The sequence below is a fragment of the Azotobacter armeniacus genome (genome assembly GCF_054779355.1).
The window spans coordinates 54,842-110,556 of sequence record NZ_BAAGYK010000154.1 but is presented as its reverse complement, the minus strand read 5'-3'; the positions used below and the strand labels follow the sequence as shown (position 1 = coordinate 110,556).

The 55,715-nt window shown below is 63.8% G+C and carries 48 protein-coding genes, 6 tRNA genes and 3 pseudogenes (2 of these 57 running past the window's edge); 50 read left to right on the top strand and 7 right to left on the bottom strand.

Going from position 1 to position 55,715, the window contains the following annotated elements:
* The 15 genes and pseudogenes from ACYVD0_RS20330 to ACYVD0_RS20260 all read left to right on the top strand — a co-directional run.
* Positions 1–370 carry the 3' portion of an HpcH/HpaI aldolase/citrate lyase family protein gene (locus ACYVD0_RS20330; protein WP_460428477.1) on the top strand. The gene continues 458 nt to the left of window position 1, outside the view, so only the last 370 of its 828 coding nucleotides appear in the window; the start codon falls outside the window, past its left edge; the stop codon is at positions 368–370.
* A gap of 251 nt (positions 371–621) precedes the next feature.
* Positions 622–2,583 (top strand): acetate--CoA ligase, encoded by a 1,962-nt coding sequence (gene acs, locus ACYVD0_RS20325; RefSeq protein ID WP_460428476.1) that lies wholly within the window; start codon positions 622–624, stop codon positions 2,581–2,583.
* Between the two features lie 197 nt (positions 2,584–2,780).
* The gene (locus ACYVD0_RS20320) at positions 2,781–3,755 is read left to right on the top strand and encodes a GlxA family transcriptional regulator (protein WP_460428475.1); all 975 of its coding nucleotides are present in this window, start codon (positions 2,781–2,783) and stop codon (positions 3,753–3,755) included.
* A 226-nt stretch (positions 3,756–3,981) separates the two neighbouring features.
* A complete protein-coding gene (locus tag ACYVD0_RS20315; RefSeq protein WP_460428474.1) occupies positions 3,982–5,202 on the top strand; it encodes an aspartate aminotransferase family protein in 1,221 nt (406 codons plus the stop codon).
* Positions 5,203–5,257: 55 nt separating this feature from the next.
* On the top strand, positions 5,258–6,274 hold the full coding sequence (gene aruF, locus ACYVD0_RS20310) for an arginine N-succinyltransferase (protein ID WP_460428473.1): 1,017 nt from the start codon (positions 5,258–5,260) through the stop codon (positions 6,272–6,274).
* Positions 6,275–6,308: 34 nt separating this feature from the next.
* Positions 6,309–7,346 carry an arginine N-succinyltransferase gene (astA, locus tag ACYVD0_RS20305; protein ID WP_460428472.1) on the top strand — a complete coding sequence of 346 codons (1,038 nt, stop codon included), beginning with the start codon at positions 6,309–6,311 and terminating at the stop codon, positions 7,344–7,346.
* Between the two features lie 51 nt (positions 7,347–7,397).
* Positions 7,398–7,538: pseudogene (locus tag ACYVD0_RS20300) on the top strand (N-succinylarginine dihydrolase); the annotation flags it as partial.
* Positions 7,539–7,577: 39 nt separating this feature from the next.
* Positions 7,578–7,856 carry a topoisomerase II gene (locus tag ACYVD0_RS20295; protein ID WP_089168681.1) on the top strand — a complete coding sequence of 93 codons (279 nt, stop codon included), beginning with the start codon at positions 7,578–7,580 and terminating at the stop codon, positions 7,854–7,856.
* Positions 7,853–8,769: pseudogene (locus tag ACYVD0_RS20290) on the top strand (succinylglutamate desuccinylase). The gene ACYVD0_RS20295 and the pseudogene ACYVD0_RS20290 overlap by 4 nt, the downstream one beginning before the upstream one ends.
* Before the next feature lie 119 nt (positions 8,770–8,888).
* A complete protein-coding gene (gene alaS, locus ACYVD0_RS20285) occupies positions 8,889–11,516 on the top strand; it encodes an alanine--tRNA ligase (RefSeq protein ID WP_460428471.1) in 2,628 nt (875 codons plus the stop codon).
* A 99-nt stretch (positions 11,517–11,615) separates the two neighbouring features.
* Positions 11,616–12,851, top strand: a complete 1,236-nt coding sequence (locus ACYVD0_RS20280; RefSeq protein ID WP_460428470.1) for an aspartate kinase — start codon at positions 11,616–11,618, stop codon at positions 12,849–12,851.
* 184 nt (positions 12,852–13,035) lie between these two features.
* Positions 13,036–13,221 carry a carbon storage regulator CsrA gene (gene csrA / locus ACYVD0_RS20275; protein WP_003283978.1) on the top strand — a complete coding sequence of 62 codons (186 nt, stop codon included), beginning with the start codon at positions 13,036–13,038 and terminating at the stop codon, positions 13,219–13,221.
* A gap of 61 nt (positions 13,222–13,282) precedes the next feature.
* Positions 13,283–13,373: transfer RNA gene (locus tag ACYVD0_RS20270), tRNA-Ser, on the top strand.
* Between the two features lie 109 nt (positions 13,374–13,482).
* A tRNA-Arg gene (locus ACYVD0_RS20265) sits at positions 13,483–13,559 on the top strand.
* 65 nt (positions 13,560–13,624) lie between these two features.
* A tRNA-Arg gene (locus ACYVD0_RS20260) sits at positions 13,625–13,701 on the top strand.
* 33 nt (positions 13,702–13,734) lie between these two features.
* On the opposite strand, the gene ACYVD0_RS20255 is transcribed toward ACYVD0_RS20260, so the two are convergent.
* Positions 13,735–14,241, bottom strand: coding sequence for a DUF4124 domain-containing protein (locus ACYVD0_RS20255; RefSeq protein ID WP_460428469.1), 507 nt, complete (start codon positions 14,239–14,241; stop codon positions 13,735–13,737).
* Between the two features lie 312 nt (positions 14,242–14,553).
* Here ACYVD0_RS20255 and mgtE point away from each other — a divergent pair, with 312 nt between their 5' ends.
* Positions 14,554–15,996: a magnesium transporter gene (gene mgtE / locus ACYVD0_RS20250; RefSeq protein WP_460428468.1), complete on the top strand. Its 1,443-nt coding sequence runs from the start codon at positions 14,554–14,556 to the stop codon at positions 15,994–15,996.
* A 405-nt stretch (positions 15,997–16,401) separates the two neighbouring features.
* On the opposite strand, the gene ACYVD0_RS20245 is transcribed toward mgtE, so the two are convergent.
* On the bottom strand, positions 16,402–16,740 hold the full coding sequence (locus ACYVD0_RS20245) for an Arc family DNA-binding protein (RefSeq protein WP_460428467.1): 339 nt from the start codon (positions 16,738–16,740) through the stop codon (positions 16,402–16,404).
* A 370-nt stretch (positions 16,741–17,110) separates the two neighbouring features.
* Here ACYVD0_RS20245 and ACYVD0_RS20240 point away from each other — a divergent pair.
* The 10 genes from ACYVD0_RS20240 (at position 17,111) to ACYVD0_RS20195 (ending at position 26,361) form a co-directional block, all read left to right on the top strand.
* A tRNA-Arg gene (locus tag ACYVD0_RS20240) sits at positions 17,111–17,185 on the top strand.
* Between the two features lie 595 nt (positions 17,186–17,780).
* Positions 17,781–19,121: a glutamine synthetase family protein gene (locus ACYVD0_RS20235; RefSeq protein ID WP_460428466.1), complete on the top strand. Its 1,341-nt coding sequence runs from the start codon at positions 17,781–17,783 to the stop codon at positions 19,119–19,121.
* A 220-nt stretch (positions 19,122–19,341) separates the two neighbouring features.
* Positions 19,342–19,956: a TIGR04282 family arsenosugar biosynthesis glycosyltransferase gene (locus ACYVD0_RS20230; RefSeq protein ID WP_460428465.1), complete on the top strand. Its 615-nt coding sequence runs from the start codon at positions 19,342–19,344 to the stop codon at positions 19,954–19,956.
* 309 nt (positions 19,957–20,265) lie between these two features.
* The gene (locus ACYVD0_RS20225) at positions 20,266–21,738 is read left to right on the top strand and encodes a sigma-54-dependent transcriptional regulator (RefSeq protein WP_460428464.1); all 1,473 of its coding nucleotides are present in this window, start codon (positions 20,266–20,268) and stop codon (positions 21,736–21,738) included.
* A 72-nt stretch (positions 21,739–21,810) separates the two neighbouring features.
* Positions 21,811–22,116 carry an STAS domain-containing protein gene (locus ACYVD0_RS20220; protein WP_460428463.1) on the top strand — a complete coding sequence of 102 codons (306 nt, stop codon included), beginning with the start codon at positions 21,811–21,813 and terminating at the stop codon, positions 22,114–22,116.
* A 10-nt stretch (positions 22,117–22,126) separates the two neighbouring features.
* Positions 22,127–23,854 carry a SpoIIE family protein phosphatase gene (locus ACYVD0_RS20215; protein ID WP_460428462.1) on the top strand — a complete coding sequence of 576 codons (1,728 nt, stop codon included), beginning with the start codon at positions 22,127–22,129 and terminating at the stop codon, positions 23,852–23,854.
* Positions 23,855–23,908: 54 nt separating this feature from the next.
* Entirely contained in the window at positions 23,909–24,196 is a 288-nt protein-coding gene (locus tag ACYVD0_RS20210; RefSeq protein WP_460428546.1) for an Hpt domain-containing protein, read from the top strand.
* A gap of 33 nt (positions 24,197–24,229) precedes the next feature.
* On the top strand, positions 24,230–24,880 hold the full coding sequence (locus tag ACYVD0_RS20205; RefSeq protein WP_460428461.1) for a bifunctional 4-hydroxy-2-oxoglutarate aldolase/2-dehydro-3-deoxy-phosphogluconate aldolase: 651 nt from the start codon (positions 24,230–24,232) through the stop codon (positions 24,878–24,880).
* Positions 24,877–25,311, top strand: coding sequence for an acyl-CoA thioesterase (locus ACYVD0_RS20200; protein WP_460428460.1), 435 nt, complete (start codon positions 24,877–24,879; stop codon positions 25,309–25,311). The genes ACYVD0_RS20205 and ACYVD0_RS20200 overlap by 4 nt, the downstream gene beginning before the upstream one ends.
* A 60-nt stretch (positions 25,312–25,371) precedes the next feature.
* Positions 25,372–26,361 carry a tRNA dihydrouridine synthase gene (locus tag ACYVD0_RS20195; RefSeq protein ID WP_460428459.1) on the top strand — a complete coding sequence of 330 codons (990 nt, stop codon included), beginning with the start codon at positions 25,372–25,374 and terminating at the stop codon, positions 26,359–26,361.
* Here the strand turns inward: ACYVD0_RS20195 and ACYVD0_RS20190 are convergent.
* Positions 26,358–26,504 carry a DUF2474 domain-containing protein gene (locus tag ACYVD0_RS20190; protein ID WP_460428458.1) on the bottom strand — a complete coding sequence of 49 codons (147 nt, stop codon included), beginning with the start codon at positions 26,502–26,504 and terminating at the stop codon, positions 26,358–26,360. The two genes, ACYVD0_RS20195 and ACYVD0_RS20190, sit on opposite strands and share 4 nt — an antisense overlap.
* A 310-nt stretch (positions 26,505–26,814) precedes the next feature.
* Here ACYVD0_RS20190 and ACYVD0_RS20185 point away from each other — a divergent pair, with 310 nt between their 5' ends.
* Positions 26,815–27,258 (top strand): Hsp20 family protein, encoded by a 444-nt coding sequence (locus ACYVD0_RS20185; RefSeq protein ID WP_460428457.1) that lies wholly within the window; start codon positions 26,815–26,817, stop codon positions 27,256–27,258.
* Between the two features lie 48 nt (positions 27,259–27,306).
* Here ACYVD0_RS20185 and ACYVD0_RS20180 read toward each other — a convergent pair whose 3' ends face one another.
* The gene (locus ACYVD0_RS20180; RefSeq protein ID WP_460428456.1) at positions 27,307–28,191 is read right to left on the bottom strand and encodes a LysR family transcriptional regulator; all 885 of its coding nucleotides are present in this window, start codon (positions 28,189–28,191) and stop codon (positions 27,307–27,309) included.
* Between the two features lie 197 nt (positions 28,192–28,388).
* On the opposite strand from ACYVD0_RS20180, the gene leuC reads away from it, so the two are divergent.
* From leuC to ACYVD0_RS20095, 17 genes are all read left to right on the top strand, one after another.
* Positions 28,389–29,813, top strand: a complete 1,425-nt coding sequence (leuC, locus tag ACYVD0_RS20175) for a 3-isopropylmalate dehydratase large subunit (protein WP_460428455.1) — start codon at positions 28,389–28,391, stop codon at positions 29,811–29,813.
* An 11-nt stretch (positions 29,814–29,824) separates the two neighbouring features.
* Positions 29,825–30,472, top strand: coding sequence for a 3-isopropylmalate dehydratase small subunit (gene leuD, locus ACYVD0_RS20170; RefSeq protein WP_460428454.1), 648 nt, complete (start codon positions 29,825–29,827; stop codon positions 30,470–30,472).
* A gap of 70 nt (positions 30,473–30,542) precedes the next feature.
* Positions 30,543–31,625, top strand: coding sequence for a 3-isopropylmalate dehydrogenase (gene leuB / locus ACYVD0_RS20165; RefSeq protein WP_460428453.1), 1,083 nt, complete (start codon positions 30,543–30,545; stop codon positions 31,623–31,625).
* 50 nt (positions 31,626–31,675) lie between these two features.
* Positions 31,676–32,788, top strand: coding sequence for an aspartate-semialdehyde dehydrogenase (asd, locus tag ACYVD0_RS20160; protein WP_460428452.1), 1,113 nt, complete (start codon positions 31,676–31,678; stop codon positions 32,786–32,788).
* Between the two features lie 158 nt (positions 32,789–32,946).
* Positions 32,947–33,957 carry an aspartate-semialdehyde dehydrogenase gene (locus ACYVD0_RS20155; RefSeq protein ID WP_460428451.1) on the top strand — a complete coding sequence of 337 codons (1,011 nt, stop codon included), beginning with the start codon at positions 32,947–32,949 and terminating at the stop codon, positions 33,955–33,957.
* A 141-nt stretch (positions 33,958–34,098) separates the two neighbouring features.
* Positions 34,099–36,903: a FimV/HubP family polar landmark protein gene (locus ACYVD0_RS20150; protein ID WP_460428450.1), complete on the top strand. Its 2,805-nt coding sequence runs from the start codon at positions 34,099–34,101 to the stop codon at positions 36,901–36,903.
* A gap of 3 nt (positions 36,904–36,906) precedes the next feature.
* Positions 36,907–37,770, top strand: a complete 864-nt coding sequence (truA, locus tag ACYVD0_RS20145; protein WP_460428449.1) for a tRNA pseudouridine(38-40) synthase TruA — start codon at positions 36,907–36,909, stop codon at positions 37,768–37,770.
* An 81-nt stretch (positions 37,771–37,851) separates the two neighbouring features.
* Complete coding sequence (locus ACYVD0_RS20140; protein ID WP_460428545.1) at positions 37,852–38,472, top strand: phosphoribosylanthranilate isomerase; 621 nt, start codon at positions 37,852–37,854, stop codon at positions 38,470–38,472.
* A 336-nt stretch (positions 38,473–38,808) separates the two neighbouring features.
* A complete protein-coding gene (gene accD / locus ACYVD0_RS20135; RefSeq protein ID WP_460428448.1) occupies positions 38,809–39,738 on the top strand; it encodes an acetyl-CoA carboxylase carboxyltransferase subunit beta in 930 nt (309 codons plus the stop codon).
* Positions 39,735–41,036 carry a bifunctional folylpolyglutamate synthase/dihydrofolate synthase gene (gene folC / locus ACYVD0_RS20130; protein ID WP_460428447.1) on the top strand — a complete coding sequence of 434 codons (1,302 nt, stop codon included), beginning with the start codon at positions 39,735–39,737 and terminating at the stop codon, positions 41,034–41,036. Before accD ends, folC begins: the two co-directional genes overlap by 4 nt.
* Positions 41,020–41,640, top strand: coding sequence for an SPOR domain-containing protein (locus tag ACYVD0_RS20125; protein ID WP_460428446.1), 621 nt, complete (start codon positions 41,020–41,022; stop codon positions 41,638–41,640). The genes folC and ACYVD0_RS20125 overlap by 17 nt, the downstream gene beginning before the upstream one ends.
* Positions 41,641–41,781: 141 nt before the next feature.
* Positions 41,782–42,294: a CvpA family protein gene (locus ACYVD0_RS20120; protein ID WP_460428445.1), complete on the top strand. Its 513-nt coding sequence runs from the start codon at positions 41,782–41,784 to the stop codon at positions 42,292–42,294.
* Between the two features lie 77 nt (positions 42,295–42,371).
* Complete coding sequence (purF, locus tag ACYVD0_RS20115) at positions 42,372–43,877, top strand: amidophosphoribosyltransferase (protein WP_460428444.1); 1,506 nt, start codon at positions 42,372–42,374, stop codon at positions 43,875–43,877.
* A 64-nt stretch (positions 43,878–43,941) separates the two neighbouring features.
* A complete protein-coding gene (locus tag ACYVD0_RS20110; RefSeq protein WP_460428443.1) occupies positions 43,942–45,153 on the top strand; it encodes an O-succinylhomoserine sulfhydrylase in 1,212 nt (403 codons plus the stop codon).
* Complete coding sequence (locus ACYVD0_RS20105) at positions 45,150–45,932, top strand: SDR family oxidoreductase (protein ID WP_460428442.1); 783 nt, start codon at positions 45,150–45,152, stop codon at positions 45,930–45,932. Before ACYVD0_RS20110 ends, ACYVD0_RS20105 begins: the two co-directional genes overlap by 4 nt.
* Before the next feature lie 234 nt (positions 45,933–46,166).
* A tRNA-Val gene (locus tag ACYVD0_RS20100) sits at positions 46,167–46,242 on the top strand.
* A gap of 36 nt (positions 46,243–46,278) precedes the next feature.
* Positions 46,279–46,355 (top strand) — tRNA-Asp (locus tag ACYVD0_RS20095).
* Between the two features lie 266 nt (positions 46,356–46,621).
* Here ACYVD0_RS20095 and ACYVD0_RS20090 read toward each other — a convergent pair.
* A complete protein-coding gene (locus ACYVD0_RS20090) occupies positions 46,622–47,578 on the bottom strand; it encodes a hypothetical protein (RefSeq protein ID WP_460428441.1) in 957 nt (318 codons plus the stop codon).
* A gap of 310 nt (positions 47,579–47,888) precedes the next feature.
* Between ACYVD0_RS20090 and ACYVD0_RS20085 the strand changes: the two are divergent.
* Positions 47,889–49,125, top strand: a pseudogene (locus ACYVD0_RS20085) (chromosome partitioning protein ParA).
* A 6-nt stretch (positions 49,126–49,131) separates the two neighbouring features.
* Entirely contained in the window at positions 49,132–50,073 is a 942-nt protein-coding gene (locus ACYVD0_RS20080) for a 1-aminocyclopropane-1-carboxylate deaminase/D-cysteine desulfhydrase (protein WP_460428440.1), read from the top strand.
* A 7-nt stretch (positions 50,074–50,080) separates the two neighbouring features.
* Here ACYVD0_RS20080 and ACYVD0_RS20075 read toward each other — a convergent pair whose 3' ends face one another.
* On the bottom strand, positions 50,081–51,070 hold the full coding sequence (locus ACYVD0_RS20075; protein WP_460428439.1) for a DUF1853 family protein: 990 nt from the start codon (positions 51,068–51,070) through the stop codon (positions 50,081–50,083).
* A gap of 42 nt (positions 51,071–51,112) precedes the next feature.
* On the opposite strand from ACYVD0_RS20075, the gene ACYVD0_RS20070 reads away from it, so the two are divergent.
* Genes ACYVD0_RS20070 through ACYVD0_RS20060 form a run of 3 tightly spaced genes read left to right on the top strand, consistent with a single transcriptional unit; the run spans position 51,113 to position 53,827 of the window.
* The gene (locus tag ACYVD0_RS20070) at positions 51,113–52,000 is read left to right on the top strand and encodes an NAD kinase (RefSeq protein WP_460428438.1); all 888 of its coding nucleotides are present in this window, start codon (positions 51,113–51,115) and stop codon (positions 51,998–52,000) included.
* On the top strand, positions 52,000–52,986 hold the full coding sequence (locus ACYVD0_RS20065) for a metallophosphoesterase family protein (RefSeq protein ID WP_460428437.1): 987 nt from the start codon (positions 52,000–52,002) through the stop codon (positions 52,984–52,986). Before ACYVD0_RS20070 ends, ACYVD0_RS20065 begins: the two co-directional genes overlap by 1 nt.
* Positions 52,970–53,827 carry a rhomboid family intramembrane serine protease gene (locus ACYVD0_RS20060; RefSeq protein WP_460428436.1) on the top strand — a complete coding sequence of 286 codons (858 nt, stop codon included), beginning with the start codon at positions 52,970–52,972 and terminating at the stop codon, positions 53,825–53,827. The genes ACYVD0_RS20065 and ACYVD0_RS20060 overlap by 17 nt, the downstream gene beginning before the upstream one ends.
* 10 nt (positions 53,828–53,837) lie before the next feature.
* Here the strand turns inward: ACYVD0_RS20060 and ACYVD0_RS20055 are convergent, their stop codons facing one another.
* A complete protein-coding gene (locus tag ACYVD0_RS20055) occupies positions 53,838–55,124 on the bottom strand; it encodes an OprD family outer membrane porin (RefSeq protein ID WP_460428435.1) in 1,287 nt (428 codons plus the stop codon).
* Between the two features lie 234 nt (positions 55,125–55,358).
* Here ACYVD0_RS20055 and ACYVD0_RS20050 point away from each other — a divergent pair, with 234 nt between their 5' ends.
* Positions 55,359–55,715, top strand: partial view of a thermostable hemolysin gene (locus ACYVD0_RS20050; protein WP_460428434.1) — the 5' portion only. 330 nt of this gene lie beyond the right edge of the window; the window shows 357 of its 687 coding nt (coding positions 1–357); the start codon lies at positions 55,359–55,361; its stop codon lies beyond the right edge, outside the window.

Sequence of the window (55,715 nt, the reverse complement as noted above, 5' to 3'; positions counted from 1 at the left end):
CAGCGAGGGTGGCGAGCGGATCATGGACCAGGTTCGCTATGCGCTGCTGCTGCAGTCGCGCACCGCCCGTCTGGCCGCGCCGCTGGAGACCATCTTTCCGGCCATCCAGAACCTGGCCGGACTGGCCTGGCGCGCGCGGCAGGCCCGCGACATGGGGTTCGGCGGCCTGCTGTGCATCCATCCGGACCAGATCGCCGTGGTCCACGAGGCTTTCATGCCTGGCGCCGAGGAGCTGGCCTGGGCCCGGCGGGTCATGGCGGCCGCGGCTTCCGGCGAGGGGGTGTTCGTGGTCGACGGGCAGATGATCGACGCACCGGTCGTGGGGCGGGCCCGGCGTCTGTTGGAGCGGGCTGGGCAGACGCCGGCCTGAGTCGCTTGGAAAGCGCGACGGCGCATGGATTGGCTTCACGCCGAAGCATCTGCGGCACTGCACCGCATTGCTTGCGCAGAGGAGCCCGAGGCCCCGTTTCCCGGGCGCATGAAGTATGACGCTATCCTGCCCCCCGTAGCTTCTTTTGGCCAAATTTCGTTAAGACCATTGTCGAATTTTGAAGCAACTGTCAAGAGGCTAAAAATTGCAGCCAATAAAAATAATTTTGTTTTGGCAAGGAAAACTTATTTATGTGCGCCGCTTCCCTGTACCCCGTACGTCCTGAAGTTACTGCTCAATCCTTTACCGACGAGGTCTCCTACAAGGCCATGTACCAGCAGTCGGTAATCAACCCCGATGGCTTCTGGCGTGAGCAGGCCAAGCGCCTGGACTGGATCAAGCCTTTTACCAAGGTCAAGCAGACCTCCTTCGACGATCACCACGTCGATATCAAGTGGTTCGCCGATGGCATCCTGAACGCCTCCTACAACTGCCTGGACCGTCACCTCGAAGAGCGCGGCGACCAGCTGGCGATCATCTGGGAAGGCGACGATCCGTCCGAGCAACGCCTGATCACCTACCGTGAGCTGCATGAGGATGTCTGCAAGTTCGCCAATGCCCTGCGCGGTCAGGATGTCCATCGCGGCGACGTGGTGACCATCTACATGCCGATGATCCCCGAGGCCGTGGTGGCCATGCTGGCCTGTGCCCGTATCGGCGCGATCCATTCGGTGGTATTCGGCGGCTTCTCTCCGGATGCATTGGCCGGGCGCATCGCCGACTGCAAGTCGAAGGTAGTGATCACCTCCGATGAAGGTCTGCGCGGCGGCAAGAAGGTTCTGTTGAAGGCCAACGTCGACGAGGCGCTGACCAATCCGGATACCTACAGCGTCAACAAGGTTATCGTCTGCAAGCGCACCGGCGGCGACGTCAGGTGGCACTCGCACCGCGACATCTGGTACGAGGACCTGATGAAGGTGGCCGGCAGCATCTGCGCCCCGAAGGAAATGGGCGCCGAGGAGCCGCTGTTCCTCCTCTATACCTCGGGTTCCACCGGCAAGCCGAAGGGTGTGGTGCACACCACGGGCGGCTACCTGCTGTATGCCTCGCTGACCCATGAGCGGGTGTTCGACTACCGTCCGGGCGAAGTCTACTGGTGCACCGCCGATGTGGGATGGGTCACCGGCCACAGCTATATTGTCTACGGGCCGCTGGCCAACGGTGCCACCACGCTGCTGTTCGAGGGCATCCCCAGTTATCCCGACGTGACCCGCATTTCCCAAGTCATCGACAAGCACCAGGTGAACGTCCTCTACACCGCGCCGACCGCCATTCGCGCCATGATGGCCAAGGGAAAGGCGGCAGTGGCGGGCGCCGATGGCTCCAGTCTGCGTCTGCTCGGCTCGGTGGGCGAGCCGATCAACCCGGAAGCCTGGCAGTGGTACTACGAGAACATCGGCCGGGAGCAGTGCCCGATCGTCGATACCTGGTGGCAGACCGAAACAGGCGGCATCCTGATCAGCCCCCTGCCGGGCGCCACTGCCCTCAAGCCGGGATCGGCGACCCGTCCGTTCTTCGGCGTGCAGCCGGCGCTGGTGGACAACCTGGGCAACCTGATCGAGGGTGCGGCCGAAGGCAATCTGGTGATCATCGACTCCTGGCCGGGCCAGGCACGCAGCCTGTATGGCGATCATGACCGCTTCGTCGACACCTACTTCAAGACCTTCAAGGGCATGTACTTCACCGGCGACGGCGCCCGTCGCGACGAGGACGGCTACTACTGGATCACCGGTCGCGTCGACGATGTGTTGAACGTCTCCGGTCACCGCATGGGGACCGCCGAGATCGAGAGCGCCATGGTGGCCCATCCGAAGGTCGCCGAAGCAGCGGTGGTCGGCATCCCGCACGACATCAAGGGGCAGGGCATCTATGTCTACGTCACCCTGAACGACGGGGTAGCCGCCTCCGAGGCGCTGCGTCAGGAGCTGAAGAGCTGGATCCGCCGAGAAATCGGCCCGATTGCCACGCCGGACGTAATTCAGTGGGCGTCGGGGCTGCCGAAGACCCGTTCGGGCAAGATCATGCGGCGCATCCTGCGTAAGATCTCCGTCAGTGAATACGACGGCCTGGGCGACATCTCCACCCTGGCCGATCCGTCGGTAGTGCAGCAGCTCATCGACATCCATCGCCAGATGCAGACCGCCTGCGCCTAGCGCGCCTGACCGGCTGCGCCCGACGACACCCCGCCCCGGCTCCCGCCGCGGCGGGGCGTTCGGTTTTCGGGGGAGGGGGCTGGCATGGCTGAGCGGTCGTTCGCCCCGTCCTGCTAGAATGCTGCTCGCCTTTGCCGGAGCCCGTTCTGCCGGCGAGGATTTTTCAACGTCCGGCACCGGAAGCTTCGTCGCTTGCCATGACTGCCCATCGAATCGGCTTTCTCCTCTGGCCCGGAACCAGGGCCCTGACCCCGGCCCTGGCCGAGGAAGCCCTGCAGCTCGCCACTCACCTGCAGCCGCAGGCGCGCTACGATTTGTGCTTCCTGCAGGCCGAGGTACCGCAGGAGGGCGGTTGGCGCCTGCCCGGCGTGCCCTGGGAGGGCCGGTTGGGCGGCTTCGACAAGCTACTGCTACTAGCCGACGCGCCGACCGTCTGCGTGGCGCCGTCGCTGGCCGCAGCGCTCAGGCAGGCGGCGCGCGAGGGCTGCCAGCTCGGCGGGCTATCCGCCGGGGTCTATCCGCTGGCCCAGCTCGGGCTGCTCGACGGCTACCGGGCGGCGGTGCACTGGCGCTGGCAGGAGGATTTCGCCGAGCGCTTTCCCCGGGTGATCGCCACCAGTCATCTGTTCGACTGGGACCGTGACCGCCTCACCGCCTGCGGCGGCCTGGCGGTGCTCGACCTGCTGCTCGCGGTGCTGGCCCAGGACCATGGTGCCGAGCTGGCCTGCGCGGTCAGTGAGGAACTGGTGGTCGAGCGCATTCGCGAGGGCGGCGAGCGTCAGCGCGTGCCGCTGCAGAATCGCCTCGGCTCCAGCCATCCGAAGCTGACCCAGGCGGTGCTGCTGATGGAGGCCAACATCGAGGAGCCTTTGACCACCGACGAGATCGCCCAGCACGTCTGTGTCTCGCGGCGCCAGCTGGAGCGAATCTTCAAGCAGTACCTGAACCGGGTGCCGAGCCAGTACTACTTGGAGCTGCGCCTGAACAAGGCTCGCCAGCTGCTGCTGCAGACCAGCAAATCAATCATTCAGATCGGCCTGTCCTGCGGCTTTTCCTCCGGGCCGCATTTCTCCAGCACCTACCGCAGCTTCTTCGGCACCACCCCCCGGGAAGACCGCAACCAGCGCCGCGCCGGCGGCCAGTTCGAGTCGACTGCGCCGGTCGAGCCGTGATTCGGGCCGGGGCCGGCTTTCGCCGGGAGAATTTTTCGTCGAGCCGCTTCCCCCAAGCCGTACAGTGTTTAAACTGCGCCTTCCTGATGCTTTCCGCGCCGTCGCCGGAAAGTGGGGAACCCTGCGGATGGGCACTGCAACAACAAGTTGTCGCTTGGCGGAAATGCCCGTCGCGGGGCCATTCCTAGAATTCTTCTTCGCTAACCTATCGTGGCAGGAGTTCCCGATGTCCGTTGAGCATGCTCAGGTGCAACGCACCGATTTCGACCAGCTGATGGTCCCCAACTATGCCCCTGCCGCCTTCATTCCGGTGCGCGGCCAGGGTTCGCGAGTCTGGGATCAGAGCGGTCGAGAGCTGATCGACTTCAGCGGCGGGATCGCGGTGAACTCCCTCGGCCACTGCCATCCGCGGCTGGTGGCGGCGTTGACCGAACAGGCCGGGAAGATCTGGCACGTATCGAACATTTTCACCAACGAGCCGACTCTGCGCCTGGCGAAGAAGCTGGAGGATGCTACCTTCGCCGACCGGGCGTTCTTCTGCAACTCCGGCGCCGAGGCCAACGAGGCGGCCTTCAAGCTGGCTCGGCGTGTCGCCCACGACCGCTTCGGGGCGGAGAAATGCGAGATCATCTCTGCGTTGGACAGCTTCCACGGGCGTACTTTCTTCACCGTCAGCGTCACCGGCCAGCCCAAGTACTCCGACGGCTTCGGGCCGAAGCCCGAAGGCATCACCCATGTCCCCTACAACGACCTGGCTGCCCTGGAGGCGGTGATCTCCGAACGGACCTGTGCGGTGGTGCTGGAGCCGATCCAGGGCGAGAGCGGCATCCTGCCGGCCCAGCAGGCCTACCTGGAAGGTGCGCGCCGGCTGTGCGATCAGTACAACGCGCTGCTGATCTTCGACGAGGTGCAGACCGGCGTCGGTCGCACCGGCGAACTCTTCGCCTACATGCACTACGGCGTGGTTCCGGACATCCTCTCCACGGCCAAGGGGCTGGGCGGCGGTTTCCCGATCGGCGCCATGCTTACCCGCACCGACCTGGCCAGGCACTTCTCGGCCGGCGTGCACGGCACCACCTTCGGCGGCAACCCGCTGGCCTGCGCGGTGGCCGAGGCGGTGATCGATGTGGTCAACACCCCGGAGGTGCTTCAGGGGGTGAAGATCAAGCACCAGCGCTTCAAGACCCGGCTCGAGGCGATCGGCCGGCAGTACGGCATCTTCAGCCAGGTGCGCGGCATGGGCATGCTGATCGGCAGCGTGCTGAGCGAGCCTTGGAGGGGCAAGTCCCGCGACGTGCTGGTCGCCGCCGAGCAGGAGGCCCTGATGGTGCTCCAGGCCGGTGCCGACGTGGTGCGTTTTGCGCCGAGCCTGGTGATCGAGGACGCCGACATCGACGAGGGCCTGGAGCGCTTCGAGAGAGCCATCGCCCGGCTGGTCCGCGGCTGATCGGCGCAAGACACGGGACGGTGCGGTCCGGCCCGTCTCCAAGGAGTGACGCCCCATGCTGGTGATGCGCCCCGCGCAAATGGCCGATCTGGCCGAGGTTCAGCGTCTGGCCGCGGATAGCCCGATCGGCGTCACTTCGTTGCCCGACGATCGCGAGCGCCTGCGCGAAAAGATCGCCGTGTCCGAGTCCTCGTTCGCCGCGGAGGTCAGCTTCAACGGTGAGGAGCGCTACTTCTTCGTCCTTGAGGAGGCGGGTAGCGGGCGCCTGCTCGGCTGCTCGGGGATCGTCGCCTCGGCTGGTTATTCCGAGGCCTTCTACAGTTTTCGCAACGAGACCTTCGTGCATGCCTCGCGCGAGCTGAAGATTCACAACAAGATCCATGTGCTGTCGATCTGTCACGATCTGACCGGCAACAGCCTGCTGAGCAGTTTCCACGTCGAGCCGACGCTGCTGCATACGCCCTGGGCCGAGCTGATCTCCCGCGGCCGCCTGCTGTTCATGGCCAGCCATCCGGAGCGCTTCGCAGACGCCGTGGTGGTGGAAATTCTCGGGCCGAGCGACGACCAGGGCGACTCGCCATTCTGGGACGCGGTCGGTCGGCACTTCTTCGACATGAGCTACGCGGCGGCCGAGCGCCTGTCCAGCCTGCGCAGTCGCACCTTCCTCGCCGAGCTGATGCCGCACTATCCGATCTACGTGCCGCTGCTGCCGGATGCCGCCCAGGAGGCCATGGGTCAGGTCCACCCACGCGCGCAGATCAGCTTCGACATCATGACCCGCGAGGGTTTCGAGACCGAGCATTACATCGACATCTTCGACGGTGGGCCGATCCTGCATGCGCGCACCGCCGGCGTCCGCTCCATCGCCCGCAGCGCCGTGGCGCCGCTGGCCATCAGTGCCGGCGAGTGTACCGGCCGGACCTACCTGCTCAGCAACGGCGGCCTGCAGGATTTTCGCGCCAGCCTGGTCGAACTGGACTGGACGCCCGGCCAGCCGCTGACGCTGAGCGCCGAAACGGCTGCGGCCCTCGGCGTCGGCGAAGGCGACAGCCTGCGCCTGGTGGCCCTGTGAGCGGCCTTGCGCTCGTGATTCTGGCGGAGGAAACATGATCGTTCGTCCCGTGCGCAACGCCGACCTGCCCGCGCTGATCGACCTTGCCCGCAGCACCGGCGCAGGTACCGGCCTGACCTCGCTGCCGTCCAACGAGGAACGCCTGGCGCAGCGCGTCGCGATGGCGGAGCGGAGCTTTCGCGGCGAGGCCGCGAAGGCCGACGCCGACTATCTGTTCGTGCTGGAAACCGACCAGGGGCGGATCGCCGGCATCGCCGGGCTGACCGCCGCCGTGGGGCTGCGCGAGCCCTGGTACAACTACCGGGTCGGGCTGACTGTCAGCGCCTCGCGGGAGCTGGAGCTGTACCGGGAGATTCCCACGCTGTTCCTCGCCAACGACCTGACCGGCAATTCCGAGCTCTGCTCGCTGTTCCTCCAGGCCGAGCACCGCAGCGGGCTGAACGGCCGCCTGCTGGCGAAGTCGCGCCTGCTGTTTCTCGCCGAATTCCGCACGCTGTTCGCCGACAAGGTGATTGCCGAATTGCGCGGCATGTCCGATGCCAACGCCCGCTCGCCGTTCTGGGAAAGCCTCGGCCGGCACTTCTTCCGCATGGAGTTCCGCCAGGCCGACTACCTCACCGGAGTCGGCAATCGTGCCTTCATCGCCCAGCTGATGCCCAGGTTTCCGCTCTACAGCTGCTTCCTTTCCGAGGAGGCGCGCGCGGCGATCGGCCGCGTGCACCCGCACAGCGAGCCGGCGTTGGCGATGCTTCGATCGGAGGGCTTCAGTTACCAGGGCTACGTCGACATCTTCGATGCCGGCCCGGTGGTCGAATGTGAAACGGCAAAGATCCGGGCCGTGTGCGACAGCCAGACCCTGGTGCTGGCGGTCGGCACCCCAGGGGATGAAGCCGAGCCCTACCTGATCCACAACCGCCAGCGCCAGGAGTGCCGCATCACCGCCGCCCCGGCGCGAGTGGCGGCCGGCACCTTGGTGGTCGATCCGCTGACCGCCAGGCGCCTGCAGCTCTGTGCCGGTGCCCAGGTGCGTGCGGCGCCGCTCGCCGCCCAGCCGCGCGGGGGCGGGCGATGAGCGCACTGGAAGTGAGTTCCGACGGGCTGGTCGGCCCGATTCACGACTACGGCTGTCCGTCAGGGCCTGGCGAAGACGCAGGCTCTGCACGACCTGGCCCATCCCCAACTGCTCGCCGAGTGCCGCACGGCACTGGATGGGCTGACGCAGCTGCTGGGATTGGGCTCCGTCTATCCTTTTCAAATCGACTGAACCCGCCGCCTATGGCGGTCCACCCCCTGGAGCTGATCAATGACCGATGCCCTGCAACTCGTTCTCGAAGACACCGATGGTACCCAGCTGGAAACCTCCTGCACCCGTTTTGCGGTGATCTGGCAGGGCCGCGAACTCTGGGTCCAGCAGGCCAACGGCCAGCTGCTGATCGGCGTGGATGTGGATGAGGGCGATGCCGAGTACGCCAACCTGCTGTTGCGCCCGATGGCCACCAATCTGGTCAGCCTGCAACTGGAGATGGAGCCGGCCGAGGCGGGCGATGACGACCATGTGCATGGCCCCGAGTGTGACCACTGACCCTGACGGGTCGCGAGCCGACGGAAAAGGTGCAGGTCACCGCCGAGGGCACCCGTCTCCACTGGCTGGCTGAAGGGGTTTCTGGAAGTCGCCCTGTCCGGCCAGCGGGGCAGCGGGCTGGATCTGCTGCTCTCGGCGGGCATCCACGGCAACGAGACGGCTTCCATCGAACTGCTCGGCCGGCTGGTCCAGGATGTGGCCCGTGGCGTCCTGAAGCCGCGGGTGCGGCTGCTGTTCCTGTTCGGCAATCCCGGGGCGATCCGCGCCGGCGAGCCTGCCTGAGTCGCGACCTCAACTGACAATGTTCGACGGCCGGCATGCCGAGGCCTGCGGCCCCGAGGCGCTGCGCGCCTGTCTGCTGGAGCGTCTGCACGATCTGCACAGCGCCTTGCGCGAGTCGCGGATCGATCAGTTCGTCCTCTATCCGCAGATCGCCGGGCGTTCGCTCAACCGGCGTGAGCTGGCCCGCCTGCGCCAGGCCGGGATCCAGGCAGTGCTGCTGCAGAGCCAGGCCCCAGCACCTTCAGCGCCTATACCTTCGGCTGTCTCGGCGCCGAGGCCTGCACCCTCGAACTGGGCACGGCCGGCCCCTCCGCCAGGCTCGACGCGCTGGAGTTCGGGTTGCGCCAGCTGATCGCCGCCTGCGCTCCGATGCCGGATGAGCGCGAACTGAGCTGCGCTGCAGCTCTTCGTAGTGATGCGGGAGATCGTCAAGCACAGCGACGGGTTCTGCCTGCATCTGGCGGGCGGTATCGCGAACTTCAGCGAACTGCCGGTCGGCTACCTGCTCGCCGAGGGCGCAGGTGGCGTCCGTTGGGTGGTGAGCGGAGCGGGGGCACGCATCGTCTTTCCCGATCCCGGGGTGCCGAACGGCCAGCAGGCCGGCATCCTGGTGGTGCCGACTGCCCTGTAGCAGGCCGGGCAAGCGGTTCGTTGATGGAAGAAAGCTCTACCGTGGTCGTCTGGGGCCGATATAATGTGTCCTTTTGCCAATCTTGCCGTGGCCGCAGTTTTCTCTGGATCCGTTCATTTATGAAAAGCGCAGAAATCCGTGAAGCCTTCCTCCGCTTCTTCGAAGAGAAGGGGCACACCCGTGTGGCCTCCAGTTCGCTGATCCCGGCGAACGACCCGACCCTGCTGTTTACCAACGCCGGCATGAACCAGTTCAAGGACTGCTTCCTCGGCTTGGAAAAGCGTGCCTACACCCGTGCTACCACCAGCCAGAAGTGCGTGCGCGCCGGCGGCAAGCACAACGATCTGGAGAACGTCGGCTACACCGCCCGTCATCACACCTTCTTCGAAATGCTGGGTAACTTCAGCTTCGGCGACTATTTCAAGCGCGATGCCATCACCTATGCCTGGGAGTTCCTGACCTCGCCGAAATGGCTGAGCCTGCCCGCCGAGAAGCTCTGGGTCACCGTCTACGCCAGCGACGACGAGGCCTACGACATCTGGACCCGGGAAGTCGGCGTGTCGGCCGAGCGCATGGTGCGCATCGGCGACAACAAGGGTGCTCCCTACGCCTCGGACAACTTCTGGGCGATGGGCGATACCGGCCCCTGCGGCCCGTGCACCGAGATCTTCTACGACCACGGCGAAGGTATCTGGGGCGGCCCGCCTGGCTCGCCGGAAGAGGACGGCGACCGCTACATCGAGATCTGGAACAACGTGTTCATGCAGTTCAACCGCACCGCGGACGGCGTGATGCACCCGCTGCCGGCGCCCAGCGTGGACACCGGCATGGGCCTCGAGCGGATCAGCGCCGTGCTGCAGCACGTCCACTCGAACTACGAGATCGACCTGTTCCAGAACCTGCTGGCCGCCTCCGCGCAGGCCATCGGCTGCGCCAACGACGGCGCGCCGTCGCTCAAGGTGGTGGCCGACCATATCCGTTCCTGTGGCTTCCTGATCGCCGACGGCGTGACTCCATCCAACGAGGGCCGCGGCTACGTGCTGCGCCGCATCATCCGCCGCGCCTGCCGCCACGGCAACAAGCTGGGGGCCAAGGGCACCTTCTTCCACAAGATCGTCGCCGCCCTGGTGACCGAGATGGGTGATGCCTATCCGGAGCTCAGGCAGCAGCAGGCACATATCGAGCGCGTGCTGAAGACTGAGGAAGAGCAGTTTGCCAAGACCCTCGAGCAAGGCCTGAAGATCCTCGAGCAGGACCTGGGCGAGCTCGAGGGCACGATCATTCCCGGCGATGTGGTATTCAAGCTCTACGACACCTACGGCTTCCCGGTCGACCTGACCGCCGACATCGCCCGCGAGCGCGATCTGTCCGTCGATGAGGAAGGCTTCGAGCGCGAGATGCAGGCTCAGCGCGAGCGCGCCCGCTCCGCCAGCGCCTTCGGCCTGGACTACAACAGCCTGGTCAAGGTCGATGCCGACACCCTTTTCACCGGCTACGAAGGTACTTTCGGTCAGGGCCAGGTGGTTGCCCTGTTCAAGGACGGCGCTGCCGTCGAGCAGCTCGGTGAGGGCGAGGAGGGCGTGGTGGTCCTCGACCGCACCCCGTTCTACGCCGAATCCGGCGGCCAGGTCGGCGACTGCGGCTACCTGAGCGATGCCAGCGGCGTGCGCTTTGACGTGCGTGACACCACCAAGGCCGGCGGTGCCCACCTGCACCACGGCCTGGTCGCCGAGGGCACTTTGCGCGTCGGTCAGGCTCTGGAGGCCCAGGTCGACGGCTCGGTGCGCGGTGCCACTGCGCTCAACCATTCGGCTACCCACTTGCTGCATGCCGCGCTGCGTCAGGTGCTCGGCGAGCACGTGCAGCAGAAGGGCTCGCTGGTCAACAGCCAGCGCCTGCGCTTCGACTTCAGCCACTTCGAGGCGGTGACTCCCGCGCAGATCAAGGCTCTGGAGGCGCTGGTCAATGCCGAGATCCGCAAGAACTCGGCAGTGGATACCGAGGAAACCGATATCGACACCGCCAAGGCCAAGGGCGCCATGGCTCTGTTCGGCGAGAAGTATGGCGACAGCGTGCGCGTGCTGAGCATGGGCGATGGCTTCTCCGTCGAGCTGTGCGGCGGCATCCACGCCAAGCGCACCGGCGATATCGGTCTGCTCAAAATCGTCAGCGAGGGCGGCGTGGCCGCCGGAGTACGGCGCATCGAGGCGGTGACCGGCGCTGCGGCGCTGGACTACCTGAACGGCGCCGAGGAGCAGATCAAGGAAGCCGCCAATCTGCTCAAGGGCAGCCGCGACAACCTGCTGGACAAGCTGGCCGGCCTGCTGGAGCGCAACCGCCAGTTGGAGAAGGAACTGGAGCAGCTCAAGGCCAAGGCCGCCAGCGCCGCCGGTGACGACCTGGCCGGCGCGGCCATCGAGGTGGCCGGGGTCAAGGTGCTGTCCGCCCGTCTCGATGGGCTGGATGGCAAGGCCCTGCTGGCGCTGGTCGACCAGTTGAAGAACAAGCTGGGCAGCGCGGTGATCTTCCTCGGTGGCGAGTTCGACGGCAAGGTGGTGCTGGTCGCCGGAGTTACCCGGGATCTGACCGGCAAGCTCAAGGCCGGCGAGTTGATGAAGCAGGCGGCGGCAGCAGTCGGCGGCAAGGGGGGAGGGCGCCCGGACATGGCCCAGGGGGGCGGTACCGAGGTGGCAGCACTGGGCAAGGCGTTGGCGCTGGTCGTGCCGTTCGTCGAGCAGGGCCTGTAACGGCCCGCTTCCTGACTCCGAGCCGCGCCGGCCGGCCTTGGCAGTCGGCGTGCTTGAAATGTTTAATGGCGCCCTTCACGGGCTTAGGTGGCTTTTCAAATGGCGTTGATCGTACAGAAATTCGGGGGCACCTCCGTCGGCTCCGTCGAGCGTATCGAGCAGGTGGCCGAGAAGATCAAGAAATTCCGCGAGAACGGCGATGACATCGTGGTCGTGGTTTCCGCCATGAGCGGCGAAACCAATCGCCTGATCGGCCTGGCCAAGCAGGTCAGCGAGCAGCCCGTGCCGCGTGAGCTGGATGTGATGGTGTCGACCGGCGAGCAGGTGACCATCGCCCTGCTGGCCATGGCGCTGATCAAGCGCGGCGTGCAGGCGGTGTCCTACACCGGCAACCAGGTGCGTATCCTCACTGACAGCTCCTACACCAAGGCACGAATCCTGCAAATCGATGACCAGAGGTTGCGCGCCGATCTCAAGGCCGGTCGTGTGGTGGTGGTCGCCGGTTTCCAGGGGGTGGACGAGCACAGCAACATCACCACCCTCGGGCGCGGCGGTTCCGATACTACCGGAGTGGCCCTGGCAGCGGCCTTGAAGGCCGATGAATGCCAGATCTATACCGATGTCGACGGCGTCTACACTACCGACCCGCGTGTGGTGCCCAAGGCCCGGCGTCTGGACAAGATCACCTTCGAGGAAATGCTGGAAATGGCCAGCCTGGGCTCGAAGGTACTGCAGATCCGCTCGGTGGAGTTTGCTGGCAAATACAATGTTCCGCTGCGCGTGCTGCACAGCTTCCAGGAGGGTCCGGGCACCCTCATTACCATCGATGAAGAGGAATCCATGGAACAGCCGATCATTTCCGGCATCGCCTTCAATCGCGACGAAGCCAAGCTGACCATTCGTGGCGTGCCGGACAATCCCGGCGTGGCGTTCAAGATCCTCGGGCCGATCAGTGCGGCCAATATCGAGGTGGACATGATTGTGCAGAATATTGCGCATGACAATACCACCGACTTCACCTTCACCGTGCACCGCAACGACCATCTGAATGCCATGCGCGTGCTGGAGAATACCGCGCGCGAAATTGGTGCGCGCGAGGTCATCGGCGATACCGACATCGCCAAGGTTTCCATCGTCGGAGTCGGTATGCGCTCCCATGCTGGGGTCGCCAGTCGCATGTTCGAGGCTCTGGCCAAGGAAGGTATCAACATCCAGATGATCTCGACTTCGGAAATCAAGGTTTCCGTGGTCATTAAGGAGAAGTACTTGGAGCTGGCGGTTCGCGCCCTGCACACTGCATTCGAGTTAGATGCTTCCGCCCGCCAGGGCGAGTGAGCAAGTGATCGCTGAGGGCGCGGGCATTCCGCGCCTTCGTCGTTTTGCCTGGGTGAGGAGGGCTTTTCTTTCGCCAGCCCTGGTCAATACTTGGGTATATATTCCTCGAAGTATGCTGGGAATGTTGCCATTTTTATTTTTTTGCAGACTGTTGTCCTGTTGACTTCCATAAAAGGAGAAAGGAATGCTGATTCTGACTCGTCGGGTCGGAGAGACCCTGATGGTGGGTGATGATGTGACGGTCACCGTGCTAGGCGTGAAAGGTAATCAGGTACGCATTGGCGTCAATGCACCAAAAGAGGTCGCTGTGCACCGCGAAGAAATCTACCAACGCATCCAGAAAGAAAAAGATCAAGAGCCAAGCCACTAATTTTTCTAAATTTTTGGCTTTGCAAGCGGGGCAAAGGCAGGTATGATTCGCCCCGTGTTGTGGAGGGGTGGCCGAGAGGCCGAAGGCGCTCCCCTGCTAAGGGAGTACACCTCAAAAGGGTGTCGGGGGTTCGAATCCCCCCCCCTCCGCCATTTCCAGGCATCGTGGGGCGGGTGTATGCGTTGGTTCGGCAAGCTGTTGAAGTCGGTCGAATTGTCGCTTGAACATTGAATCAAAATCCCTATAATGCGCACGCTCAGCGCACTCATAGCTCAGCTGGATAGAGTACCCGGCTACGAACCGGGCGGTCGGAGGTTCGAATCCTCCTGAGTGCGCCATTATTCGAGCCAGTTGAGAAGACTGGCTCGTAACCAGCGGTGATCTGGTCTGTCAAGCACCACACGCACTCATAGCTCAGCTGGATAGAGTACCCGGCTACGAACCGGGCGGTCGGAGGTTCGAATCCTCCTGAGTGCGCCATAATCGAAGGGCCTGCAGCAATGCAGGCCCTTTTTATTTTCTGTCCTTGGTGCTAACGCAGTTGTGCTGGTCAAAGCCGATTTGCCGCGTATTGCCTTCGTTGTCGCGGTAGTGATAGCTGGTTCGATCGTTGCGGCTGGAGATCCTGTCCGGCTTGCCAAGGGCGCTTTCCACGTCCCTGCGAGTCATGCCTGGGCGCACTTCCTTTTTGATCATCGCCTCGCGGCGTTCCCGGCCGGTGATACGGTTGCCGCAACCATCATCTTGCTGGCCGACAATAGTCGGTTCCTGAGGGTTGTTCTGCTCCGTAGTGCGGGATGTGCGGTCCGTGATTTCGCTTGCCATGGGGATGGGCCTGTCGTTGCCGGGGGTGGCATTGAATGCGTTCTGTAGCTGTTGTTGCTGGTCTGTCGGGCAGCCATGATGGGTGAAGGTGATGCGGCCGCCGGGGTCCATGCAGCGATATACGGATGAAGCGAAAAGCTGGGGTGAAGAGCAGAGCAGAAGCGCTGTTACTGCGGCGCGCGGCAATCCATGCATGAGATGTCCTCCTTGGCTGTGGGGACGCCAGACTAACGCGTGCCTGCGTGTATCGATGTGTCTCAGGTCTCTTCGCAGGCGCCACGCGGTGATATCTAGCAGAGATCTGCATCGCAAGCGCCTGTTCTAGCCAGCATTCTGGCGGGTGCAAAGCCGCCGGGCAATGTTATTATTGCGCCTGTCAGCCCCGCCGGGGCTTGTGGAAATCCACCATGGACTTACCCAGTAGTTACTCCAGAACCCATTTCGTGCAATCGCGCATTGACTGATTGATGCCCTTGGCGTGCTCCGCTGCTGGGGGTGGAGCATGCTATGACTGAAATTGAAGCCAAGAAGCAGCAGGAAAGCCTGCAGGAACGTCTCGCCCAGGTTGTTGAGCTGCTGCACCGGCACAAGCTGGTTGAAAACCTGACGCACCGTCAGGAAGGAGCGCACCATGATCTGGTCGAGGATCTGGTGCATCGGCAGAACCTGGTAGAGCTGCAGCGCAAGCTCGACGAGCTGCATCCGGCAGACATCGCTTATATCCTCGAAGCCCTTCCTCTTGGCGATCGTTTGAGCGTCTGGCAGCTGGTCAAGGCCGAGCGCGACGGCGATATCCTCCTCGAAGTGTCCGATGCAGTTCGTGAAACTCTGATCGCCGACATGGACGATCATGAGCTGATTGCTGCTGCCAGGGAGATGGGGGCTGACGAGCTTGCGGACCTGGCTCACGAGTTGCCGCGCGATGTAGTCCATGAGTTGATGGAGTCTCTCGACGCCCAGCAGCGTGAGAGGGTGCGCTCGGCACTCTCCTACGAAGAGGATCAGGTTGGTGCGCTGATGGATTTCGAGATGGTCACCATTCGCGAAGACGTCAGTCTAGAAGTGGTGCTGCGCTATCTGCGGCGCTTGAAGGAGCTACCGGGGCACACCGACAAGCTGTTCGTGGTGGATTATGATGGGGTGCTGAAGGGCGTGCTGCCGATCAAGCGCCTGCTGGTCAATGATCCCGAGCGGCAGGTTGCCGAGATCATGGCGCTCGATCCGGTGCGCTTTCATCCTGACGAGGATGCCTACGATGCCGCCCAGGCCTTCGAGCGTTATGACCTGGTTTCCGCGCCTGTGGTGGACAAGAATGGCAAGCTGATCGGTCGTCTGACCATCGACGCCATGGTTGATCTGATTCGCGAGGAAGGCGAAAGCGAAGTGCTGAACATGGCCGGCTTGCGTGAGGAAGAAGACATCTTCGCCTCGGTGTGGAAGTCAGTTGGCAATCGCTGGGCATGGCTTGCAGTGAATCTGGTGACCGCCTTCGTCGCCTCGCGGGTGATCGGTCTGTTCGAGGGCTCCATCGAGAGGCTGGTGGCTCTGGCGGCACTGATGCCGATCGTCGCTGGTATTGGCGGCAACTCCGGTAACCAGACTATCACCATGATCGTTCGCGCCATGGCTCTGGGTCAGATCAGTACGGGCAACACGGCACGCTTGCTGATCAAGGAGCTGGGGGTGGCGCTGATCAACGGTCTAGTCTGGGGGGGCGTGATCGGCATGGTGGCGGGCGTCCTCTACGGCAGCTGGTCGCTAGCGGTGGTGATGACGGGGGCGATGACCCTGAATCTGCTGATGGCTGCCCTGATGGGCGTGCTGATTCCCATGACGCTGGCCAAACTTGGACGCGATCCGGCCATGGGGGCCAGCGTGATGATCACTGCGATGACAGACAGTGGCGGTTTCTTCATCTTCCTGGGACTGGCCACGCTGTTCCTGCTTTGAGTCAGAGGTTGTGAAAAATTCAAGCGGCTGCTGCGCCCCCCTTCAAAACAGCCGCTAAAACGTTGCGCCACGTGAAAATAAGACCATTTGGCTCATAAACTCTCCCGCTTTTCACATGGCACGCCTTTTTGAAGGGGATTGGAGAGGCTCTCACGGCACTGTTCGATTTTTTCACAACCTCTCAGCGCTGATGTGAGGTGCGAAGATTGAGTCGGCCGGTATCCGCCAGGGCTGTCGGGGGCTCAGGCTGCCTGAGTCGAAGTTCGCATTGATCGGGTCCGAGGCTGCATGCAGCGAACACGCACTACTCAAAACAGGCCTATGGGTATAGGCCTGTTTCCCGTGTCAGTATCTGACGGTTCAGGCAAAACCTCCGATTGAAGGCAGCGCACGTCGATCATGCGGCTACTGCTCGGTGGTCAGGCCTTCTGTCGCGAGTTCGCTATCCTGCGCGATCAGGGCGACCAAGGCATTCTGCTGGCGTCGGGTCAATTGCCGAAATCGCTGCAGAAGCTCTCGCTCATGCAGGGAGAGCTCGGGGCTGTCCAGGCGCAGGCCCAGATCGTCGCCTAAGGCGTCTTCCTGAAGCAGGCTTTGCTCCAGGCGCGCAATAATCTCCGAATTCATGCTGCGATGGTGGTTGCGCGCCACATCCGCGATGCGCTCACGCATGCCATCTGGTAGACGGACGACGAATTTGTCAGCTGTACGGCTGGAGTAGATTGCCTGTTTCATAGGTTGCATAATTTCGACCGGTGAGTTGTTATAGAGTGCTGGCGATTAGCTTGCAAGGGCGTTTTCGGTATGACCCCGGCTAACTGAAGTCGTTCACTCTTCTTAATGTTTGAATAAATTGATCGATATGAGCCGACTTGCATGTTTCATTGGCATCGGAATTCCTTTTCGTGACAACCCTGCGCCAAGCTCAAGAGTCGACTGCATGAATAGCTTGTTGTTCCGTGGCTATCCCCGTTTTTATGCAGGGCGCATGACAAAAGGCATTTTCATGGCTAGAATGCCGCTCCATCGCCGCTGCCTCTCCGATTAATTGAGGTAGTGGCGAGCGCGCTTGCGGGAAAGCATAGTGACGTGAAGTGCGATGACTTTTCTCTATGTCCCCTTAGTTCAATGGATAGAACAAGCCCCTCCTAAGGGCTAGATGCTGGTTCGACTCCAGCAGGGGGCGCCATCTCCCGATTCCCCGTCATATTCTTCCGCCCTTCAGCGGACGAGCCAGCCTGCTCGTGTCTATCCTCATCCCGTGTGACTGCCATGACGGCCAAATAGCGTCCTGGCTTGGCCAAGGTGAAGATGAAGCGGTTCGCGCATAAGCCAGGCCACCTGGGGCGCTGGATCACCGATGCCAGCAGCGGAGGAGTGGCTGGCAGCCAGTGCCACCCTCGGTAATGTTCAATGGGGCGGTCGAGCAGCCAGTTCACCGGCGAGCCCGGCGGTTGCCCGGGGTGGTCCGGTGAGCAGTCCTTCCGTCGAACGGAAGCCATCCCGCAGAAGCCCGGCCAGTGCGGCCTCCGACTGCGCCGGCAAGTAGCAAGTAGAGTGGCGGCGCCCAGTGTCAGCAGGAAGAGTCCGACGTGGTTCATGAACTCCATCATGGAACGTTCGTCGTCGGTGGGCGTGTACGATACGACTTGTGCCAAGGGTACGGCATCGCTGCGTGACGAGGGGGAGATGGCTTGACTTTCGAGCCGGGCTGGACACCTTGAACTCCTCGGCAGCGCCTGCGTACTGTATTCGGACCGCCGTGGAAGGGGAGGCCCCGTCATATGATCAAGCCTCAGCAGTCTCTCGCCGAGCGTCTGGCCGGTGTCGAGGAGGTCGAATGCGTCACACCCGATCTCAATGGGGTGCCTCGTGGCAAGGTAATGACCACCACGGGCTTTCTCGAAGGGCAGCGTCTGCAGTTGGCGCGCGGGGTACTGCTGCAGTGCATCATGGGCGGCTATCCGCCAGCCCGCTTCTACGGCAGTGACGACGGCGACTTGCTGCTGGTCCACGATCCGCAGCAGATCCATCTTCTGCCCTGGTGCGAACGGCCACGGGTGCTGGTGATCTGTGATGCCGAGGAACTGAAGGGGGGCGGCTCGCCACTGTCTACCCGCGCCCTGCTCAAGCAGGTGCTGGCCGCCTATGCTCGCCAGGGCTGGCAGCCGGTGGTGGCCACCGAGCTGGAGTTCTTCGTCTTCGCCCCGCATGGCGATCCGCGGCTGCCGTTCCAGCCGCCGGTCGGACTCGATGGGCGGCGCGAAGCCGGCTTCTCGGCCTTCAGCATTTCCTCCAGCAACGGCCTGCGGTCGTTCTTCGACGATGTCTACCGCTGCATGGCGGCGCTCGATCTGCCGCGCGACACTTTCATGCATGAGATGGGCGTCAGTCAGTTCGAGATCAACCTGCTGCATGGCGATCCCCTGCGGCTGGCCGACCAGACCTTCCTGTTCAAACACCTGCTCAAGGAGGTGGCGCTCAGGCACGGACTGATGGTGGTGTGCATGGCCAAGCCGCTGGCTGGGGTTCCCGGCAGTTCCATGCATATCCATCAGAGCCTGGTGGAGCAAGGCAGCGGGCGGAGTCTGTTCAGTGATGAGTACGGCGAGCCGACACCCGCGTTCCGCCACTTCATCGGCGGTCAGCAGCGGGCGTTCGCCGACTTCACCCTGCTGTTCGCCCCGCACGTCAACTCCTACCACCGGCTGAGTCATCCCTATGCCTCGCCGAACAATGCCTGCTGGTCCCACGACAACCGCGCGGCGGGCTTGCGCATTCCGGCCAGTCCGCCAGCGGCGCGGCGGGTCGAGAACCGCCTGCCGGGCGCCGACGCCAACCCCTACCTGGCTATCGCCGCCAGCCTGGCTGCCGGGCTGTTCGGGCTGCAGCAGCAGGTGGAGCCGAGTGCGCCGCTGCAGGGCGAGTTTCAGGTGCCTGAGGCCCTAACCCTGCCGAGCTGCATGCCGGTCGCACTGGCCCGTCTCGAACGCAGCCGATTGGCGCGGGAGTTGTTCGGTGATGAATTCATCGAGGGTTACGTCGCCAGCAAGAGCCTGGAGCTGATGAGCTTTCTTGACGAGATCACCCCCTGGGAGCGGCGCATTCTGGCAGGCCAGGCCTGAGTTCCTGGAGGAGTTCCGTGGCTGGGATCTTGCCTCTTGCGATCCTGCTCGCTGCCGTCCCGGTGGGGCCGGGGTGCCTTTGATCGGTGACGGCAGGCGCCACGCTGTGAAGGTCATGGAATCAGGCGTACTGTAGGGACGATGCGGCATTTGCGCTTGGCCTTGATGTATGGCACGGCAGCCCGGTGGCTGACTGGCGCGCATGAGGGGGGACCCTGGCATGAGCCTGTCGATTTCCTTGCACTTGTTGTCCCATGCCTTGGCTCCCGGCCAGGTGAAGCCTCGTTTGATCCCGGCTCTGGGCGAGGATGGTGCATGCGACCTGCAGCGCCTGCTGGTGGAGCGTGCGCTGAACCTTCCGGTGAGCGACTTCCAGGATCGCTTCCTCTGGCTTGACGAGGGTCCCGACGAGGCTCTGGGCGTCATGGCGGAAGCCTGCGGCTGGGCCGTCGTTGAGCAGCCGGCGGGCGATCTGGGCGAGCGGATGCGACGCATCGCCACCCTCGGCCTCTGTAGTACCGATGCGGTGATCCTGATCAGCAATGACTGCCCGGCGCTGGACGGCAACTACCTGAATGCCGCCTGCGCGGCCCTGCTCGAGCAGGACGTCGTGCTCGGGCCGGGCGAGCGCGGTGATTATGTCCTGCTGGGCCTGCGGCGGGTCGATCCGCTGCTGTTCGAGGCGATTCCGTGGGGTGGCGAGGAAGTGTTGCCCATCACCTGCGAGCGCCTGCGTCAGCTCGGCTGGAAGCACTGCCTGCTGCCTCGGCTGTGGGAGGTAGAGGGCCCCGAGGATCTGCTGCGGCTGGCCGAGCTGGGCATTCGCCTGGATTAGCGCAGCGGGCGGACGCCTGCGTCCCGCTGTCATGGCTATCGAGCGGGCAGCATCCTTTGTAGAATGCGGACACTCACTCAAGCGTATCTGGGTGGGCAGACTGGAATTTTTTCCAGCCGTTTGCCTCAGAGTATCCAGGATTGCCCGCTGGCCGTTCGCCTGTCCGTTCTGCCGGAGCTCCGCTGTCGGGAGCGCAGGGTGTATCTTCCACTCGATTCGATGCCGTTGAAATCTCGATCGAGCGGATTGGCGCGCAGCGATCCGCGATGGCGCTCCCTGAAGCCTTTTTCAGTTCAGATACCCGACAACATGTGGCGTGATATAAAGATTCTTCTGATCGATGACAACCTCGACCGACGTCGGAACATGTCAGTTATCCTCAACTTCCTCGACGAACAGTATCTGGCCTGCGCCAGTGTGGAGTGGCGGGGGCAGGTCGAGGCGCTGGCCTCCAGCCAGGAGTTGCTGTGCGTACTGCTCGGGACGGTTGAGGCGCAGGGTGGGGGGCTCGAGCTGATCAAGGAGCTCCACGACTGGGACGAGGCGCTGCCCGTGCTGCTGCTTGGTCAGCATTCGCCGGCGGATTGGCCGAAGGAGGTGCGGCAGCAGGTGCTGGCCAGCCTGGAGGCACCGCCCTCCTACAGCAAGCTGCTCGACTCCCTGCACCGCGCTCAGGTCTATCGCGCGAGGCCCGGCCAGGGGCGTGGTCTGTCGCGCGAGCCCAATCTGTTTCGCAGCCTGGTCGGCACCAGCCGGGCGATACAGCAGGTGCGTCAGCTGCTGCAGCAGGTGGCAGATACCGATGCCTGCGTGCTGCTGCAGGGTGAGTCCGGAACCGGCAAGGAGGTGGTGGCGCGCAATCTGCACTATCATTCCCGGCGCTGCGATGCGCCCTTCGTTCCGGTCAATTGCCGCGCCATCGCTGCCGAGCTGCTGGAGAGTGAGCTGTATGGACATGAGCAGGGGGCTTTCAGCGGTGCTCTCTGCAGTCATGCCGGGCGCCTTGAACTGGCCCATGGCGGCGTCCTGTTCCTCGAGGAGATCGATGCCATGCCGCTGCCGGTGCAGGCCCGGCTGCTGCGCGTGCTGAAGGAGGGTGTCTTCGAGCGCCTGGGCAGCACGCAGGTGCAGAGCGTCGATGTGCGCATCATCGCCGCGAGCCACAAGAGTCTTGAGGTGATGGCCCGGGAGGGCAGCTTCCGCGAGGATCTCTACTACCGGCTCAGCGTGTTTCCCATTGAGATGCCGCCCCTGCGCGAGCGTGTGGAGGATCTCCCGCTGCTGCTGAACGAGCTGATCGCGCGCCTGGAGCACGATAAGCTGGGATCTATCCGCTTCAACTCGGCGGCGATCATGTCGCTGTGTCGCCATGAGTGGCCGGGCAATCTGCGCGAACTGGCCAACCTGGTGGAGCGCATGGCGATCATGCATCCCTACGGGGTCATCGGTGTGCAGGAGTTGCCGAAGAAATACCGCCATATCGAGGTCGAGGACGAGCAGGGCGACGAGAGCAGGGCATTCGAGGTCGGCCTGCCGGATCCAGCCACCCTCGTTCTGCTGCCGCCAGAGGGGCTGGACCTGAAGGATTATCTGGCCGCCCTCGAACAGACGCTCATCCAGCAGGCCTTGGAGGACTCCGCCGGCGTGGTGGCGCGGGCCGCGGAGCGCCTGCGCATCCGCCGCACGACGCTGGTGGAAAAGATGCGCAAGTACGGCATGAGCCGGCGCGAAGACAGCGACGACCAGCCGGCCCCGGGGAGTGCCGCAGCCTCCGGCCACTGAGTGGCGGTTGCTCCGCCGGAATCCGAGTGTTAAATCTCGCTGCAAAGACGACACAAACCTGAGGAGCAACGCATGGCTATCACTTCGCAGCCTTCGGCAGATGGACAAGAACTGACCATTTTCATCCAGGGGCGCTTCGATTTCGGCGCCCACCAAGAGTTCCGGGATACCTATGAGCGGGTGAACGTCACCCCAAAGCGTTATATCGTCGACCTGCAGGGGGCGACCTATCTCGACAGCTCGGCGCTCGGCATGCTCCTGCTGCTGCGCGACCATGCCGGCGGTGAGCGGGCGCAGATCCGCCTGATCCATTGCAGTCCGGATGTGCGCAAGATCCTGTCGATCTCCAATTTTGAACAGCTCTTCCACATTGACTAGGAGCTGTCCCATGCAGCCGCCCCTGTGCGTCCTGATCGCCGAGGACAGTCCCACGGACCGGATGCTGCTGGCGACCATCGTCGGCCGTCAGGGCTATCGCGTGCTGACCGCCAGCAACGGTCTCGAGGCGATCATGATGTTCGCCCGCGAGCGCCCTCACATGGTCCTGATGGACGCCCTGATGCCGGTGATGGATGGCTTCGAGGCCGCCCGGCGCATCAAACAGATGGCCGGCGAGGAGCTGGTGCCGATCATCTTCCTTACCTCGCTGACTGAGAGCGAGGCCTTGGTCCGGTGCCTGGATGCCGGAGGCGACGATTTCCTCGCCAAACCCTACAACCGGGTGATCCTGGACGCCAAGATCAAGGCCATGGACCGCCTGCGCCGGCTGCAGGCCACGGTGCTGGAGCAGCGCGACCTGATCGCCCGGCACAATGAGCATCTGCTCAACGAGCAGCGGGTGGCCAAGGAGGTGTTCGACAAGGTGGCCCACTCCGGCTGTCTCGATGCGCCGAACATTCGCTACCTGCAGTCGCCCTATGCGCTGTTCAACGGCGATCTGATGCTGGCGGCCTTCAAGCCCTCCGGCGGCATGCACGTGCTGCTCGGCGACTTCACCGGACACGGCTTGCCGGCGGCGATCGGCGCCATGCCCCTGGCCGAGGTCTTCTACAGCATGACCGCCAAGGGCTATTCACTGGCGGAAATCCTTCGCGAGATGAACGCCAAGCTCAAGCGCATCCTGCCGGTGGGGGTTTTCTGCTGCGCCGTCATGCTCAACCTGAGCTTCCAACGGCGGGTAGTGGAGATCTGGAACGGCGGCCTGCCGGATGGCTATCTCCGGCGCGTCGGCAGTGGCGAGCGAATTCCCCTGCGTTCTCGCCACCTGCCACTGGGTATCCTCGACGCCTCGTGTTTTGACGATCGCTATGAGATCTACCCCATGGAGGCGGGCGACCGGATCTTCCTGCTCTCCGACGGTGTGCTGGAAACCCCCAACCTGGGCGACGAGCGTTTCGGCGAGGAGCGGCTCCTCGATGTGTTCGCCGTCAACCGTCAGCCGGATCTGCTGTTCGGGGAGATCAAGAAGGCGCTCAGCGCCTTCCGCGGCGAGGCGCAGGACGACGTCAGCCTGATCGAGGTCAGCCTGATGGAGGTGGGACAGCTGCCACATTCGCCGCTGATCTTCTCCGACTCCGGACAGAACTCCCCGCTGGACTGGTCGGTCAGCTTCGAATTCCGCGCCGATACCCTCAAGCGCTTCAACCCGCTGCCCTATCTGCTGCAACTGCTGCTCGAGGTGCAGGAGCTGCGCATCCAGGGCAGCGTGCTCTACACGGTGCTCGCCGAGCTTTACTCCAATGCCCTGGAACACGGCGTGATGGGTCTCGACTCGTCGCTCAAGCGCGATGCCCAGGGCTTCGCGGAATATTACCGGGAGCGCCGCGCGCGGCTGGCGAGCCTGTGCGACGGCTATGTGCGCTTTCATCTCGATCTGCGCCCCGAGGGCGCTGGCGGACGCCTGAGCATCCGCGTCGAGGACAGCGGTCCTGGCTTCGATGTGCAGCGGATGCTGGAGCTGCAGGGCTCTACGGAGCGCCTGAGCGGGCGCGGCCTGAAGCTGGTGCGCCAGCTGGCCGATCGCTGCAGCTGGGCGCCGGACGGGCGCAGCGTGTGCGTGGAGTTTTCCTGGCCCGCTCGGCATAATCCGGCGGACTGCCAATTGCTTCAGGAGTGACCTGGAGTGTCCGAGCATCTCGACCACACCGTTCTGGCGCTTCTGCAGGAGGTCATGGAGGACGAATATCCGGTCCTGCTGGATACCTTTCTGAGCGACTCCGAAGCTCGTCTGCGCGCCCTGCGCCAGGCCCAGAACGCCCAGGATGCCGAGGCCCTGCGTCGGGCCGCGCACAGCTTCAAGGGTAGCTGCGGCAACATGGGGGCGCCGCTGCTGGCCGAGCTGTGCCGGCAGCTCGAAGACCTGGCCCGCGCCGGTGACCTGACCCCGGTGCCTGCACTGTTGGAGCGGGCTGAGCAGGAGTTTGCCATTATCCGTATCTTGATCGAGTCCGAACGATAGCGTCATTGCTGACGCCCCAGCTGGAGAAAAAACATGGCCATGACGATGGATACGGTGCTACAGCGTGCACGCCCCGTACTCCCGGTACTGGTGATCGAGGACGTCGCGCTGGCGGTGGACTTGGCGCGGGCGCTGCACGCGGGCGGCATTCAGGTGCTGGAGGTGACGCTGCGTACCCCGCGCGCCCTGGATGCGCTGGCAGCGATCCGCCAAGCGCTGCCGGACCTGCTGGTCGGCGCCGGCACCCTGATCCACAGCGTGCAGTTTCTCGAGGCTCGCGACGCCGGCGCGCAGTTTGTCGTCAGTCCCGGCTGCACCCAGCGCCTGGCAGCGGCCGCGGACGACTGCCGGCTGCCCTACCTGCCGGGCGTGATGACGCCCTCGGAAGTCCTGCAGGCCTTGGAGTTCGGCTATCGCTCGCTGAAGCTGTTCCCGGCCAACGGCACTACCAGCGTGAAAATGCTGAAGAGCTTCAAGGAACCCTTTAGCGGCATCCGCTTCTGCCCCACCGGCGGAGTGACCCCGGACAATCTGCTGAGCTTCCTTGGCCTGCCCAATGTTGCCTGCGTCGGTGGCACTTGGATCGCGCCCTCCAGCCTGATCCGCGCCCGCGCCTGGGACCAGATCACCCAGCTGGCCCATGAGGCCTGTGAACAGGCCGCCAGCCTGGAGCAGCATTCTTGAGTTGGCAGTGGCCCGCGCCCTTCGTCATCGACATCGAGGTGCTGCCGGCGCACATCGACGGCCTCGGCCACGTCAACAACGTGGTCTACGTCGGCTGGCTAGAGGACTGTGCCTGGCGCCACTCGCAGAGCCTGGGCCTGGGGCTGGACGAGTACCGGCGCCTGGACCGGGCGATGGCGGTGCAGCGCCACGAGATCGACTATCTGGCGAGCGCCCGCCTGGGCGAGCGCCTGCAGATGGGGACTTGGATCATCGAGTCGCACCGCGGGCTGAAGATGACCCGCCAGTTCCAGTTGCTGCGCCCGGCCGACGGCGCCACCTTGCTGAGCGCACAGACCACCTTCGCCTGCATCGAGCTCTCCAGCGGGCGGCCCCGGCGGATGCCAGAGGCCTTCGTGGCGCGTTACGGCAGGGTCCTGGTAGACGTCTAGACGCCCGCATTGGCTTCTTCTCCCTTGTCTCTCGCCTGAATCTTGCCGGAATCCTCTCCCATGCAAATCGCCCTGGCCCCCATGGAGGGATTGGTCGATGAACTCCTTCGCGACCTGCTGACCCGCGTCGGCGGCATTGACTGGTGTGTGACCGAATTCGTTCGGGTCTGCGACCGTCTGTTGCCGCTCGCCCAGTTCGAGAAGCTAGCCCCGGAAATGCGGCGCGGCTGGCGGACCCGCGCCGGGACGCCGGTGCGTCTGCAGCTGCTCGGTTCCAATCCTGCGTGCCTGGCAGAGAACGCAGCGCTGGCCGCCGAGCTGGGCGCTCCGGTGATCGACCTCAACTTCGGCTGCCCGGCGAAGACGGTGAACCGCTCGCGGGGTGGTGCAGTGCTGCTCGATGAACCGGAGCTGCTGCACACTATCGTCCGCGAGGTGCGCCTGGCCGTGCCGGCGCATGTTCCGGTGACCGCCAAGATGCGCCTGGGCTACACCCGTCCCGAGGGCGCTCTGGAGTGCGCCCGAGCGCTAGTCGAGGGCGGCGCTGCGCAGCTGGTGGTGCATGCGCGAACCAAGGTCGAGGGCTATCGGCCGCCGGCCCACTGGGAATGGGTGGCGCGGGTGCAGGAAGCAGTATCCGTGCCGGTCTATGCCAATGGCGAGATTTGGACGGTGGAGGACTGGCGGCGCTGTCGGCAGATCAGCGGGGTGGAGGACGTCATGCTCGGCCGCGGGCTGGTCTCGCGTCCCGACCTGGCTCGGCAGATCGCCGCGGTCCGTGCCGGGCGCGCACCCGAGCCGCTGGAGTGGCGCGAGGTGCAGCCGCTGGTGAGCGAATTCTGGCTGCGCGTCCGGCAGCGGATCGCACCGCGCTACGCTCCGGGCCGGCTCAAGCAGTGGCTGGGCATGCTGACCCGCAGCTATCCGCCGGCAGCCACGCTGTTCGCCGAGCTGCGCCAGGAAAACAACTGCACGCGGCTGGACGTCCTGCTGGGGGTGGACCCGCATAGCGCCCTTTCGCCCGCGGCGGAACTGTGCTCGGCACTCTAGGCTGTCATGCCCGCGGCCCGCATGATCAGGCGCAGCCCATAGGTGAGCACGCCCAGGCAGAATACGCTGGCGGCCCAGATCAGTACGAGCCAGAGGATTCGGCGCGGCCATCTCTCCCCCTGGCGGCAACTTCGGATTTTCATCAGTGGTAACTCCACCCGTCCGGGCTTTCCTTCGAAATATGTAGTATGGCCAGGCCATATACCTGCGGATGACCGAAACGTCGCTGGCTTCACGGCTCAAGTGCTTGCATCTGCCGTTCGATGGGAAAAATGGCCATGAAATTCTGTAGGAAAAACCCTTGCGCTCGACTGACTTTTCTCTACAGGACAGAACCTGGAAAAAGCGTTTTCCACCTCTTGAATTCCTTCCGTCGAACTCCATCTGGAGGAGTGTGGGATGCCGAATTCGGGTCCCGCCACCCAATACTCGCTGATTATCAGGAGATGAACGATGACTGCTCTTTCCATGGCCCCCCTGTTTCGCCAATCCATTGGTTTCGACCGCTTCAACGACCTGTTCGAGTCCGCCCTGCGCAACGAGGCAGGCAGCTCTTATCCACCTTACAATATTGAGAAGCACGGCGATGACCAGTACCGCATCGTGATCGCCGCGGCCGGCTTCCAAGAGTCCGATCTGGAGCTGCAAGTCGAGCGCGGCGTGCTGACCGTTAGCGGCGGCAAGCGCGAGAGCGAAGCCAGGAACGTCACCTATCTGCACCAGGGCATCGCCCAGCGCGCTTTCAAACTGTCGTTCCGCCTGGTCGACCATATCGAGGTCAAGGGCGCTGAGCTGCGCAACGGCCTGCTCAGCATCGAGCTGGTCCGCATCGTGCCGGAGGAAGCCAAGCCCAAGCGCATCCCGATCAGCAGTGAGCGGCCGGCGCTGGAAGGCTGACCGCTACTCTGACTGGAAAGGGGCGCCACTGGCGCCCCTTTTCGTTGTTCAGGGGGAGGGCGTCTCGCGCGCGCCATCGAGCAGTGCCATGAAGGCCTGCGCCGCGTTGGACAGGGTCCGCTCGGTGTGCAGGATGTAGCCGAGCTGGCGCGACAGGCGGATGCCGGGCAGCGTCAGGGATTTCACCTGATCGTCCAGCATGGTGCGCGGCAGCACACTCCAGGCAATGCCGATGGACACCATCATCTTGATCGTCTCCAAGTAGTTGGTGCTCATGGCGATGCTGGGCGTCAGCCCCTCGCGCTCGAACAGGCGCCGGACGATATGGTGGGTGAAGGTGTTGCCGCCGGGAAACACCGCCGGATGCCTGGCCACGTCGGCCAGGCTCACCCGTGCGCTGCGCGCCAGCGGGTGTTCTGGGGCGGCAACGAAGTCCAGCGGATCGTCCCAGACCTTCACCGCCTGCACCGGCTCTGCCGTTTCCGGAGCCAGGGTGATTACCGCCAACTCGGCACGGCCGTGAAGAATCTCTTCGTAGGCTACCTCCGAATCGAGAAAGCGGATGTCCAGCGCCACTTGCGGATGGGCGCGGGTGAAGGCGCGCAGCAGCGGCGGCAGGCGGTGTAGGCCGATGTGGTGGCTGGTCGCCAGGGTTAGCCGTCCGCTGACGTCACCATTGAGATTGATCAGCGCCCGCCGGGTGTCCTCCAGCACGCTGAGGATTCGGTAGGCCCGCGGTAGCAGCGCGCGGCCGGCTTCGGTCAGCTTCACCTCGCGACCGAGGCGATCGAACAGGCGCACCTGGAGCTGCTGTTCCAGTGCGGCGATGCGCTTGCTCACCGCTGGCTGGGTCAGGTGCAATCGCTCGCCAGCTTCGGAAAAGCTGCCGCTTTCGGCGACTGCGATGAAGGCGTTGAGGTTAGCGAGGTCCATGGCCGGCTCCGGATTCAGGGTTGCAGGCGGCAAGGTGGGAATGGGGCTGGCAACAACCAGCGGTACTCCTTTTGGGATTCCTCAGGAGAATGGTTTGAATAAAAAATATGAATTTGAGTAATTGTTCGCAAGCCCCTAGCATCCTCTTTTGCGCACGGGCGGGGTCGCCCTTGCAGGAAACTGATGAGGAAAGTCCGATGGCCGGCAAAACGCTCTATGACAAGCTCTGGGACATGCATGAGGTGAAGCGGCGCGACGATGGCTCGTCGCTGATCTACATCGACCGTCATATTCTCCACGAAGTGACCTCGCCGCAGGCCTTCGAAGGGCTGCGCCTGGCCGGGCGCAAGCCATGGCGCGTGGACGCCAACATTGCCACCCCGGACCACAACGTGCCGACTACCCTGGACCGCCAGTCCGGCGTCGCCTCCATCGCCGACGAGACCTCGCGCATCCAGGTGCAGACCCTGGACGAGAATTGTGATGAGTTCGGCATCGTCGAGTTCAAGATGAACGATCCGCGCCAAGGCATCGTCCATGTAATCGGCCCGGAGCAGGGCGCCACCCTGCCGGGCATGACCGTGGTCTGCGGCGACTCGCACACATCCACCCACGGCGCCTTCGGCGCGCTGGCCCACGGCATCGGCACCTCCGAGGTGGAGCACGTGCTAGCTACCCAGTGTCTAGTGGCCAAGAAGATGAAGAACATGCAGGTACGAGTGGAGGGCAAACTGCCCTTTGGCGTCAGCGCCAAGGACATCGTACTGGCGGTGATCGGCCGGATCGGCACCGCCGGCGGCACCGGCCATGCCCTGGAATTCGCCGGCAGCGCTATTCGTGAACTTTCCATGGAGGGTCGCATGACCCTCTGCAACATGGCCATCGAGGCCGGCGCCCGGGTCGGCATGGTAGCGGTGGACGACAAGACGATCGAGTATGTCAAGGGCCGTCCCTATGCGCCGCAGGACGCCGACTGGGACAAGGCGGTCATGCAATGGAAGGCGCTGGTGTCCGATGCCGACGCCCGGTTCGACACCGTGGTCGAACTGAAGGCTGAAGAGATCAAGCCGCAGGTCACCTGGGGCACCTCGCCGGAGATGGTGCTGCCGGTCGACCAGCGCGTGCCGGATCCGGTTCTTGAAGCCGATCCGGTCAAGCGCGACTCCATCATCCGTGCGCTGAAGTATATGGGCCTCTCCGCCAACCAGCCGATCAGCGGCATCTATGTGGATCGTGTGTTCATCGGTTCCTGCACCAACTCGCGGATCGAGGACCTGCGTGCCGCAGCTGAGGTGGCCAGGGGGCGCAAGGTCGCCGTGAGCGTCAAGCAGGCGCTGGTGGTACCGGGCTCCGGGCTGGTCAAGGAGCAGGCGGAGAAGGAAGGTCTGGACAAGATCTTCATCGAGGCCGGTTTCGAATGGCGTGAGCCGGGCTGTTCCATGTGCCTGGCAATGAACCCGGACCGCCTGGAGAGCGGCGAGCACTGCGCCTCTACCTCCAATCGCAACTTCGAGGGCCGTCAGGGCGCCGGCGGGCGTACCCATCTGGTCAGTCCTGCCATGGCCGCCGCCGCCGCGGTCGCCGGTCACTTCGTCGATGTGCGTGAATTGATCCAGGCCTGAGGAGATAACGGATGAAAACCTTTTCCCAACATACCGGCCTGGTCGCTCCCCTTGATCGCGCCAACGTCGATACCGATCAGATCATTCCCAAACAGTTCCTCAAGTCGATCAAGCGCAGTGGCTTCGGTCCCAACCTGTTCGACGAGTGGCGCTACCTGGACGTCGGCCAGCCGGGCCAGGACTGCTCGAACCGTCCGCTGAACCAGGACTTCGTGCTGAACCTCTCACGCTACCAGGGCGCCAGCGTGCTGCTGGCCCGCGAGAACTTCGGCTGCGGATCGAGCCGCGAGCACGCGCCCTGGGCGCTGGAAGAGTACGGCTTCCGCACCATCATCGCGCCGAGCTTCGCCGACATCTTCTTCAACAACAGCTTCAAGAACGGCCTGCTGCCGATCATCCTGCCGGAGGCAGAGGTGGACGAACTGTTCAAGCAGTGCGAGGCGACTGAAGGCTACCAACTGACTGTCGACTTGGCCGCGCAGACCGTGACCCGTCCGGACGGCAAGGTGCTCGGTTTCGATATCGATCCGTTTCGCAAGCACTGCCTGCTCAACGGTCTGGACGACATCGGCCTGACCCTGCAGGATGCCGATGCGATCAAGGCGTTCGAGGAAAACCACAGGCAGGCCAGCCCCTGGCTGTTCGGCGCGATCAAATAACCATGAGCTGCAGGGCGGGTGGCTTTCGCTCGAGGCTTGCAGCGTGAGGCTTTTCCCTTAAGGAAAAACGATGAGCAAACAGATTCTGGTTCTCCCCGGCGACGGCATCGGTCCGGAAATCATGGCCGAGGCGGTCAAGGTCCTGAAGCTGGCCAACGAAAAGTACCAGCTCGGTTTCGAGCTGAGCTATGACGAGTTGGGCGGCGCCGCAGTCGACAAGTACGGCGTGCCGCTAGCCGACGAAACCCTGGAGCGCGCGCGTCAGGCCGACGCCATCCTGCTCGGCGCCGTGGGGGGGCCGAAGTGGGATACCATCGAGCCGGCTCTTCGCCCGGAGCGCGGCCTGCTGAAGATCCGCTCGGCCCTGGGCCTGTTCGGCAACCTGCGTCCGGCACTGCTCTACCCGCAACTGGCCGAGGCCTCCACCCTCAAGCCCGAGGTGGTCGCTGGTCTGGACATCCTCATCGTCCGCGAACTGACCGGTGGCATCTACTTCGGCCAGCCGCGCGAAACCCGCGTGCTGGACAACGGCGAGCGCATGGCCTTCGACACCCTGCCGTACAGCGAGAGCGAGATCCGCCGCATCGCCAAGGTTGGCTTCGACATGGCCCGCGTACGTGGCAAGAAGTTGTGCTCGGTGGATAAGGCTAACGTACTGGCATCCAGCCAGCTGTGGCGGGCCGTGGTCGAGGAATTGGCCAAGGACTACCCGGATGTCGAGCTGTCGCACATGTACGTCGACAACGCCGCTATGCAGCTGGTCCGTGCGCCCAAGCAGTTCGACGTGATCGTCACCGACAACATGTTCGGCGACATCTTGTCGGATGAAGCTTCCATGCTCACCGGCTCCATCGGCATGCTGCCGTCGGCCTCGCTGGATGCCAACAACAAGGGCATGTACGAGCCATGCCACGGTTCGGCGCCGGATATCGCCGGCAAGGGCATCGCCAACCCGCTGGCGACCATCCTCTCGGTGTCGATGATGCTGCGTTACAGTTTCGGCCAGGCCGAGGTGGCCAATGCCATCGAGCAGGCGGTCAGCAAGGTGCTGGACCAGAAGCTGCGTACCGGCGATATCTGGTCGGAAGGCTGCCGGAAGGTCGGCACGGCCGAGATGGGCGATGCGGTAGTCGCGGCGCTCGCCAAGTTGTAAGCTTTCGGCTCGCATTTATGCGGGCCACTTTTTATACAGGTGCAGTTGCAATGAAACGTGTAGGTCTGATCGGTTGGCGCGGCATGGTCGGTTCCGTGCTCATGCAGCGGATGCTGGAGGAGCGGGACTTCGACCTGTTCGAGCCGGTGTTCTTCACCACTTCCAGCGTGGGCGGCCAGGGGCCGGCCATCGGCAAGGAAACCGCGCCGCTGACGGATGCCTACAGCATCGACGAGCTGAAGAGCCTCGATGCGATCATCACCTGCCAAGGCGGCGACTACACCAGCGAAGTCTTTCCCAAGCTGCGCGAGGCCGGCTGGCGGGGCTACTGGATCGACGCCGCCTCCAGCCTGCGCATGGCGGACGATGCGATCATCGTCCTGGACCCGGTCAACCGCAGGGTGATCGACCAGTCGCTGGACGCCGGCATCAAGAACTATATCGGTGGCAACTGCACTGTCAGCCTGATGCTGATGGCCCTGGGCGGCCTCTACGAGGCCGGTCTGGTCGAATGGATGAGCGCCATGACCTACCAGGCCGCCTCCGGCGCCGGTGCGCAAAACATGCGCGAGCTGATCCGCCAGATGGGCGCGATCAACGCGGTGGTAGCCACCGAACTGGCCGATCCGGCCAGCGCCATCCTCGAGATCGATCGCATGGTTGCCGAAGCCCAGCGCAGTGCCGAGTTCCCGGTAGACCATTTCGGTGTGCCGCTGGCCGGCAGCCTGATCCCCTACATCGACAAGGAGCTGCCCAACGGGCAGAGCCGCGAGGAGTGGAAGGGGCAGGCCGAAACCAACAAGATCCTTGGTCGCATCAAGAACCCGACTCCGGTCGACGGCATCTGCGTACGTGTCGGCGCCATGCGCTGCCACAGTCAGGCGCTGACCATCAAGCTGAACAAGGACGTGCCGATTGCCGACATCGAAGGGCTGATCAGCCAGCACAACCCTTGGGTGAAGCTGGTGCCGAACCATCGCGACGCTAGCATGCAGGAGCTGAGTCCGGCGACCATCACCGGTACCCTGACGGTTCCGATCGGACGTCTGCGCAAGCTCAACATGGGCTCGCAGTATCTCGGCGCCTTCACCGTCGGCGACCAGCTGCTGTGGGGGGCGGCCGAGCCGCTGCGGCGCATGCTGCGCATCCTGTTGGAGCGTTGACGGCTTCCAGGTCTTCACGGCAGACGAAAAGCGCCGCGGCAATGTCGCGGCGCTTTTCATTCTGACTTTCGGTTGTCCTTCGTGGCGAGTCGCTGTCTGCCGGCTCCTAACCCTCGGTCCATCTCCGTAGACTGCGCTTCCGTTCCAGGAGAATCCTTATGAATCCAGCCATCGATATTGCCGTGGTCGGCGCCACTGGCACCGTCGGCGCAGCTCTTGTCGAAATCCTCGAGGAGCGCGACTTCCCCGTTGGCCAGTTGCACTTACTGGCCAGTGCGGCCTCCGCAGGCAAGTCGGTGCCCTACAAGGGCCGCAACCTGCGGGTCAGGAGCGCCGAGGCGTTCGATTTCGCCCAGGTGCGCCTGGTCTTCTTCGCCGCCGGCGAAGCCGTGACCCGCCAGTACGCGCCGCTGGTTCGGGCCGCCGGCTGCGCGCTGATCGACTTGAGCGGCGGCTTGCCGCTGCAACAGGCGCCGCGGGTGGTGGCGGAGGTCAATCCCCAAGTGCTGCAGGGGCTCGATGCACCTTGCCAACTGACCAGCCCGGCGTCCCAGGCAATCGCCCTGGCTCTGGCGCTGGCACCCTTGCGTCCGCTCATGCAGTGGCAGCGCCTGAGCGTGACGGCCTGTCTGTCGGTATCCAGCCTCGGCCGAAAAGGGGTGACGGAGCTGGCCAGGCAAACCACCGAGCTGCTCAATGGGCGCCCGCTCGAGCCGCGCCTGTTCTACCGGCAGATCGCCTTCAATCTCCTCGGTCGAGTCGGCGAGATCGACTCGGCCGGGCATGCCGGGCTGGAAAGGCGTCTGGCAGAAGAGCTCCGGCAGGTGCTGGAGGCGCCCGAACTGAAGGTCGCTGCCACCTGCGTGATGGCACCGGTGTTCTTTGGCGAGAGCCTGAGTCTTGCCGTGCAGGCGCTGCAGGCGATCGATCTGCCTGCCGTGCAGGCTGCCCTGGAGCAGGCGCCGGGCGTTGAACTGATCGAGCCGGACGATTGTCCGACAGTGATCGGCGATGCGGTCGGTCAGGATGTTGTCTATGTGGGCCGGCTGCGCAGCGGGCTGGATGACGAGCGCGGACTCAATTTGTGGATTACGTCAGATAACGTACGGAAAGGCTCAGCACTTAATGCCGTGCAACTGGCCGAGTTATTGATAAAACAGGGTCTCTAAAAGATACTGGCCCGAATTCGAAGACCTATCCCTGCGTGGCACAAGCGACGTGGCCGGCGCGCTGTCGGACACAGTCAGGGTGCGCGGGTATCAAGTATCAGGCTCCTTTCTCTGCTCGGGAAATCACTCAAGGGATGCGTTATGGTTCGGGTTCGCAAACTGGCACTGGCAATCGCAGCGGCCTCGGCGCTGTCTTCTAGCGTAGCCCATGCATTGGGCCTTGGAGAGGTGACCCTGCGCTCTGCGCTGAATCAGCCGCTGGTTGCCGAAATCGAACTGCTGGAGGCGCGTGATGTTGGTTCCGAAGAGGTCGTCTCGGCTCTGGCTTCTCCCGAAGAGTTCAATAAGGTGGGCGTCGACCGCCAATATTTTCTGAGCGATCTAAAGTTCACCCCGATAATCAAACCCAATGGCAAGAGTGTCATTCGTGTGACCTCCACTAAGCCGGTGCGCGAGCCTTATCTGAACTTCCTGGTGGAGGTTCTCTGGCCCGGTGGTCGACTATTGCGCGAATACACCCTATTGCTCGATCCGCCGCTGTATTCGTCGCAGACAGCCATGTCTGCCGCGCAAAAGCCGCTGACCGAGCAGAAGGCCGGTGCCGTCTCTCGTGCCCCGGCTGCCGCCGCGGTGCCTCCAGCTGTGTCGCCTCGCCCGGCGACTTCCAGCATGCCCGCCGCCAAGGAGTACAAGACCAGAACCAACGATACGCTGTGGAAAATTGCCGAGCGTATGCGCACCTCGGGCACTATCAATCAGACCATGCTGGCGATTCAGGATCTGAATCCGCAGGCTTTCCTCGATGGCAATATCAACCGTCTGGTAAGTGGCCAGGTGCTGCGACTGCCCGACGAGCAGCAGATCCGCCGTCGTTCGAAAAGCCAGGCGCTGGCCGAGGTTGTCGCGCAGAACTCCGCCTGGCGCGAACGACGTGCCCGGCCGGCCGTCGCCTCGGCCCGCCAGCTGGATGCGACCCGTCGCACCGAGGCTGGTGCCGCACCAGCACGTGTAGAGACTGGCGACAGCCTGCGCCTGGTCGCAGCCGACAGCGGCAAGGCTGTCGCCGGCAGCGAAAAAGGGGCGGAGGGCAAAGGCTCTGCCGACAAGTTGGCGCTGGCCAAGGAAAATCTCGATGCGGCCCAGCGTGAAAACACTGAGCTGAAGAGCCGTATGGACGATTTGCAGAGCCAGCTGGACAAGCTGCAGCGCCTGATCACGCTGAAGGACGAGCAGTTGGCCAAGCTGCAGGCGAATCTGACGCAGCCGGGCCAGGCCGCCGAGGAGGCTGCCGAGCCTGCTGCTGTAGTGGCGTCGGAGCCTGCGGCAGCCACCCAGCCGGTGGCCGGACCTGCCGCCCCCGTTTCCGCGCCGGTGGCAGCTGCGACCTCAGGTGTGGAGGCAGTCGTCTCGGCTACTCCGTCAGGCGTCCCGCCTGCAGCGCCGACCGCCGCGCTCGAAACCGTCCCGGCGGTTCCCGTCCTGCCTGCTGCTGTCATGGAGGCTCCCGCGCCGCCGGCAGCCGAGTCGGTCGCCGCACCGGCAGCGCCGCAGCCTGTGCGTCCTGCCGTCGCCCCGGAGCAGCCGGTTGGACTGATCGATTCGATCCTGGACAGTCCGCTGTTGTTTCCTTCGCTGGGTGGTGGCGCCGCGGCAGCGCTGCTGCTCGGCTTGCTGGCGGCCCGTCGCCGGGCCGCGAAGAAGGCCGATCTTGAGGCTGACGAAGACGAGGCAGTGATAGCCGATGCCTGGCTGGATACCGGCTTGGCGCGGGCGGCCATCGAGCCCAGCCTGCTGAACGAGGTGCCTAGGGCCGGACAGGTGCAGGATGTGCTGGATGAGGCCGAGGAGCATATTGCCTACGGCCGTTTCAACGAGGCTGCCGAAGTATTGCAGGCTGCCTGCAGTGCCGAGCCCAAGCGCAGCGACCTTCGCCTAAAGCTGATGGAGGTCCAAGCGGAACTTGGCGACCGCGAGGGTTTCGCCCGCCAAGAGAGGGTGCTGCGCGAAGCCGCTGGCGTGCAGACTCAGGTCGATCACCTAAAAATGAAGTACCCGGCGATGGCGGGTTTCGCGACCGCTGCCCTGGCCGCCGGGTTGGACGTTCTCGAGGAAGAGGAAAACCTCTCCACGGTGACGCAAGAGCTTGAGCCGAGCCCACCTGTCTTTGCGGCCGATATCGATCTGAGTCTGGACGATCTGGAAGCCGAGCTGGAGAGGGATCTCCGGGGCTCCGGCCAGGGTGATGCTTCCTTGGTTCTGGATGACTTGACGCTGGATGGAGCGCTGCCGCCAGCCGTGTCCTCGGCGGAGCCTTTGGCCGAGGATTTCTCCTTCGACCTGGAGTTGCCCGAGGAGACTGCCAGTCTCGATCTGGAGAGTGATCTGAAGGGCCTCGCCCTGGATCTGGAGCTGCCGGTCGAGCCGGCTTCTGTCGGGAGCAAGGATTTCCTCAGCCTTGACCTGGACGCTTTCGACGCATCCGCCGTTACACAGGCCAAAATGACTCCCTCGGATAATGTGCTTCTCGAGGAGGGGCTGTTCGACAGCTTTGATCTGGCTGCGGATATCGATTTCTCCAGCGATGCGGATCGGGCTGTGCCGAAGCTCGAGCTGCCACTGGCTGACGCGCTGGAGGGCGAAGCAGCATCGAGCTTCATGACCCAACTGGACGAGCTGGATGTCGAGCTCGAGCAACTGGCTGCAGGTCTGGGAGAGGGGGCTGGGGAGGTGCAGCCGGTAGCGCATTCGCTGGGTGAGCTGGTGGAGGGTGAGGATTTCGATTTCCTGGCTGATGCAGACGAGATCGCTACCAAGCTGGATCTGGCCCGCGCCTATATCGACATGGGCGACAATGAAGGAGCCCAGGATATCCTGGATGAAGTATTAAATGAAGGAAACGAAACCCAGCGACAGGAAGCGCGTGAAATGTCCGCACGTCTAACCTGATCTATGTCTGAAATTGTACCGAGCGCGGCAGCCGAAGTGGCTGCCGCTGGCTTTTGCAGGGTTGTCCTGGGGCTCGAGTACCGGGGCGCCCGCTATCATGGTTTTCAGCGCCAGAATCCCAGGGTGCCTTCAATACAGGCAGCTCTCGAGTCGGCCTTGTCCAAGGTCGCCGGCGGCGTTCCGCTGAACGTGATGTGCGCCGGGCGTACCGATGCCCTGGTGCATGCCAGCGGACAGGTCGTGCATTTCGACACCCCGATCGAACGTAGCATGCACGCCTGGACCATGGGGGCCAACATGAACCTGCCGCCGGATATCAGCGTCACTTGGGCCAGGGAAATGCCGGCGCATTTCCATGCACGTTTTAGTGCGATGGCCCGGCGTTATCGCTATGTCATCTACAATGACCCGATCCGTCCAGCGCACATGGCTGAGGAGGTCACCTGGAATCATCGGCCGCTGGACATCGAGCGCATGCGCCTGGCCGCCCAGGCGCTGGTCGGCTGCCATAATTTCAGTGCTTTCCGCGCCCGCCAGTGCCAGGCCAAGTCGCCGATCAAGACGGTTCATCATCTACAACTGATCCAGCATGGTCGTTTGATCGTGCTGGACATCCATGCCAATGCCTTCCTGCATCACATGGTGCGAAATATCGCCGGGGTGCTGATGGCCATAGGTGCGGGCGAGCGGCCCGTCGAGTGGGCGAGGGAAGTGCTGGACGGTCGCCAGCGTCGCAAGGGTGGGGTGACGGCACATCCCTACGGCCTGTATCTGGTGCAAGTCGACTATCCGGAAGAGTTCGAGTTGCCGCAGCGTTACCTGGGGCCGCATTTCCTGTCGGGCCTGCCTGACTGTCGACAAGCATGATCGGCAGCTGGGCGGCCGATCATGCTTGCAGTAGGTGAGCCATTTGTTACCATTCGGAGCCTTACCGAGGGTGTAAACAAATTGGCAGCCGTTCGCAGCAAAATCTGTGGGATTACCCGAATCGAAGACGCCCTCGTGGCCGCCGAGGCAGGTGCCGACGCTATTGGTCTGGTCTTCTATTCGAAGAGCCCGCGTGCGGTGACGGTGCCGCAGGCGCAGGCGATCATCGCTGCTTTGCCGCCGTTCGTGACCATAGTCGGGCTCTTTGTCAACGCCAGCCGCTGTGAAATCGGTGAGATTTGCGCTGCGCTGCCGCTAGATCTCCTGCAATTCCACGGGGACGAAACGCCAGCCGATTGCGATGGCCATCGCCGGCCCTACATCAAGGCACTGAGGGTCCGTCCTGGCGAAGATATAGCTGCTCGTTGCCTCGAATACCACAATGCCAGCGGAATTCTGCTGGACACCTACCTTCCTGGTGTGCCGGGAGGAACCGGCGAGGCCTTCGACTGGTCACTGGTACCGCGGGCCTTGCCCAAGCCGGTGATCCTGGCCGGCGGGCTTACCGTGCAAAACGTGCGCACTGCAATCGCCCAGGTCGCGCCCTATGCGGTGGATGTCAGTGGCGGTGTCGAAGCGGGCAAGGGAGTGAAGGATGCCGGGAAGATCCGCGCCTTCATCCGCGAGGTGCGCCATGTCTGAACGTTTCGGCAAGACTGCGCTTTCCGCTTCCGGGGGGAGAAGGCGGTTGGACTGCCATGTGACGGCAGGCGATCCACCGCCGTCCATTAGCGAGCCGCCGATGCCACGAGACCGCCTTCCGTCGCGTATCGGCTCTGCTGTTCATGACGGCGCCATCTGGCGCCTGTCGCTCAGGTAGCCGCAGGCTGGCACGGCAGTGGGTTTCGGCCCGGCGGAATGATTGCCAGGGTACAGATCCCGCCGACCTGCGGGTACATTCGTGAATTTGCTCAAAAACAGGCATGGGGCCATGGGACGTCATGCGTCGGGTCCCCAAAGCTGTGGAGAACATCAAGCATGAGCAACTGGTTGGTAGACAAGCTGATCCCTTCGATCATGCGTTCCGAGGTGAAGAAAAGCTCAGTACCGGAAGGCCTCTGGCACAAGTGTCCGTCCTGTGACGCGGTGCTGTACAAGCCTGAGCTGGAAAAGACCCTGGAGGTCTGTCCCAAGTGTGATCACCACATGCGCATCGGTGCGCGCACCCGGCTGAACATTTTCCTCGACGTCGAGGGACGTGAGGAGATTGGTGCGGAGCTGGAGCCAGTGGACCGGCTGAAGTTTCGCGACAGCAAGAAGTACAAGGATCGCCTTTCCGCAGCGCAGAAGCAGACCAACGAAAAGGATGCGCTGATTTCCATGAGTGGCACCCTGCAGGGCATGCCGGTAGTCGCCTGTGCCTTCGAGTTTTCCTTCATGGGCGGCTCCATGGGGGCCATTGTCGGCGAGCGCTTCGTGCAGGCTGCCAACGTGGCCCTCGAGCAGCGTTGTCCTTTCATCTGTTTCGCCGCATCCGGCGGAGCGCGCATGCAGGAGGCGCTGATCTCGCTGATGCAGATGGCCAAGACCTCGGCGGTCCTGGCGCGTCTGCGCGAGGAGGGCATTCCGTTCATCTCGGTGCTGACCGACCCCGTCTACGGTGGCGTTTCCGCCAGCCTGGCCATGCTCGGTGATGTCATCGTCGCCGAGCCTCAGGCGCTGATCGGCTTCGCCGGTCCGCGGGTGATCGAGCAGACCGTGCGCGAGAAGCTGCCCGAGGGCTTCCAGCGCAGCGAGTTCCTGTTGGAGCACGGCGCCATCGACCTGATCATTCCCCGTCAGGAGTTGCGTTCGCGTCTGGCCCGTCTGCTGGCTCAGCTGACGCACCAGCCCATTTCCACGGCTGCAACCACTGAGACAGCCAGGGACACTGCTACCGACCTGGCCATGGATGCAGCCACGGCATGAGCGAACGCAGCCTTGCCGACTGGCTCGCCTATCTCGAGCGACTGCACCCTACGGCCATCGACATGGGCCTGGAGCGCTCGCGCGAGGTGGCGCGCCGACTGGGTCTGGGACGGCCGGCGCTGCGGGTGGTGACGGTCACCGGGACCAACGGCAAGGGCTCCACCTGTGCCTTCCTCGCCGCGCTGATAGGTGCGCAGGGACTGAAGGTCGGCTTTTACAGCTCCCCCCACCTGTTACGCTACAACGAGCGGGTGCGGATCGACGGCCGCGAGGCCGACGATGCCGAGTTGTGCCAGGCCTTTGCCGCGGTGGAAGCCGCACGTGGCGAGATTTCCCTGACTTATTTCGAGATGGGTACCCTCGCGGCTTTCTGGCTTTTCGAGCGCGCCGGGTTGGATGCCGTCGTGCTGGAAGTGGGCCTGGGTGGGCGTCTCGATGCAGTCAATCTGGTCGATGCCGACGTGGCGGTGGTCACCAGCATCGCCCTGGATCATGCCGACTGGCTGGGCGATACCCGCGACTCGGTGGCCTTCGAGAAGGCCGGCATCTTCCGCGTTGGCCGGCCTGCCGTTTGTGGCGAGCCGGATCCGCCGGTGCCTCTGTTGGAGCAGGCGGTATTGCTGGGCGCACCTCTCTACAGGCGCGGTCACGATTATGAGCTGACTCTCAGGGGCAGTGCCTGGGACTGGCACGGCTGCAATGCCGCAGGCGACAGGCTCGAGCTGCAGGCGATGCCGCAGCTCGAGCTGCCGGTGGAGAACGCGGCTCTGGCGCTGCAGGCCTATGCCTTGCTTGACCTGCCCTGGCAGGCCGAGTGCATCGTGACGGCGCTGAGCGCCACGCGCCTGAGCGGGCGTCTCGAGCGGCGCCACATTCGCTGGCAGGACAAGCGGCTGTCCTTCCTGCTGGACGTCGGACACAACCCCCATGCTGCGGCCTATCTGGCCGAGCGCCTTGCTGCGCGGCCGCCCGAAGGGCAACGCTTGGCGGTTTTCGGCCTGCTCGCCGACAAGGATCTGCCCGGCGTGCTGGAGCCCTTGCTGTCCCATGTCCGGCATTGGGCGGTGGCGCCGTTGTCAAGTCCGCGAAGCCGCTCCGCCCAGGAGCTCGTTGCTGTCCTGCAGAGGCGCAGGGCGCTGGTTGTGGCCTGTGCCGACGTCGCCGAGGCGCTGCAGGCACAATGCCGGCGGGCCGCCGAGTGTGATGAAATCCTAGTGTTCGGCTCTTTTTATTGTGTGGCCGAGACGCTGGAGTGGTTGAATCGGCAGGAGGAGAAACGAGATGGCCTGGCTGAATAAGAGGCTCAAGCAGCGGATGGTCGGCGCCTTGGTGTTGTTGGCACTGGCGGTGATCTTCCTGCCCATGCTGTTTACTCGCAAGGACGAGGTTCGGCAGGTGGTGGTCGAGGCACCGCCCATGCCGAAGGCCCCGCCTGCGCCGCGTGTCGAGCTGGATCCGATCGCGGTTCCGGAGCCGATGATTCTGCCTGAGGAGCCACAACCCTCCACAGCGATCGCCGGCACGCCGGCTGCCGCCGTGCCGAGCACTCAGGCGTCTCCGGCAGCTTCCGCCAGTGCGGCGGCCAAGACTCAAGCTGCCAATCCCACTCCGCCGCCGGCGAAGGCTAAGGTCGCCGAGCCAAGCCGTCTGGATGCCAACAGCCTGCCGGTCAGTTGGTCGGTCCAGTTGGCCAGCCTGTCCAATCGTGCCAACGCCCTGGCCTTGCAGAAGACCCTGCGCAGCCAGGGCTACAATGCCTACATCCGCCATGTGGACGGGATGAACCGGGTCTACGTCGGACCGCTGATCGACCGGAGCGAGGCCAACCGCCTGCGCGATCAGCTCAAGCGACAGCACAGTCTCAGCGGTTTCGTCGTGCGCTTTCAGCCCGAGCGCGGCTGAGCGGACGGCTTTGCCAGCCGGGCCTGGGGGGCTTTGAACCCAGAGTGGGTGTACTCTAGGACCGGCCAATGGACCTGGGTTATTACTCCAATCAGAGGGGCTCTGCTAGAATGCAGCGCCTTTTCATTCATGGGTTGAACCATGGTATTCACCTGGATCGATTGGGCGATCATCGCGATCGCCGCCGTTTCCAGCTTGATCAGCTTGACACGTGGCTTCGTCAAGGAAGCCTTGTCGCTGGTCACCTGGATCATCGCCGGCGTCATCGCCTGGATGTTCGGCGGAGCGCTCTCGCAGCATCTGGTCGGCTACATTGCCACGCCCTCGCTGCAGGTCATCGCCGCTTGCGCGATTCTTTTCGTGGCGACCCTGCTGATCGGCGCGCTGCTCAACTTCCTCATCGGCGAGCTGGTGCGCGTCACCGGCCTCTCCGGTACGGACCGTGTGCTCGGCATGGTCTTCGGCGCTGCCCGGGGGGGGCTGCTGGTGGTGCTATTGGTCGGCCTGCTCAGTCTGGCGCCGGTGCAGCAGGATGCCTGGTGGCAACAATCGATTCTGCTGCCCCATTTCCTGATGGTTGCCGACTGGTCGAAGAGTCTCATCCTCGGATTTTCCAGCCAGGGGCTTGCCAGTGGGATAAGCGTGCCACGCTGAGTTTCCGAAAGACAGATGGGGCCGGCCTCGGGCGGGTGCCCGGAATTAGCCTGAACTACTAGCAGGGGTTGCGTCACATGTGTGGCATTGTCGGTATTGTCGGTAAGTCCAACGTCAATCAAGCGCTGTATGACGCGCTTACCGTCCTTCAGCATCGCGGCCAAGATGCTGCCGGTATCGTCACCTGCCATGAGGGCCGGTTGTTCCTGCGTAAGGACAATGGCCTGGTTCGCGACGTGTTTCAGCAGCGGCATATGCAGCGCCTGGTCGGCCACATGGGCATCGGTCACGTGCGCTACCCGACGGCCGGAAGTTCCAGTTCGGCCGAGGCCCAGCCGTTCTACGTCAACTCCCCCTATGGGATCACCCTGGCGCACAACGGCAACCTGACCAACGTCGACCAGCTGTCCCAGGAGATCTACGAGTCCGACCTGCGTCATGTCAATACCAGCTCCGACTCGGAGGTGCTGCTCAATGTCTTCGCCCACGAGCTGGCGGTGCGCGGCAAGCTGCAGCCGACCGAGGAGGACGTGTTCGCCGCGGTTTCCGGCGTGCATCGTCGCTGCCGTGGTGGCTACGCCGTGGTGGCGATGATCACCGGCTATGGCATCGTCGGCTTCCGCGATCCCAATGCGATCCGCCCGATCGTCTTCGGTCAGCGCCAGACTGACGAGGGCGTGGAGTACATGATCGCCTCGGAAAGCGTTGCTCTCGACGTGCTCGGTTTCAGTCTGATCCGCGACTTGGCGCCAGGTGAGGCGGTTTATATCACCGAGCACGGCAAGCTGTTCACCCGCCAGTGCGCGGAAAATCCGAAGTACTCGCCGTGCATCTTCGAGCACGTCTACCTGGCGCGTTCCGACTCCTTCATGGACGGCGTCTCGATCTACAAGGCGCGGTTGCGCATGGGCGAGAAGTTGGCCGAGAAGATCCTCCGCGAACGCCCCGAGCATGACATCGATGTGATCATTCCAATCCCCGACACCAGCCGCACCGCAGCGCTGGAGCTGGCCAACCACTTGGGCGTGAAGTTCCGCGAGGGCTTCGTCAAGAACCGCTATATCGGCCGCACTTTCATCATGCCGGGGCAGGCGGCGCGCAAGAAGTCCGTGCGCCAGAAGCTCAACGCCATCGACCTTGAGTTCCGCGGCAAAAACGTCATGCTGGTGGACGACTCCATCGTGCGCGGCACCACCTGCAAGCAGATCATCCAAATGGCCCGGGAGGCCGGCGCCAAGAAGGTCTACTTCTGCTCGGCGGCGCCGGCGGTGCGCTATCCCAACGTGTACGGCATTGACATGCCCACTGCCCATGAATTGATCGCCCATGGTCGCAGCACCGAAGAGGTGGCCGAGCTGATCGGTGCCGACTGGCTAGTCTACCAGGATCTGTCCGACCTGATCGATGCGGTCGGCGGCGGTAAGGTGAAGATCGACAACTTCGACTGTGCCGTCTTCGATGGCAAGTATGTCACCGGGGACATCGACGAGGCCTACCTGGAGCGGATCGAGAGGGCCCGCAACGATGCCAGCAAGGCCCGCAACAATGCGGTCAGTGCGATTATCGACCTGTACAACAATTGAGCGGCAAGTGAGAAAGCTTGAAGCTCCGAGTGGCGACTGCCGCTCTCATGCGAGGGGAAGGATTATGACGATCGAGTGGGATGCCGGACGACTGGACAGCGACTTGGAGGGTGCCGGTTTCGCCACCCTGGCGGTGCGTGCCGGCCAGCAACGCACTCCCGAGGGAGAGCACGGCGAGGCCCTGTTCCTGACCTCCAGCTACGTGTTCCGCAGCGCCGCCGAAGCGGCTGCCCGCTTTGCCGGCGAGCAGCCCGGCAACGTCTATTCCCGCTATACCAACCCCACCGTGCGCACCTTCGAGGAGCGGATCGCTGCCCTGGAGGGTGCCGAGCAGGCGGTTGCCGCCGCGTCCGGCATGGGTGCCATCCTGGCCATGGTGATGAGCCTGTGCAGCGCCGGCGACCATGTGCTGGTGTCGCGCAGCGTGTTCGGCTCCACCATCAGCCTGTTCGACAAATACTTCAAGCGCTTCGGCATCGAGGTGGACTATCCGCCGCTGGCCGACCTGGATGCTTGGGCGGCGGCTTGCAGGCCGAACACCAAGCTGTTCATCGTCGAGTCGCCGTCCAACCCGCTGGCCGAGCTGGTGGACATTGCCGCCCTGGCCGACATCGCCCACGCCCGTGGCGCACTGCTGGTGGTGGACAACTGCTTCTGCACCCCGGTGCTGCAGAAGCCGCTGGCGCTGGGCGCCGATATCGTCATCCACTCGGCGACCAAGTACATCGACGGCCAGGGTCGTTGCCTCGGCGGCGTGGTGGCCGGCAGCGCCAAGCTGATGCAGGAGGTGGTCGGCTTCCTGCGCACCGCAGGCCCGACCCTCAGTCCCTTCAACGCCTGGCTGTTCCTCAAGGGGCTGGAAACCCTCAGGGTGCGCATGCAGGCACACTGTGCCGGTGCTCAGGCTCTGGCCGAGTGGCTGGAACGGCAGCCGCAAGTGGCCAGGGTCTACTACGCCGGCCTGTCCAGCCATCCGCAGCATGAATTGGCCAAGCGCCAGCAGGGCGGTTTCGGCGCGGTGGTCAGCTTCGAGGTCAAGGGTGACAAGGCGGCTGCCTGGCGGGTCATCGACAATACCCGAATGATCTCCATTACTACCAATCTGGGTGACACCAAGACCACCATCGCCCATCCGGCTACCACATCCCACGGCCGTCTGACCCCGGAAGCGCGGGCCGCAGCCGGGATCAGCGACAGCATGATTCGCGTAGCGGTCGGGTTGGAGGAGATCGAGGATATCAAGGCCGACCTCGCCCGCGGATTGGCCGTGCTGTGATCGACCTGAGCCTGGAGACTGGCAGGCCGCAGAGTAACGGCAAGGTCGCTCTGGTCAGCGGGGCGGTGCGCGGCATCGGGCTGGGCATCTCTGCTTGGCTGATCGCCGAGGGCTGGCAGGTGGTGCTCGCCGACATCGACCGCAAGCGCGGCTCCAAGGTGGCCAGGGCGCTGGGCAGTAGTGCCTGGTTCGTCGGTATGGACGTCGCCCAGGAAAGCCAGGTGGCACTGGGGATGGCCGAGGTGCTCGGCCAGTTCGGCCGTCTCGACGGCCTGGTCTGCAACGCCGCCGTCGCCGATCCCGGCAATCCTCCGCTGGCAGAGCTGAAGCTCAACCACTGGAACCATGTGCTGGGGGTGAACCTGACTGGTCCGCTGCTGCTGGCCAAGCACTGTGCGGCCTATCTGCAGGCGCATCGTGGCGCCATGGTCAATATTGCCTCGACCCGCGCGCACCAGTCCGAGCCGAACTCAGAGGCCTACGCGGCCAGCAAGGGCGGCCTGCTGGGGCTCACTCATGCCTTGGCGATCAGCCTCGGGCCCGATGTACGGGTGAATGCTGTCAGCCCCGGCTGGATCGATGCGCGCAGCCCCAGCGAGCGTCATCAGGCGCCGCTGTCCGCACAGAGCCACGCCCAGCATCCTGCCGGCCGCGTGGGGACGGTCGAGGATGTCGCCGCCCTGGTCGCCTGGCTGCTGTCTGATCGGGCCGGCTTTGTCACTGGCCAGGAATTCATCGTTGACGGTGGCATGACGCGCAAGATGATCTACCTGGACTGATTTCCGCGCATTCAGGCTTCCTCTCCTGGTTTTTGGGATGTGCGCACTATTTTGGTGCTCTTGTGGAGAGTTTCGCGCCATTGTGCGTCTTTTTTCTTTCGCGGGATTGAACATGGGGAGGCGCGGCCTTGTCATGTCCCCGGCAATTATTGGTTGTTCCTTGGTAAAAAATCAGGCTGGCTGTTGACTTGGCTCTGATTCATGAGTAAATTGCGCGCCACCTCGCAAGGCGACGGCTGATTAGCTCAGCTGGGAGAGCACCTGCATCACACGCAGGGGGTCGGCGGTTCGATCCCGTCATCAGCCACCATAGCTTGCGAGAGATGGACGAAAGTCCAACCGACATGCAGCGGTAGTTCAGTCGGTTAGAATACCGGCCTGTCACGCCGGGGGTCGCGGGTTCGAGTCCCGTCCGCTGCGCCATATAAAAAAGCCTTCAGATAATAATATCTGAAGGCTTTTTTATTGAACTCGCTTTTTAATTTAATGGTCATCTGATTCGTCTAGGCTTTTTTGGCATGGACTTTGTCTGTTGCCTTTCCAAATAACCAGCCGATCAGGAGCGATCCCTATGGATGACTATCAAGAAGAACTGCTCGAATTCCACGCTGCCGAACGGGATCCCGCGGATCCCCCGGAACCGGCGGAAGACGCCACCGAAATGTGAGTACTCGGCCGTGTGTCTGCAGTCACCGGCTCTCCGCCGGAAGGCTTGTCGAGAGTTGCGGAATGACCCGGATATTCAGCAGATGGCTGCCAGGCGCTTTCCTTTCCTGTGCAGGAGCTGACCATCCGCAGCAGCCCGCCAGGTCTTCGAATGGCCACAGGCGGCCCCGCAGGAACAGCGCAATGCTGGTTTTCGTACCGGCTGTCCTCACCAGGCTGGGTGACTGGCATCCCTTGCGGCTGACCAGTACCTTCATCTTCTCCGTGTGAACCTCTTGTACCGTGACCTGCCCGGTAGCCTTTGCCAGGCAAGGTTGCGCATGGGGCGGACCGAGCAGATTGCCGTCCGGGCCGAAAGCCGGGGCAAGGTTATAGAGCGGACCCTTGCCTGTGCGCAGTTTGCCGTTCTCCAGGCGAGGCTCGGGCAGTAGCAGGGAGCCCGCCAGCAGGGTGATGCGATACTCCCGGGCCAGGGAGCCGAAAAGCTGCTGGTAGTCGCGGGCCATCCCTTCCGCCTTCATGCGCAGCAGGGTTTCCCCCATTCCGGGAAAACCTTCGCTCTGCAGCCAGGCCCAGGCCAGTCGGTGTGGATTGTCTAGGGCCAGCCATGCCTGGGCTTCGGGAAGGCTCCGGGCGCTGTAGAGTTCGACCCTTTCGTCGCCGAGCAGCAGCCAGGTCCCGATCTGGTCGGGCAGAGCGACCACGCTGTGCTCGTTGAGCAAGCCACTGCCACGCGCCCTGTCCAGAATGGCGGCGAGTTTTAGACGCAGATGCTCCGGGCTCCGATAGTCGCTGGGAAACAGCTCGGGACGGATGGCCAGCAGATTGGCCTTGGAGTCCACCGTTCCCTCTTCGTAAATGAGCGCACTGCGCAGGTCGGTGAGGTAATGTCCGGCCGAGCGTGGTGCGCTCCAGTTCGCATAGATGCCGAGGAGGGCGGCGAGGATCAGCAAGGCCAGAATGGACTGGAGTTTGCGCATGAGCTGGATGGCGGCGGGAAAATTCCCTCAGGGTAGGGTGGGATGTCAAGAATGCCAAGCCGCCGATGGCTCTTGCGGAACGGATGAGAGTAATTGTGTATCAAAAGGCTATCATTGAGTGTTTCACAGTTTCGCCCTATGGCCGTCGGGCGTGGACGCCGGTCCGAGTGACTGCCGATTGCTTCACGCTGCCGCTTGGCTTTTTTTACCTAGACTTGGTTTGCCTTGCGGAACAGCCGGCGCTGCGGTCTGAAACCATGCGTCAGAAATAACACGATAAGGGACCAAGACCGTGCAGAAAAAACTGAAAATGGTTGAGGCCGTGATGTTCTTCAATGAACATGGCGTATGTCGGGAAATGCTCTTGCCGGAGTTCGAAGCCGTACTCGATGGAGTCGTTGGTCTGCCAGATCTGGCCGATCAACAGGTGCGTCTTGCCTACCTGCTTATTTCTCCCGGACTCGAGGTGCGAGCTGCCGTCTTCTTTCATCTGGATTTCGACGAAGATGGTGCAGCCGATTCCGGTTGGAATATCCCCTTGCGGCAACTGTCGGAGCGCGCTGGCCCGGGTATGGATCTCGGTGCCGGACCGATCCGCCTGGTCTGCCACAGTCAGTGCCCGGTGCCCTGGCATCGGATGCATCTGTGGGATCCCGAACCGCAAGATCTGCTGTCGTTGCGTGATGCGGCCAAGCGCAACCACCTCGGTTTGCTCGGCGAAGAGGAAGGAGTATCGACGGCTGGTGGGGCTTCGTCGCGCTTGCAACCGGCCAGGAACCAGGGGCCGCTTCCAATCGCCGGTGTCCTGCCCGGCAAGGACCGGAGTGACGGGCAGCGCCAGAAGACTGCCTGCCTGATCAAACGACAACGCCTGTATATCCGTGATCTGAACCGCTACCACGAGGAGGCGCTGGGAGGGCTGAAGCAGGCCGCTGAGCGCCAGGCCAAGGCCCAGCAGGCCGAGGTGCAGCAGTTGCGCGAACAGCTGCATCGACAACAGGAGCTGAATGCCAGCCTCGAGACGCAACGGCAAGCCCAGTCCGAGTCCCTTGCGCGAGCATGACGCACAGGCGGACGAGCAGCTTCGCATCCAGCAGGCGCTGCAGGGCCGAGTGGGTGAACTCGGAGCCGAGCTGGCTGCCCACAAAGAGTGGGAGATGCAGGGGCAGGAGGAAACTCTCAGGCTCAGGCATGAGCAGCTGGCGGCCCAGGGTGTCGAGCAGGCACTCGAGAAGCTGGCCAGCCTGGGCCTGACCTTCGTGGTCTACCATCCCGGTGCGGGTCACCTGACAATTCCGCTGCAGGACATCGCACGCTACCAGGAGAACCCCATGACCTACGTCGCGGCCAAGTGCTCGGTCAGCGAAGAGCAGTACCGCCAGTGGCTGGACCATTTCCAGCAGCCGGCCTGCGTGGCCGGGTTGTCCGGCGGCAGGCGTTGCGCACTGCCGATCGACCGAGTCGACAGTCCCCTGCGTTTCGTCGCGGGTGAATCCAACTGCTGTTCGCGGCACAAATCGGGTAGCCGCCTGCGCAACGCCAGCTGAGTCCCGGTGCTGGACATCTGCTGGTCGCCGCAGGCTCCACTTCAGCCCCTTGCGCTCGACTGGCTGGCTGCTGCCGGCGTCCAGGTCGGCGTGCTGCGGCTCGACCTGATCGACCCGCTGATCTCCGGCAATAAATGGTACAAGCTGGTGCCCCATCTGGCGGCTGCCACACGCCAGGGGGCAAGGGGGTTGATCAGCCTGGGCGGCCCTCATTCCAATCACCTGCACGCGCTGGCTGCGGCAGGGCAGCGTTTCGCCTTCCCCACGGTGGGTCTGCTGCGCGGCGAGCCCTGCGAAACGCCGACCGTGAGTGATCTGCAGACCTTTGGCATGCGCCTGCACTGGCTGGGCTACAGCGGTTATCGGGCACGCCATCGGGAGGGTTTCTGGAATGCTTGGCGCGACTGCTATCCCCATCTGCATCCGGTAGCGGAAGGTGGTGGCAGCCTGATCGGTGCGCAGGGTTGCAGGGTTCTGCGGGAAATGCTGTTGTCCCGGTTGGAGGCACTCGGCTGGTCCGATTATCACGGCTGGTGGCTGGCTGCCGGTAGCGGAACCACGCTGGCCGGCCTGGTCCTTGCCGAAGCCGGGGCACATCCGGTCCATGGCGCCTTGGCGGTGCCGGCGAGTCACGGCGTGGCGCCGCAGGTCCGAGCGATTCTCGCCGCGGCTGGCGTGGCCGATACCGGTTATCGTCTACTGGACGCCAGTCGTGCTGGGTTCGCCCGGCTCGACGCGGAGCTGGCGCGCTTCATCCTCGACAGCGAGCGGGAGGGGGGCATTCCCCTAGACCCCGTCTATACCGGCAAGGCCCTGCTGGCACTGCGCGAGGAGGTCGAGCGGGGCGGGATTCCCCACGGCAGCCGGCTGGTTTTCGTGCACACCGGCGGGCTGCAGGGGCGGCGGGCGCTGGCCGAGCGCCTGCAGATGCTGGGTTCCCGGGACTGATCCCGCGCTAGGGGGCGTCCGGCCAGCTATCGCCAACCAGAAATACCCGCTCCGCCTCGAGCCACTCGCCGGTTTCGCCCACGATCAGCCGGGCCAGCAATTGTGCCGGTGCTTCAGGCTCCAGCCTCGCGTACCAGGCTTGCAGAGTCTCCCGTGTCCAGAGATCCGCCATCTCGAAGCGGACCGGAGCTAGCCAGGCGTGGCGGGGCAGGGGTTGCCAGTGACCAGCGGGACCGCTGGCCAGAAAGTCCAGCCAGTCGCGTCGGGCTAGCCAGCGACCGCGCAGGTGCGCCGGATTGGCGCCGTCGGGGGACGGGCAGCCATCCGGCCAGGGATAGAACAGATAGCCGCCGAGCCAGCCGCTGGCCTGCAGGTCGGCGATGCCGAGCTGGTTTAGGATGACCTGTGCCGCCGGACTGCTCGATAGCGGTAGCTGATGCCGGCCGAGGCGTTCCAGCTTGAGGTCGAGCCGGTCATGCCGGCCGGGGCCGATCCACCGGGCCGGATGGTGGCCAGCGCTTCCTGCCGGCCCGAGATAGAGCTTGATCGCCAGTTCCAGGTGATGTACCCCTTCGGCATCCTGCAGCAGCAGGTCCAGCTCACCCAAAGTGCTGCTGCCCAAGCGAATCGGCAGGTTGGCGGCGAGCAGGCGGACCCCCGGCGCGCTGTTCAGGGCGAACTGCCAGAGCCGCTCGTAGTAGAGGCCCAGGCGGCGCGTCGGGTGCTGCGCCAGCCAGGCGTCCAGCGGAGTGCTGCAGGCATCCAGCGCCTGCAGCCAGTCGGCCAGGCCGGCCGGGTCGCGCGCCCAGTGGCTGGCCGCCAGCGGATGGCGCTGCGGCCAGGGAGTGGCGGAGAGCAGGGGCGGCGACAGCAGGGTCCAGGCCAGGTCGCGTACCGGGGGCTGGCGAAGGCGCGCAGGGAGATCGGCGAGGCTGCCGAAAGGCCCCGTTTCCCCCCCGTTGGGGGTGGTTTGCCGCTCTGCCCAGCTTTCCCGCATAATCGCCTCTTGCCTGTAATCGCAGCCCCCCGCAGGAGCCCCATGGAGCACTTTCGCAATATTGGCATCATTGGTCGCCTGGGTAGCACCCAGGTGGTGGACACCATCCGCCGACTGAAGAAGTTTCTCCTTGACCGACACCTGCATGTGATTCTCGACGAAGGTATTGCCGAACTCCTGCCCGGGCATGGTCTGCAGGTGTCCTCGCGCAAGCAGCTGGGCGAGGTCTGCGACATGGTCATTGTCGTCGGCGGCGACGGCAGCATGCTCGGCGCGGCGCGCGCCCTGGCCCGCTACAAGATACCGGTACTGGGCATCAACCGCGGCAGCCTGGGTTTTCTCACCGACATCCGTCCCGACGAGCTGGAGACCAGGGTCGCCGAGGTGCTCGACGGCCAGTACACCGTGGAAAGCCGCTTCCTGCTGGAAGCCCAGGTGCGCCGCAAGCTGGAGCCGATCGGTCAGGGCGATGCGCTGAACGACGTGGTGCTGCACCCGGGCAAGTCGACGCGGATGATCGAGTTCGAGCTGTACATCGACGGGCAGTTCGTCTGCAGCCAGAAGTCCGACGGTCTGATCGTCTCCTCACCGACCGGCTCCACCGCCTACGCCCTGTCGGCCGGCGGGCCGATCATGCATCCCAAGCTGGACGCCATCGTCATCGTGCCCATGTATCCGCACACCCTGTCGAGCCGGCCGATCGTGGTCGCCGGTAACAGCGAGCTGAAGATCGTGGTGTCGCCGAAGATGGACATCTACCCCCAGATTTCCTGCGATGGGCAGAACCATTTCACCTGTTCGCCCGGCGACATAGTCACCATCAGCAAGAAGCCGCAGCGGCTGCAGTTGATCCACCCGCTGGACCACAACTACTACGAGGTGTGCCGGACCAAGTTGGGCTGGGGCAGCCGTCTGGGCGGTGGCAGCTAATGCTAGTGGATCCGCTACGCAGTTACGACCTGATCGGCGACATACATGGCTGCGGCCATAGCCTGGAGGCCCTGCTCGAACGCCTTGGCTATCGGCGCCAGGGCGGTGTATGGCGCCATCCGTGGCGGCTGGCGCTGTTCGTCGGCGACATCGTCGACCGCGGCCCGTGCATCCGCGAGGCCCTGCATCTGGTGCACGACATGGTCGAGGCTGGTCAGGCGCTGTGCGTTATGGGCAACCACGAGTACAACCTGCTGGGCTGGTCCACCGAGGCGCCGGCCGGCAGCGGCCAACAGTACGTGCGCGAACACACCGTGCGCAACGAGCACCTGATCCACGAGACGCTGACGCAGCTCGCCAACCACCCGGGCGACTGGCATGCCTTCCTCGGTTGGTTCTACGAGCTGCCACTGTTCATCGACGCCGGCCGTTTCCGGGTCGTGCATGCCTGCTGGGATGCCAGCCTGATCGAGCCGTTGCGCCGGCAATACCCGGATGGACGGATCGACGAGCCTTTCCTGAAGGACTCTGCGCTGCCCGACAGTTTTGCCCACCAGGTCTTCGAACGCCTGCTGCGCGGCATCAACATGCGCCTGCCCCACGGCATGACGCTGACCGGGCGGGACGGTCTCACCCGCGAGACCTTCCGTACCAAGTTCTGGGCGGACGAACCGCTGACCTACGGCGATATCGTCTTCCAGCCGGACGCCTTGCCCGAGCTCGTCGCACAAATGCCGATTTCCCAGGCGCACAGGACCGAGCTCCCATCTTATGGCGCCGATCAGCCGCCGCTGTTCGTCGGACACTACTGGCGCCGCGGAGAGCCGACGCTGATTCGTCCCAACCTGGCTTGTCTCGACTACAGTGCGGTGATGTTCGGCAAGCTGGTGGCCTACCGGCTGGACCAGGAAACCCGACTCGATCCCGACAAGTTCGCCTGGGTCGAGGTGGAGCGCCCGGAGGCTCCCCATGAATACAGCGATTGAGGCCTTGCGTCTGCCGCTGGGGATCGATCTCAGCGGTTTCGTCGCCCTGTTGCAGCGTCTGGGCGTGCCGCACCGGGTCAGCGAGGATGGCGGCGAGCAGGTGCTCTGGGTTCCCGATGCCCGCCTGGCCCAGGAGGTGAGCCTGCTCTATGCACGCTTTCCCGAGGGCGATCCGCAGGCGATGCTGGCGCCGCCCCGCCGCGCATCCGGCATTTTCCGCCAGCTGCGCCACAGTCCGCTGACCTCCCTGATGCTGCTCGCGACCCTGCTGGTGGCGGCCCTGACCCTGCTTGGGGAAAATCTCGCCACCGTCGGCTGGCTGACCTTCCAGGAGTTCTACATCCAGGGCGACTACCTGTATTTCGTTCCCCTGGCGGAAAGCCTTGCCGCCGGGCAGTGGTGGCGCCTGCTGACGCCGATGCTGATCCACTTCGGCTGGCTGCACCTGGCGATGAATGCGCTCTGGTACTGGGAGCTGGGGCGGCGCATCGAAGCGCGCCAGGGCGCCCTGATGGTGCTGCTCCTGACCCTGCTGTTCAGCCTGGCATCCAACGTCGCGCAATATCTGTTTGGCGGTCCGGCGCTGTTTGGTGGCTTGTCCGGAGTGCTCTACGGCCTGCTTGGCCACTGCTGGATCTTCCACCGGCTCTCGCCCGATGCAGCCTATCGCCTGCCGCCGGGGGTGGTGGTGATGATGCTGATCTGGCTGCTGGTCTGCCTGTCCGGCCTGGTCACCGCCCTCGGGCTGGGTGCCATCGCCAACGCCGCGCATGTCGCCGGACTGGTCGCCGGCTGCCTGACCGGCGCCATCGGCGGCGCCTGGGCGCGCCGCAGAGGCTGAGTCCGGGGCTTCAGAGAAGGTCGAGCGGATATTCGACGAACAGCCAGATCTCGTTCAGATCGTGGCCAAGGTCGCGGCTGGTGCGGTAGATCGAGCCGTAGAGGTTGATCGACAGGTCCTTGGCTGCGCCTTCCGGCACCACGTATTGGATCTGGTTGTAGAACTCCCGCTCGCTCGCCGTGCCGTCCTGGCCGGTGTCGATCTTGCTGCCACGGACATAGGCGGTCTTCCAGCTCAGGCCCGGCACCCCGTAGTCGGCGAAGTCCAGCTCGTAGCTGAGCTGCCAGGAGCGTTCGTCCTTGCGGTTGAAGTCGGAATAGAAGGCGTTGGCCAGATAGTTGGCATCGCCACCGTCACCGAAGTCGAAATCGTAACCGTGGGTGACCGGCTGGCCATTCTCGTCTAGGTTCTCGATGCCGCCAATGGAGCGCTGCCAGGCGAGGATGACGGCATGGGCACCCCAATGGTAGGTGACCATCAGACTCCAGATGCGGTTGTCCTCGTCCTTGCCGGTCTGGGTGTAGTCCCGCTCGTAACGGGTCCGGTAGAAATCGAAATCGAACTCCAGGGAGCGCTCTTCGGCCAGGGGCAATTGCCAGGCGATATTGGCATAGCGCTTCCTGGCCACCTCCTCGATGTCGGAGAAGTACAGGGCGGCGCTCAGCTGGTCGCTGAATGCGTAACTGCCGCCGACGAGCTCGATCGATTCCAGTTCCCGCCCCGGCACATCCCATCCGCTGTGGTTGTTGTCATTCTGCGCCGTGAAGCGCCCGGCGTGCAGGGTCAGACCGTCGATCTCCTCGCTGGTGAGCAGGGTTCCATGGAAGGTCTGCGGCAACAGGCGGGAGCTGTCGTAGGACAGCACCGGCAAGGCGGGGAGCTGGTCGCCGTATCTCAGTACCGTATTGGAAAAACGCAGTTTGAGGGCGACGCCAAGCTCGCCCAGATCCTCTTCGGTATTGCCGTTGCTGTCGGTGGGGAAGTAGGCAATGTCGCCATCGTCGCGGCTCTTGCCGGTGTCGAGCCGAACGGCGAACAGGCCGTAGGCGTCCAGCCCGATGCCGAGGAGGCCTTGGCTGAAACCGGATCTGAAGGTGGCGATGAAGGCCTGGGCCCAGCGGGACTGGTCCCGCACGCCGTCCTGATTGTCGCGATACACGTAGCCATTGCGCAGCAGCAGGCTGGCGCTGGCGTCTTCGACGAATCCCCCGGGCTCCGCCGGGCTGGCGACGGCCTCCCGGAAAACCGTCGCGGCCAGGCTCAGGGCGATCAGCTTCCATCCGATCCTTGCGGGCATCGGGATGCGGCTCCTGTTGATTTGTATTCGCTGTCGTGCGCTTGGGGCGTCGTTTTCGAGCGGCAGCGGTCATTGCTTGGCGGTGAATCGAATGTAGCTTAGCCGGTCTGGCGTCGGTGGATGTGCGATGCGCTGGACGATGGAGACCGGCTTGCCTGCTTTTACAGGCTTAAGCGTTTGTTAAGGGTGGGGCACAAGAATGTTCCTAATCCCCTACCCCTTGAGGTCTGCAAGATGGCGCTGTCATGGGAACAGCACAAACCGCTGGCACTGATCGGGCGCCAGCGGACGCTGAGTGTGCACCTGGTCAGGCCATATCCGGGCTCGACCCGTCGCCGCGAGCTGGAAGCCTTCATTCACGCCCGCTTCGCCGACTACTACGCAGCGCGCATCCATCATTTCATGCCCTGTTTGCTGGGCTTCGAGGATGAGGACGGAGAGATGCAGGCGGCGGCTGGTCTGCGTCCTGCCATAGGGGGGCAGGGTCTGTTTCTCGAGCGTTATCTGGATGAGCCCATCGAGAGCGTTGTTACCGACCGCACGGGCTTGCCAGTGGCACGCAAGGATATCCTCGAGGTGGGCAATTTCGCC

What these genes read in the sequence shown, in the direction of transcription:
- acs (WP_460428476.1), top strand. Translation starts at nt 622, where the DNA reads ATGTGCGCCGCTTCCCTGTACCCCGTACGTCCTGAAGTTACTGCTCAA.
- ACYVD0_RS20320 (WP_460428475.1), top strand. Translation starts at nt 2,781, where the DNA reads ATGACTGCCCATCGAATCGGCTTTCTCCTCTGGCCCGGAACCAGGGCC.
- ACYVD0_RS20315 (WP_460428474.1), top strand. Translation starts at nt 3,982, where the DNA reads ATGTCCGTTGAGCATGCTCAGGTGCAACGCACCGATTTCGACCAGCTG.
- aruF (WP_460428473.1), top strand. Translation starts at nt 5,258, where the DNA reads ATGCTGGTGATGCGCCCCGCGCAAATGGCCGATCTGGCCGAGGTTCAG.
- astA (WP_460428472.1), top strand. Translation starts at nt 6,309, where the DNA reads ATGATCGTTCGTCCCGTGCGCAACGCCGACCTGCCCGCGCTGATCGAC.
- ACYVD0_RS20295 (WP_089168681.1), top strand. Translation starts at nt 7,578, where the DNA reads ATGACCGATGCCCTGCAACTCGTTCTCGAAGACACCGATGGTACCCAG.
- alaS (WP_460428471.1), top strand. Translation starts at nt 8,889, where the DNA reads ATGAAAAGCGCAGAAATCCGTGAAGCCTTCCTCCGCTTCTTCGAAGAG.
- ACYVD0_RS20280 (WP_460428470.1), top strand. Translation starts at nt 11,616, where the DNA reads ATGGCGTTGATCGTACAGAAATTCGGGGGCACCTCCGTCGGCTCCGTC.
- csrA (WP_003283978.1), top strand. Translation starts at nt 13,036, where the DNA reads ATGCTGATTCTGACTCGTCGGGTCGGAGAGACCCTGATGGTGGGTGAT.
- ACYVD0_RS20255 (WP_460428469.1), bottom strand. Translation starts at nt 14,241, where the DNA reads ATGCATGGATTGCCGCGCGCCGCAGTAACAGCGCTTCTGCTCTGCTCT.
- mgtE (WP_460428468.1), top strand. Translation starts at nt 14,554, where the DNA reads ATGACTGAAATTGAAGCCAAGAAGCAGCAGGAAAGCCTGCAGGAACGT.
- ACYVD0_RS20245 (WP_460428467.1), bottom strand. Translation starts at nt 16,740, where the DNA reads ATGCAACCTATGAAACAGGCAATCTACTCCAGCCGTACAGCTGACAAA.
- ACYVD0_RS20235 (WP_460428466.1), top strand. Translation starts at nt 17,781, where the DNA reads ATGATCAAGCCTCAGCAGTCTCTCGCCGAGCGTCTGGCCGGTGTCGAG.
- ACYVD0_RS20230 (WP_460428465.1), top strand. Translation starts at nt 19,342, where the DNA reads ATGAGCCTGTCGATTTCCTTGCACTTGTTGTCCCATGCCTTGGCTCCC.
- ACYVD0_RS20225 (WP_460428464.1), top strand. Translation starts at nt 20,266, where the DNA reads ATGTGGCGTGATATAAAGATTCTTCTGATCGATGACAACCTCGACCGA.
- ACYVD0_RS20220 (WP_460428463.1), top strand. Translation starts at nt 21,811, where the DNA reads ATGGCTATCACTTCGCAGCCTTCGGCAGATGGACAAGAACTGACCATT.
- ACYVD0_RS20215 (WP_460428462.1), top strand. Translation starts at nt 22,127, where the DNA reads ATGCAGCCGCCCCTGTGCGTCCTGATCGCCGAGGACAGTCCCACGGAC.
- ACYVD0_RS20210 (WP_460428546.1), top strand. Translation starts at nt 23,909, where the DNA reads ATGGAGGACGAATATCCGGTCCTGCTGGATACCTTTCTGAGCGACTCC.
- ACYVD0_RS20205 (WP_460428461.1), top strand. Translation starts at nt 24,230, where the DNA reads ATGGCCATGACGATGGATACGGTGCTACAGCGTGCACGCCCCGTACTC.
- ACYVD0_RS20195 (WP_460428459.1), top strand. Translation starts at nt 25,372, where the DNA reads ATGCAAATCGCCCTGGCCCCCATGGAGGGATTGGTCGATGAACTCCTT.
- ACYVD0_RS20190 (WP_460428458.1), bottom strand. Translation starts at nt 26,504, where the DNA reads ATGAAAATCCGAAGTTGCCGCCAGGGGGAGAGATGGCCGCGCCGAATC.
- ACYVD0_RS20185 (WP_460428457.1), top strand. Translation starts at nt 26,815, where the DNA reads ATGACTGCTCTTTCCATGGCCCCCCTGTTTCGCCAATCCATTGGTTTC.
- ACYVD0_RS20180 (WP_460428456.1), bottom strand. Translation starts at nt 28,191, where the DNA reads ATGGACCTCGCTAACCTCAACGCCTTCATCGCAGTCGCCGAAAGCGGC.
- leuC (WP_460428455.1), top strand. Translation starts at nt 28,389, where the DNA reads ATGGCCGGCAAAACGCTCTATGACAAGCTCTGGGACATGCATGAGGTG.
- leuD (WP_460428454.1), top strand. Translation starts at nt 29,825, where the DNA reads ATGAAAACCTTTTCCCAACATACCGGCCTGGTCGCTCCCCTTGATCGC.
- leuB (WP_460428453.1), top strand. Translation starts at nt 30,543, where the DNA reads ATGAGCAAACAGATTCTGGTTCTCCCCGGCGACGGCATCGGTCCGGAA.
- asd (WP_460428452.1), top strand. Translation starts at nt 31,676, where the DNA reads ATGAAACGTGTAGGTCTGATCGGTTGGCGCGGCATGGTCGGTTCCGTG.
- ACYVD0_RS20155 (WP_460428451.1), top strand. Translation starts at nt 32,947, where the DNA reads ATGAATCCAGCCATCGATATTGCCGTGGTCGGCGCCACTGGCACCGTC.
- ACYVD0_RS20150 (WP_460428450.1), top strand. Translation starts at nt 34,099, where the DNA reads ATGGTTCGGGTTCGCAAACTGGCACTGGCAATCGCAGCGGCCTCGGCG.
- truA (WP_460428449.1), top strand. Translation starts at nt 36,907, where the DNA reads ATGTCTGAAATTGTACCGAGCGCGGCAGCCGAAGTGGCTGCCGCTGGC.
- accD (WP_460428448.1), top strand. Translation starts at nt 38,809, where the DNA reads ATGAGCAACTGGTTGGTAGACAAGCTGATCCCTTCGATCATGCGTTCC.
- folC (WP_460428447.1), top strand. Translation starts at nt 39,735, where the DNA reads ATGAGCGAACGCAGCCTTGCCGACTGGCTCGCCTATCTCGAGCGACTG.
- ACYVD0_RS20125 (WP_460428446.1), top strand. Translation starts at nt 41,020, where the DNA reads ATGGCCTGGCTGAATAAGAGGCTCAAGCAGCGGATGGTCGGCGCCTTG.
- ACYVD0_RS20120 (WP_460428445.1), top strand. Translation starts at nt 41,782, where the DNA reads ATGGTATTCACCTGGATCGATTGGGCGATCATCGCGATCGCCGCCGTT.
- purF (WP_460428444.1), top strand. Translation starts at nt 42,372, where the DNA reads ATGTGTGGCATTGTCGGTATTGTCGGTAAGTCCAACGTCAATCAAGCG.
- ACYVD0_RS20110 (WP_460428443.1), top strand. Translation starts at nt 43,942, where the DNA reads ATGACGATCGAGTGGGATGCCGGACGACTGGACAGCGACTTGGAGGGT.
- ACYVD0_RS20090 (WP_460428441.1), bottom strand. Translation starts at nt 47,578, where the DNA reads ATGCGCAAACTCCAGTCCATTCTGGCCTTGCTGATCCTCGCCGCCCTC.
- ACYVD0_RS20075 (WP_460428439.1), bottom strand. Translation starts at nt 51,070, where the DNA reads ATGCGGGAAAGCTGGGCAGAGCGGCAAACCACCCCCAACGGGGGGGAA.
- ACYVD0_RS20070 (WP_460428438.1), top strand. Translation starts at nt 51,113, where the DNA reads ATGGAGCACTTTCGCAATATTGGCATCATTGGTCGCCTGGGTAGCACC.
- ACYVD0_RS20065 (WP_460428437.1), top strand. Translation starts at nt 52,000, where the DNA reads ATGCTAGTGGATCCGCTACGCAGTTACGACCTGATCGGCGACATACAT.
- ACYVD0_RS20060 (WP_460428436.1), top strand. Translation starts at nt 52,970, where the DNA reads ATGAATACAGCGATTGAGGCCTTGCGTCTGCCGCTGGGGATCGATCTC.
- ACYVD0_RS20055 (WP_460428435.1), bottom strand. Translation starts at nt 55,124, where the DNA reads ATGCCCGCAAGGATCGGATGGAAGCTGATCGCCCTGAGCCTGGCCGCG.